This is a genomic window from Pantoea sp. UYEF8, from assembly GCF_040546285.1.
Lineage (GTDB): Bacteria > Pseudomonadota > Gammaproteobacteria > Enterobacterales > Enterobacteriaceae > Pantoea > Pantoea brenneri.
On record NZ_JBEPNM010000001.1, the window covers coordinates 630,277 to 685,262 of the forward strand.

General features: G+C 53.0%; 60 protein-coding genes and 1 pseudogene (2 of these 61 only partly in view). 11 read left to right on the forward strand and 50 right to left on the reverse strand.

Features of this window, described 5'->3' with window-relative positions; all coding sequences use genetic code 11:
• Together ABIB18_RS03135 and ABIB18_RS03140 are read left to right on the forward strand one after the other, a co-directional pair.
• A protein-coding gene (locus ABIB18_RS03135) for an amidohydrolase (protein WP_069727989.1) crosses the window boundary here: on the forward strand, window positions 1-968 show its 3' portion. 184 nt of this gene lie to the left of the window's left edge; only the last 968 of its 1,152 coding nucleotides appear in the window; the start codon falls outside the window, past its left edge; the stop codon is at window positions 966-968.
• A complete protein-coding gene (locus tag ABIB18_RS03140; protein ID WP_354473623.1) occupies window positions 968-2,287 on the forward strand; it encodes an MmgE/PrpD family protein in 1,320 nt (439 codons plus the stop codon). The genes ABIB18_RS03135 and ABIB18_RS03140 overlap by 1 nt, the downstream gene beginning before the upstream one ends.
• Before the next feature lie 4 nt (window positions 2,288-2,291).
• Here ABIB18_RS03140 and ABIB18_RS03145 read toward each other — a convergent pair whose 3' ends face one another.
• The 10 genes from ABIB18_RS03145 to ABIB18_RS03190 all read right to left on the reverse strand — a co-directional run bounded on the left by ABIB18_RS03145 (window position 2,292) and on the right by ABIB18_RS03190 (window position 14,199).
• Window positions 2,292-4,577, reverse strand: coding sequence for a molybdopterin-dependent oxidoreductase (locus ABIB18_RS03145; protein WP_354473624.1), 2,286 nt, complete (start codon window positions 4,575-4,577; stop codon window positions 2,292-2,294).
• Window positions 4,578-4,613: 36 nt separating this feature from the next.
• The gene (locus ABIB18_RS03150) at window positions 4,614-5,375 is read right to left on the reverse strand and encodes an amino acid ABC transporter ATP-binding protein (protein ID WP_031376963.1); all 762 of its coding nucleotides are present in this window, start codon (window positions 5,373-5,375) and stop codon (window positions 4,614-4,616) included.
• Window positions 5,368-6,291, reverse strand: a complete 924-nt coding sequence (locus ABIB18_RS03155) for an amino acid ABC transporter permease (RefSeq protein WP_354473625.1) — start codon at window positions 6,289-6,291, stop codon at window positions 5,368-5,370. Before ABIB18_RS03155 ends, ABIB18_RS03150 begins: the two co-directional genes overlap by 8 nt.
• On the reverse strand, window positions 6,288-7,190 hold the full coding sequence (locus ABIB18_RS03160) for an ABC transporter substrate-binding protein (RefSeq protein WP_374043807.1): 903 nt from the start codon (window positions 7,188-7,190) through the stop codon (window positions 6,288-6,290). Before ABIB18_RS03160 ends, ABIB18_RS03155 begins: the two co-directional genes overlap by 4 nt.
• A 452-nt stretch (window positions 7,191-7,642) precedes the next feature.
• Window positions 7,643-8,845, reverse strand: a complete 1,203-nt coding sequence (locus tag ABIB18_RS03165) for an amino acid permease (RefSeq protein ID WP_031376966.1) — start codon at window positions 8,843-8,845, stop codon at window positions 7,643-7,645.
• A 596-nt stretch (window positions 8,846-9,441) separates the two neighbouring features.
• Entirely contained in the window at window positions 9,442-10,824 is a 1,383-nt protein-coding gene (locus ABIB18_RS03170; RefSeq protein WP_031376967.1) for a heavy metal sensor histidine kinase, read from the reverse strand.
• Window positions 10,821-11,495, reverse strand: coding sequence for a heavy metal response regulator transcription factor (locus ABIB18_RS03175; protein ID WP_069727984.1), 675 nt, complete (start codon window positions 11,493-11,495; stop codon window positions 10,821-10,823). Before ABIB18_RS03175 ends, ABIB18_RS03170 begins: the two co-directional genes overlap by 4 nt.
• A 23-nt stretch (window positions 11,496-11,518) precedes the next feature.
• Window positions 11,519-12,280, reverse strand: coding sequence for an alpha/beta fold hydrolase (locus ABIB18_RS03180; RefSeq protein WP_179420047.1), 762 nt, complete (start codon window positions 12,278-12,280; stop codon window positions 11,519-11,521).
• 314 nt (window positions 12,281-12,594) lie between these two features.
• Complete coding sequence (locus ABIB18_RS03185; protein WP_354473626.1) at window positions 12,595-13,227, reverse strand: alanyl-tRNA editing protein; 633 nt, start codon at window positions 13,225-13,227, stop codon at window positions 12,595-12,597.
• Window positions 13,228-13,284: 57 nt separating this feature from the next.
• Entirely contained in the window at window positions 13,285-14,199 is a 915-nt protein-coding gene (locus ABIB18_RS03190; RefSeq protein ID WP_031376971.1) for a LysR family transcriptional regulator, read from the reverse strand.
• Between the two features lie 128 nt (window positions 14,200-14,327).
• Between ABIB18_RS03190 and ABIB18_RS03195 the strand changes: the two genes are divergently transcribed.
• Genes ABIB18_RS03195 through ABIB18_RS03205 form a run of 3 tightly spaced genes read left to right on the forward strand, consistent with a single transcriptional unit; the run spans window position 14,328 to window position 18,007 of the window.
• Window positions 14,328-15,638, forward strand: a complete 1,311-nt coding sequence (locus ABIB18_RS03195; RefSeq protein ID WP_354473627.1) for an MFS transporter — start codon at window positions 14,328-14,330, stop codon at window positions 15,636-15,638.
• Window positions 15,639-15,656: 18 nt separating this feature from the next.
• Window positions 15,657-16,745, forward strand: coding sequence for a tartrate dehydrogenase (locus tag ABIB18_RS03200; RefSeq protein ID WP_069727981.1), 1,089 nt, complete (start codon window positions 15,657-15,659; stop codon window positions 16,743-16,745).
• 2 nt (window positions 16,746-16,747) lie between these two features.
• On the forward strand, window positions 16,748-18,007 hold the full coding sequence (locus ABIB18_RS03205) for a glycerate kinase type-2 family protein (protein ID WP_089561171.1): 1,260 nt from the start codon (window positions 16,748-16,750) through the stop codon (window positions 18,005-18,007).
• A gap of 317 nt (window positions 18,008-18,324) precedes the next feature.
• Here ABIB18_RS03205 and ABIB18_RS03210 read toward each other — a convergent pair whose 3' ends face one another.
• Entirely contained in the window at window positions 18,325-18,546 is a 222-nt protein-coding gene (locus ABIB18_RS03210) for a hypothetical protein (protein ID WP_072050994.1), read from the reverse strand.
• 341 nt (window positions 18,547-18,887) lie between these two features.
• Complete coding sequence (locus ABIB18_RS03215) at window positions 18,888-19,151, reverse strand: DUF2798 domain-containing protein (RefSeq protein WP_354473628.1); 264 nt, start codon at window positions 19,149-19,151, stop codon at window positions 18,888-18,890.
• Between the two features lie 128 nt (window positions 19,152-19,279).
• Here ABIB18_RS03215 and ABIB18_RS03220 point away from each other — a divergent pair, with 128 nt between their 5' ends.
• Entirely contained in the window at window positions 19,280-20,182 is a 903-nt protein-coding gene (locus ABIB18_RS03220; RefSeq protein ID WP_256150961.1) for a LysR family transcriptional regulator, read from the forward strand.
• 548 nt (window positions 20,183-20,730) lie between these two features.
• Here the strand turns inward: ABIB18_RS03220 and ABIB18_RS03225 are convergent.
• From ABIB18_RS03225 to ABIB18_RS03255, 7 genes are all read right to left on the reverse strand, one after another.
• Window positions 20,731-21,798, reverse strand: a complete 1,068-nt coding sequence (locus ABIB18_RS03225) for an alcohol dehydrogenase catalytic domain-containing protein (protein ID WP_354473629.1) — start codon at window positions 21,796-21,798, stop codon at window positions 20,731-20,733.
• Between the two features lie 89 nt (window positions 21,799-21,887).
• Window positions 21,888-23,066 (reverse strand): MFS transporter, encoded by a 1,179-nt coding sequence (locus ABIB18_RS03230; protein WP_354473630.1) that lies wholly within the window; start codon window positions 23,064-23,066, stop codon window positions 21,888-21,890.
• Window positions 23,067-23,222: 156 nt separating this feature from the next.
• A complete protein-coding gene (locus ABIB18_RS03235; protein ID WP_354473631.1) occupies window positions 23,223-24,059 on the reverse strand; it encodes a sugar phosphate isomerase/epimerase family protein in 837 nt (278 codons plus the stop codon).
• Window positions 24,060-24,064: 5 nt separating this feature from the next.
• Entirely contained in the window at window positions 24,065-24,808 is a 744-nt protein-coding gene (locus tag ABIB18_RS03240; protein ID WP_354473632.1) for an SDR family NAD(P)-dependent oxidoreductase, read from the reverse strand.
• 20 nt (window positions 24,809-24,828) lie between these two features.
• On the reverse strand, window positions 24,829-25,950 hold the full coding sequence (locus ABIB18_RS03245; RefSeq protein ID WP_354473633.1) for an alcohol dehydrogenase catalytic domain-containing protein: 1,122 nt from the start codon (window positions 25,948-25,950) through the stop codon (window positions 24,829-24,831).
• On the reverse strand, window positions 25,950-26,969 hold the full coding sequence (locus ABIB18_RS03250; RefSeq protein WP_354473634.1) for an ROK family protein: 1,020 nt from the start codon (window positions 26,967-26,969) through the stop codon (window positions 25,950-25,952). Before ABIB18_RS03250 ends, ABIB18_RS03245 begins: the two co-directional genes overlap by 1 nt.
• Window positions 26,966-28,192 (reverse strand): sedoheptulose 7-phosphate cyclase, encoded by a 1,227-nt coding sequence (locus tag ABIB18_RS03255; RefSeq protein ID WP_354473635.1) that lies wholly within the window; start codon window positions 28,190-28,192, stop codon window positions 26,966-26,968. Before ABIB18_RS03255 ends, ABIB18_RS03250 begins: the two co-directional genes overlap by 4 nt.
• Window positions 28,193-28,429: 237 nt before the next feature.
• Here ABIB18_RS03255 and ABIB18_RS03260 point away from each other — a divergent pair, with 237 nt between their 5' ends.
• Complete coding sequence (locus tag ABIB18_RS03260) at window positions 28,430-29,308, forward strand: LysR family transcriptional regulator (RefSeq protein ID WP_354473636.1); 879 nt, start codon at window positions 28,430-28,432, stop codon at window positions 29,306-29,308.
• Window positions 29,309-29,799: 491 nt separating this feature from the next.
• Here ABIB18_RS03260 and ABIB18_RS03265 read toward each other — a convergent pair whose 3' ends face one another.
• Window positions 29,800-30,300, reverse strand: coding sequence for a hypothetical protein (locus tag ABIB18_RS03265; RefSeq protein ID WP_354473637.1), 501 nt, complete (start codon window positions 30,298-30,300; stop codon window positions 29,800-29,802).
• 610 nt (window positions 30,301-30,910) lie between these two features.
• On the opposite strand from ABIB18_RS03265, the pseudogene ABIB18_RS03270 reads away from it, so the two are divergent.
• A pseudogene (locus tag ABIB18_RS03270) lies at window positions 30,911-31,334 on the forward strand (hypothetical protein).
• 42 nt (window positions 31,335-31,376) lie between these two features.
• Window positions 31,377-32,000 (forward strand): hypothetical protein, encoded by a 624-nt coding sequence (locus tag ABIB18_RS03275; RefSeq protein WP_354473638.1) that lies wholly within the window; start codon window positions 31,377-31,379, stop codon window positions 31,998-32,000.
• Between the two features lie 491 nt (window positions 32,001-32,491).
• Here the strand turns inward: ABIB18_RS03275 and ABIB18_RS03280 are convergent, their stop codons facing one another.
• The 8 genes from ABIB18_RS03280 to ABIB18_RS03315 form a co-directional block, all read right to left on the reverse strand.
• Window positions 32,492-32,815, reverse strand: coding sequence for a LexA family protein (locus ABIB18_RS03280; protein ID WP_354473639.1), 324 nt, complete (start codon window positions 32,813-32,815; stop codon window positions 32,492-32,494).
• Between the two features lies 1 nt (window position 32,816).
• Window positions 32,817-33,056: a DNA polymerase V gene (locus ABIB18_RS03285; protein WP_354473640.1), complete on the reverse strand. Its 240-nt coding sequence runs from the start codon at window positions 33,054-33,056 to the stop codon at window positions 32,817-32,819.
• A 213-nt stretch (window positions 33,057-33,269) separates the two neighbouring features.
• Window positions 33,270-33,704, reverse strand: coding sequence for a tail fiber assembly protein (locus ABIB18_RS03290; RefSeq protein WP_354473641.1), 435 nt, complete (start codon window positions 33,702-33,704; stop codon window positions 33,270-33,272).
• A gap of 5 nt (window positions 33,705-33,709) precedes the next feature.
• Window positions 33,710-34,819, reverse strand: a complete 1,110-nt coding sequence (locus ABIB18_RS23755; protein WP_502922707.1) for a glycine-rich domain-containing protein — start codon at window positions 34,817-34,819, stop codon at window positions 33,710-33,712.
• Entirely contained in the window at window positions 34,773-35,495 is a 723-nt protein-coding gene (locus tag ABIB18_RS03300) for a baseplate wedge 1 family protein (RefSeq protein ID WP_354473643.1), read from the reverse strand. The genes ABIB18_RS23755 and ABIB18_RS03300 overlap by 47 nt, the downstream gene beginning before the upstream one ends.
• Complete coding sequence (locus ABIB18_RS03305; RefSeq protein ID WP_354473644.1) at window positions 35,495-36,673, reverse strand: baseplate J/gp47 family protein; 1,179 nt, start codon at window positions 36,671-36,673, stop codon at window positions 35,495-35,497. Before ABIB18_RS03305 ends, ABIB18_RS03300 begins: the two co-directional genes overlap by 1 nt.
• Window positions 36,657-37,037 (reverse strand): contractile injection system sheath initiator, encoded by a 381-nt coding sequence (locus ABIB18_RS03310; RefSeq protein ID WP_354473645.1) that lies wholly within the window; start codon window positions 37,035-37,037, stop codon window positions 36,657-36,659. Before ABIB18_RS03310 ends, ABIB18_RS03305 begins: the two co-directional genes overlap by 17 nt.
• Window positions 37,034-37,612, reverse strand: coding sequence for a Gp138 family membrane-puncturing spike protein (locus ABIB18_RS03315; RefSeq protein ID WP_354473646.1), 579 nt, complete (start codon window positions 37,610-37,612; stop codon window positions 37,034-37,036). The genes ABIB18_RS03310 and ABIB18_RS03315 overlap by 4 nt, the downstream gene beginning before the upstream one ends.
• 70 nt (window positions 37,613-37,682) lie before the next feature.
• Between ABIB18_RS03315 and ABIB18_RS23760 the strand changes: the two genes are divergently transcribed.
• Window positions 37,683-38,438, forward strand: coding sequence for a DUF4236 domain-containing protein (locus ABIB18_RS23760; protein ID WP_502922705.1), 756 nt, complete (start codon window positions 37,683-37,685; stop codon window positions 38,436-38,438).
• On the opposite strand, the gene ABIB18_RS03325 is transcribed toward ABIB18_RS23760, so the two are convergent.
• From ABIB18_RS03325 to ABIB18_RS03415, 19 genes are read right to left on the reverse strand one after another with little or no spacing between them, the layout of a single operon-like run.
• Window positions 38,431-39,384 (reverse strand): hypothetical protein, encoded by a 954-nt coding sequence (locus tag ABIB18_RS03325; RefSeq protein WP_354473647.1) that lies wholly within the window; start codon window positions 39,382-39,384, stop codon window positions 38,431-38,433. The two genes, ABIB18_RS23760 and ABIB18_RS03325, sit on opposite strands and share 8 nt — an antisense overlap.
• Window positions 39,381-39,716 (reverse strand): hypothetical protein, encoded by a 336-nt coding sequence (locus tag ABIB18_RS03330; RefSeq protein ID WP_354473648.1) that lies wholly within the window; start codon window positions 39,714-39,716, stop codon window positions 39,381-39,383. Before ABIB18_RS03330 ends, ABIB18_RS03325 begins: the two co-directional genes overlap by 4 nt.
• A gap of 9 nt (window positions 39,717-39,725) precedes the next feature.
• Window positions 39,726-40,532 carry a phage baseplate protein gene (locus ABIB18_RS03335; RefSeq protein ID WP_354473649.1) on the reverse strand — a complete coding sequence of 269 codons (807 nt, stop codon included), beginning with the start codon at window positions 40,530-40,532 and terminating at the stop codon, window positions 39,726-39,728.
• Complete coding sequence (locus ABIB18_RS03340; protein ID WP_354473650.1) at window positions 40,529-42,460, reverse strand: phage tail tape measure protein; 1,932 nt, start codon at window positions 42,458-42,460, stop codon at window positions 40,529-40,531. The genes ABIB18_RS03335 and ABIB18_RS03340 overlap by 4 nt, the downstream gene beginning before the upstream one ends.
• Entirely contained in the window at window positions 42,447-42,599 is a 153-nt protein-coding gene (locus tag ABIB18_RS03345; RefSeq protein ID WP_279809495.1) for a hypothetical protein, read from the reverse strand. Before ABIB18_RS03345 ends, ABIB18_RS03340 begins: the two co-directional genes overlap by 14 nt.
• A gap of 14 nt (window positions 42,600-42,613) precedes the next feature.
• A complete protein-coding gene (locus tag ABIB18_RS03350) occupies window positions 42,614-43,027 on the reverse strand; it encodes a hypothetical protein (RefSeq protein WP_354473651.1) in 414 nt (137 codons plus the stop codon).
• Window positions 43,028-43,030: 3 nt separating this feature from the next.
• Window positions 43,031-43,462 carry a hypothetical protein gene (locus tag ABIB18_RS03355; RefSeq protein ID WP_279809497.1) on the reverse strand — a complete coding sequence of 144 codons (432 nt, stop codon included), beginning with the start codon at window positions 43,460-43,462 and terminating at the stop codon, window positions 43,031-43,033.
• A 10-nt stretch (window positions 43,463-43,472) separates the two neighbouring features.
• Window positions 43,473-44,978, reverse strand: coding sequence for a DUF3383 family protein (locus tag ABIB18_RS03360; protein WP_354473652.1), 1,506 nt, complete (start codon window positions 44,976-44,978; stop codon window positions 43,473-43,475).
• 3 nt (window positions 44,979-44,981) lie between these two features.
• Window positions 44,982-45,467, reverse strand: a complete 486-nt coding sequence (locus ABIB18_RS03365) for a phage neck terminator protein (RefSeq protein WP_354473653.1) — start codon at window positions 45,465-45,467, stop codon at window positions 44,982-44,984.
• Entirely contained in the window at window positions 45,464-45,820 is a 357-nt protein-coding gene (locus tag ABIB18_RS03370) for a hypothetical protein (protein WP_354473654.1), read from the reverse strand. The genes ABIB18_RS03365 and ABIB18_RS03370 overlap by 4 nt, the downstream gene beginning before the upstream one ends.
• On the reverse strand, window positions 45,813-46,280 hold the full coding sequence (locus tag ABIB18_RS03375) for a phage virion morphogenesis protein (RefSeq protein ID WP_354473655.1): 468 nt from the start codon (window positions 46,278-46,280) through the stop codon (window positions 45,813-45,815). Before ABIB18_RS03375 ends, ABIB18_RS03370 begins: the two co-directional genes overlap by 8 nt.
• A 10-nt stretch (window positions 46,281-46,290) precedes the next feature.
• The gene (locus ABIB18_RS03380) at window positions 46,291-46,653 is read right to left on the reverse strand and encodes a DUF4054 domain-containing protein (protein ID WP_354473656.1); all 363 of its coding nucleotides are present in this window, start codon (window positions 46,651-46,653) and stop codon (window positions 46,291-46,293) included.
• 14 nt (window positions 46,654-46,667) lie between these two features.
• Window positions 46,668-47,633 carry a major capsid family protein gene (locus ABIB18_RS03385; RefSeq protein WP_354473657.1) on the reverse strand — a complete coding sequence of 322 codons (966 nt, stop codon included), beginning with the start codon at window positions 47,631-47,633 and terminating at the stop codon, window positions 46,668-46,670.
• Between the two features lie 3 nt (window positions 47,634-47,636).
• Window positions 47,637-48,128: a structural cement protein Gp24 gene (locus tag ABIB18_RS03390; RefSeq protein WP_354473658.1), complete on the reverse strand. Its 492-nt coding sequence runs from the start codon at window positions 48,126-48,128 to the stop codon at window positions 47,637-47,639.
• A gap of 2 nt (window positions 48,129-48,130) precedes the next feature.
• Window positions 48,131-49,276: a DUF2213 domain-containing protein gene (locus ABIB18_RS03395; RefSeq protein ID WP_354473659.1), complete on the reverse strand. Its 1,146-nt coding sequence runs from the start codon at window positions 49,274-49,276 to the stop codon at window positions 48,131-48,133.
• A gap of 3 nt (window positions 49,277-49,279) precedes the next feature.
• Complete coding sequence (locus ABIB18_RS03400; protein ID WP_354473660.1) at window positions 49,280-50,131, reverse strand: phage head morphogenesis protein; 852 nt, start codon at window positions 50,129-50,131, stop codon at window positions 49,280-49,282.
• On the reverse strand, window positions 50,073-51,431 hold the full coding sequence (locus tag ABIB18_RS03405; protein WP_354473661.1) for a phage portal protein: 1,359 nt from the start codon (window positions 51,429-51,431) through the stop codon (window positions 50,073-50,075). Before ABIB18_RS03405 ends, ABIB18_RS03400 begins: the two co-directional genes overlap by 59 nt.
• Window positions 51,431-52,660 carry a PBSX family phage terminase large subunit gene (locus tag ABIB18_RS03410; protein WP_354473662.1) on the reverse strand — a complete coding sequence of 410 codons (1,230 nt, stop codon included), beginning with the start codon at window positions 52,658-52,660 and terminating at the stop codon, window positions 51,431-51,433. The genes ABIB18_RS03405 and ABIB18_RS03410 overlap by 1 nt, the downstream gene beginning before the upstream one ends.
• Window positions 52,657-53,091 (reverse strand): terminase small subunit-like protein, encoded by a 435-nt coding sequence (locus ABIB18_RS03415; RefSeq protein WP_354473663.1) that lies wholly within the window; start codon window positions 53,089-53,091, stop codon window positions 52,657-52,659. Before ABIB18_RS03415 ends, ABIB18_RS03410 begins: the two co-directional genes overlap by 4 nt.
• Window positions 53,092-53,212: 121 nt before the next feature.
• Here ABIB18_RS03415 and ABIB18_RS03420 point away from each other — a divergent pair, with 121 nt between their 5' ends.
• Window positions 53,213-53,539 carry a hypothetical protein gene (locus ABIB18_RS03420; protein ID WP_354473664.1) on the forward strand — a complete coding sequence of 109 codons (327 nt, stop codon included), beginning with the start codon at window positions 53,213-53,215 and terminating at the stop codon, window positions 53,537-53,539.
• Between the two features lie 103 nt (window positions 53,540-53,642).
• On the opposite strand, the gene ABIB18_RS03425 is transcribed toward ABIB18_RS03420, so the two are convergent.
• The 3 genes from ABIB18_RS03425 to ABIB18_RS03435 form a co-directional block, all read right to left on the reverse strand.
• Entirely contained in the window at window positions 53,643-54,164 is a 522-nt protein-coding gene (locus ABIB18_RS03425) for a KilA-N domain-containing protein (RefSeq protein ID WP_233988621.1), read from the reverse strand.
• A gap of 390 nt (window positions 54,165-54,554) precedes the next feature.
• Window positions 54,555-54,824 carry a hypothetical protein gene (locus tag ABIB18_RS03430; RefSeq protein WP_354473665.1) on the reverse strand — a complete coding sequence of 90 codons (270 nt, stop codon included), beginning with the start codon at window positions 54,822-54,824 and terminating at the stop codon, window positions 54,555-54,557.
• Window positions 54,821-54,986, reverse strand: the 3' portion of a protein-coding gene (locus ABIB18_RS03435) for a DUF2644 domain-containing protein (RefSeq protein WP_191921319.1). It continues 89 nt past the right edge of the window; 166 of the gene's 255 nt are visible here — the last part of the coding sequence; its start codon lies off the right edge, out of view — the gene reads right to left on this strand; the stop codon is at window positions 54,821-54,823. The genes ABIB18_RS03430 and ABIB18_RS03435 overlap by 4 nt, the downstream gene beginning before the upstream one ends.

The window sequence follows — 54,986 nt, forward strand, 5'->3', positions numbered from 1 at the left end:
GATCGTCATCGGGACCGCTGGTGGTGCTGCGATCTGATATTGATGCGTTGCCGATTGAGGAACAGTCCGGCGTCAGCTTTCGATCGGAACGTGCTGGAGTCATGCACGCCTGCGGCCATGATTTCCACTGCACCGCGGCGCTCGGTGCGGCAATCCTGTTAAAGCAGCAGGAAGCCAGCCTGTCCGGCCGGGTGCGCATTTTGTTCCAGCCGGCGGAAGAGACGGGCCAGGGCGCGCCAGCGGTGATCGCTACCGGTGCCCTCGCCGATGCGCGGGTGATTTTTGGTCTCCATAACGATCCCTCGCTGCCGGCGGGAGTGATCGGCAGTAAAGCGGGTCCGCTTACCGCCGCAGTAGATCGCTTTGATATCAGCATTACCGGCATCGGCAGTCATGCGGCCAAACCCCATCAGGGTAACGATCCGATTGTTATTGCGGCGCAGATTGTCGCCGCTGCCCAGACGCTGATCAGCCGTAACGCCCCGTCCGCCGATAACGCGGTGGTCTCGATTACGCAGATTCACAGTGGCAGCACCTGGAACGTCATTCCGGAAGGTGCCTGGCTGGAGGGGACGGTGCGATCGTTTTCGCAGCCTACCCGCGAACGGCTTGAGCAGCGCTTCCGTACCCTGGTGGCGGGCATCGGCGCGGCGTTTGATGCGCAAATCAGCTTTAACTGGCAGGCCGGACCGCCGTCCGTGGTGAATGATGCCTACTGGACAGAGGTTGCACTGCAGCAGGCCAGCGCCAGCGGATTTGAAGCCCGGGTGGTGGAAGCCAGCCCGATTGGCGAAGACTTTGCCTTTTACCAGCAACAGCTGCCCGGCGCTTTTATGATGATCGGTACCGGAGAACCCTATGCGCTGCATCATCCGGCATTTCGTATTAATGATGCCGTGCTGCTGCCCACCGCACGCTACCTGGCCGATCTGGCGCGGACAGCACTCACACTGCCGGAGCCGTCCTGATGAGCGGGACCGCCGCGCTGGCTGAGCGCATCGTCCACAGTCAACCGGATGCGCGGACACGCGACCACGCGCGACAAGGGATAGCCGATTTTCTGGCGGTGAGCTGGCCGGTGTTACAGGGTCAGGTGCCCGATAGCGGCTTACCGGCCCTGCGTACCGTCTACGGTGATGGCGGCATCCGTTCGCAGGCATTGCTGCTCGGCTACGCCGGTCATGCGCTCGATTATGATGATTTCCATGCCGATTTCCGCGGTCACCCCAGCGTGGTGATCCTGCCGGCGCTGTTTGCCTGGCTGTCAGGCCAGCCCGCCGCCAGCGTGGAACAGTTCTGTGATGCCTATGTGGTGGGGGTGGAAACGGCCGGCCGGCTGGGACTGGCGGCCAGCCAGCAGCACTATGCGCTGGGCTATCACAACACCGCGACGCTGGGCACCCTTGCCGCCGCCGCGGCGCTGGCTCGTTTCCTCGGCCTGTCCGCTGCCGCCACCGCCAGCCTGCTGGGGATCGCGGCTACCCAGGCCAGCGGTTTACGCGCTCAGTTTGGCTCGGCGGTAAAACCGCTGCATGCCGGCCTGGCGGCGGAACGTGCGGTGACCTCGGCCCAGCTGACGCTGGCTGGCATGACGGGCCGACCAGAAAATGTGATTGAGTCCTTTCTGGCCGCCAGCAGTGATGGCCAGGCGCAGCCGGAAAAGTTGACGCAGAACTGGGGTCAGCCCTGGCGTATCAGCACCCCCGGGCTGGAGTTTAAGCCGTTCCCGACCTGCGCCGGTACCCACAGCGCGGCGGAAGCGGCGGGTCTGCTACGCCAGCAGTGGCTGTCCAGCGGCCAGCCGCTTGATGCACTGCTGCGCCAGATCGTGGCTATCACCGTCGCCTTTCCGCCCGGCGGTGACATTGCCGCCCCGGTCACGGTACCAGTCAACGGTATCGAAGCGCGCTTTAGCCTCGAATATGTGATTGCCGCGATGTTGATTTACGGCGATCTGCGGTTGTCAGATTTTGCCGAAGGCGATGTTAATCCGGAGATTATGCCGCTGGCCGCCCGCGTTCGCCGTATGCCGGATCCTTCTGCGCCGCCGGATGCCCTCAATCCGGCACAGCGCTTTCACCGCGTGACGCTGTCGCTGGCGGATGGCAGCACACGGCATCAGCAGCGCACGCGGCAGGAATCGCTGGCGGAGGGCGTTGATGTCGGGCGTAAACTGCGACTGGCACTGGGTGACAGCTCACCGGAACTGCTGGCGCACAGCGCGCTCCGCTCAACCGCCGATTTGCAGGCAGTGACAGACGCACTGCTGCAAAGTCTGCGGCCATAGCGGCTTAGTGTGGCGGAATAAAAGCCCGCACCGGCGGCCGTTCGCCCCTGAATTTCCGCACCTGCACCACCGTAATCTGTCCGCTGCAGCCCTGGGTCAGGGAGGAGGTGCCGATGTCCAGCGTCAACACGTTCGGATTACCGTGACGGCATAACGGGCGGGCGGCGGCAGGATCGACCGGATCGTACCAGGCACCGGTAGGCAACTGCAGCACGCCAGCCATGATGCTGTCGGTGACGCGGGCACTGGCAAGCACGTGGCCGCGATCGTTGTACAGCTCAATCAGATCGCCCTCGGCGATAGCCAGCCGGGCCGCATCCTGCGGATTGAGGCTGCACACTTCCCGTCCGTCGCGCTTACCGCTCAGGCTAAAATCGCCAAAATCGAGCTGGCTATGCAGGCGCGTCGCTGGCTGGTTGGCAATCAACCAGAAGGGATGATCAGCCGTCGGCTTTTGCTGCGGCTCACGCCACACCGGATGACCCGGACAGTTTTGATAGTTAAAGCTGGCGATGGTGGCGGAGAAGATCTCAATTTTTCCGCTTGGTGTCGGCAGCGGTGCGGCATCAGGATCGGCACGAAACGCGTTGATCATCCGGCCACCATCCTTTAACTGCGGCAACGTCAGCACGCCCTGCTGCCAGAACGTGTCGAAATCCGGAATCGATACCTGATGTGCCGCCAGTTTTTGCTGTAGCTGATGGTAATGATGTTGCAGCCAGCCACGCGCATCACGCCCTTCGGTAAACGCCTCTTGCCTGCCGAGCCGCCGCGCCAGTTCACTGAAAATCGTGTAGTCATCGCGCGCTTCAGCATAAGGCGCAGCCACCGGCTGCATCGCGATTAAATGCCGATCGGTTGGCGCACCGCCGATATCTTCCCGCTCCAGCGTCATGGTGGCGGGCAACACAATATCGGCGTGGCGAGCGGTGGCGGTCCAGGCGCTCTCATGCACGATAAAAGTATCGAGCTGACAAAAAGCCTGACGCAGGCGCGCCAGATCCTGATGATGATGAAAAGGATTGCCGCCCGCCCAGTAAGCCAGACGGATATGGGGATAGCGCAGCTGACGGCCGTTGTAATCAAATCGGGTGCCCGGATTCAGCAGCATATCGGCAATCCGCGCCACCGGAATAAAGCGGTCGATGCCATTTTTACCCTGCGGTAAGGCCGGAAAGCTGACCAGATTATGGTGTTTGCCATAATGGCCCAACGCGCCAAGCGCATAGGTGTAGCCGCCGCCGGGCAGGCCGGGTTGGCCGAGTGCCGCCGCCAGCACCAGGCCGAGCCACACCGGTTGTTCGCCATGCTCGGCGCGCTGTAACGCATGCGCCACCGTCACCAGCACCCGTTTGCCGTGCAGCTGACGGGCGAACTGTCTGATAACGTCGTGGCTGACGCCACAGATGCTGGCCGCCCAGTGCGCATCGCGCACTACGCCATCCTCTTCACCGCGCAGATAAGCCACCATCTCAGGCCAGCCGACGCAATAACGGGCCAGAAACGCCTCATCGGTTAACGCCTCTTCGATCAGCACTGCCAGCAGACCGAGCATAAACGCCGCATCGGTGCCGGGTCGCAGTGCCAGCCACTCGCCCCGCGCGTCGTCCGGCAGATCGCTTTTCAGCGGACTGACCGAGATAAAGCGGGTTCCGCGCCGCGCCGCCTGCTGCATAAAATCACGTTCGGTATGCTCACTCAAACCGCCACTGGCGACCTGAGAATTTTTCAGCGCCAGTCCGCCAAAGGCCAGCACGATATCGCTGTGGCTGGCGATCTCTTCCCAGCTCACGCCACGGCGGGCAATTTCGTTCATCTCACCGACGATGTGCGGCAGCAGCACCGAGGCCGCGCCGGAACTGTAACTGTTGACTGACCGGACATAACCGCCGAGCGTGGTGTTAAGAAAGCGGTGCACCTGACTTTGTGCATGATGGAAGCGACCGGCGCTGGACCAGCCATATGAGCCGCCAAAAATTCCCACCGGCCCCCAGGTCTGCCCGACCCGCGAGAGTTCCTGCGCCACCCGTTGCAGGGCGTCGTCCCAGTCGATGGCGATATAGTCATCGACCCCGCGACGCGAGTCGGGACCCGGCCCATTCTCCAGCCAGCCACGCCGCACCATCGGGCGGGCAACCCGCGCCGGATGATTGAGTGCCTGCTGGAAGTTTTGCAATAAAGGACTGGGATGGGGATCGCCCTCGAACGGATCGATAATCAGGCGATCGCCTTCGCGCCGGGCATGAAAAGCCCCCCAATGCGCGCTGTGCATTACCGGTTTCTGCGTCATCACGTTTCCTGGCTTACGGGCAACAAAAAACGCTGCTTACAGCACCGTTGCAATAAAGTTTCTGACCCGTCCGTTGGCCGGATCGTCGAGCACCTGTTGTGTCGGACCCGCGGCGATAATTTTGCCGCTTTCCATAAACACAATGTTGTCCGCCACTTCGCGAGCAAAGCCAATTTCGTGGGTCACCACCACCATGGTGATCCCGGAGTGCGCCAGCTGCTTTATCACCTGGAGCACTTCGCCGACCAGCTCAGGATCGAGCGCGGACGTCGGCTCATCAAACAGCAGCACGCCGGGGTCCATCGCCAGCGCACGGGCAATCGCCACACGCTGCTGCTGACCGCCGGAAAGATTTTGCGGCCACTCCTGCTCGCGTCCGTCCAGACCCACCTGTTTCAGCAACGCCAGCGCTTTGCTGGTCGCCTGCTGGCGATTCTGTTTTTTCACCCGCATCGGTGCATCAATGATGTTTTGCAAGACGGTGCGGTGCGGGAACAGATTGAACTGCTGGAACACCATGCCGATTTCAGCGCGCTGGCGGGCAATCGCCCGGCTGCTGAGTTCATGCAGCGCCTGGCCCTTTTGCTGATATCCCACCCTCTCTCCGCCAATGCGGATGGTGCCGCCATCGAGCTTTTCGAGGTGGTTGATACAGCGCAGCAGAGTCGATTTACCCGAACCGGACGGACCGAGGATAACGGTCACCGAGCCGGCGGGAATATCGAGGTTAACTTCATCGAGAATGGTCACGCCGGAGAAGCGCTTGGTGACCTTGCGCAGTGCGATCGCTTCAGCCATTGCTGCTGCTCCTTGCGGTTTTCAAGCCAGAAAAGCGCGCCAGTGACGGCCATAAACGGCGCGTTTCACGGCGGGTGACGCCGCGGCCAAAATAACGTTCGACGTAATATTGTCCCACCGACAACACCGAGGTCATCAGCAGATACCACAGCGTCGCGACCAGCAGCAGCGGGATCACTTCATAGGTGCGCTGATAAATAATCTGCGCCGAGAACAGCACGTCCTGCAGTGAGATCACCGATACCACCGCGGTGGTTTTTAACTGGCCGATAATTTCATTACCGGCGGGCGGCAGAATGGCACGCATTGCCTGCGGTAACACGGTATAGCGGAAAATCTGCGCCGGGCGATAACCGAGGGCGCGTGCGGCTTCAACCTGCCCATTACCCACGCTCTGGATGCCGGCACGCACAATCTCTGCGGCATAAGCAGACTGATGCATCACCAGCGCGATCACCGCGGCGCTGAACGGGCTGACCAGCGCATTGGACTGGGCGCTCCAGATCTCGCCATAGCCGGGGATCGACAGCGCGATTTTGGGATAAAGGGCCGCGATGTTGTACCAGAGAAACAGCTGCACCAGCATCGGCACGCCGCGGAAAAACCAGGTATAGGCCCAGCTTACCGCGACCAGCACCGGGTTGGCGGAGAGGCGCATCAGCGCCAGCACCGTGCCGAAAGCAAACCCCAGCACCACCGAGATCGCCGTCAGTTGCAGCGTCATTAACACACCCTGCAGAATGGAGGGCGCGGTAAAGTTCGCCGCAATCACGTCCCACTCAAAGCGCGGATTGTTAATCATCGAGTTCGCCATCGCCACCACGCACAACAGCACGACCAGCGCACTCAGCCAGCGTCCATAGTAGCGTTTACCGACAATTCTCAGATCCTCGGTGTGGTCATCAGGCGCACTCATTTGAAAATGTCCTGATTACGTCTGGCTTCGGTCACCGCACCAAAGCCAATTCCCCAGTTATCGAGGATTTTCTGGTAGCTGCCATCTTTGATCAGTGAATTTAGCGCCGCCTGAACTGCCGGTTCCAGCGCAGAGTCTTTCGGGAAAGCCACCGAGACCGGCGCATCATTAACGCTGATCTCACCGCTCATGGTCAGCGGTTTAATCACCTTCACCTGCCACAGCAGCCCTTCATACGGCCCGAGGAACATTGGCACCCGACCGCTGACCACCGCCTGCACGCCGGCCGGACGATCCGGGAAGACAGAAACCTTGATCGGCTGTTTGCCTGCCGCCTCACAGGCTTTGCTGGCCTCCTCCAGCCGGGTCACCTGAGTAGTGCCCGAACCGGCCCCCACCTCTTTGCCACACACGTCGCTGAGTGAGGTGAACGGGGCGATCGCCGCGTCTTTCTTTGAAATGATGCCGAGCCGGCTGGCATTGTAATAGCCGACAAAATCGATCTGTTTCAGGCGGGTTGGCGTGGCGTTGATATTTGACAGCGCCACGTCGTAACGGCCAGTTTTCAGGCCCGGAATGATATTGTCGAAGCCGCCGGTGTCGCGCCACTGTACTGCAATCCCCAGACGTTCACCGACGGCATTCATGATGTCGATTTCACGGCCAGCCAGCGTTTTATTATCGTCTTTATAGAAGGTGGTTGGCGGCGTGTTGGGATTGGTTCCGGCCACAATAAAGCCTCGCTGCGCAATATCGGCCGGTATCAGACTTTTCAACGCCGGATCGGCTTTCACATGCACTGAGCTGTCAGTCGGCACCGATTGTTCGGCAGCGACCGCGCTGTGCGCACTCAGCGCAAGGGCAATAAAGGTCATTCCGGTTATAAATTTCACTGGCATCTTTCTCCTGATATTTAAAAACTTTCCCGGAGGAAAAAAGTATTGAGGTGGCGATGTTTTGTTAACCTCAGAAAGCCAGATAAATCACGCGCTTTAAGGGTGTTATCATCCTCGTGATGGTGTGAACTCATTCTCAGTGAATATATGCAGCGATCACAAATGCTTAAAACAGGAATATTTTGCCGGAATATGGCAATAGTCATTTCGGTGGGCGTGAAGCTGCGAGGTCGTCAGGAAATATTGCGCTGGATGGTGATGGATTAAAAAGTCACGGTCTGGTGACGGAGAAACAGCTCGCCCGGCACGCCCGCAGTTTCATGCGTGCCAGTCATCGGGTCGGAACTGGCCGGGCAACAGCCAATCCGGCCAGGGTTAATCATCAGCCCGAACCGCCAGTGAGTGCGACATAATCACGGCGCGGGTCGCACCGGCGAAGGCTTATTTATTCGCGGTTAAATGGCTGAATAGAGCAGCGCGGAAACGGTCAGCAGCCCGCCCATAATGACGATGATAGCCTTCGCGCCACGCAACGGACGCAGTGCTTCACGGGTATAAATCAGATAAGCCGGTATCACGAACAGGAAAATAGCGATTAGCGGCCCGCATACGGTTTCAATCAGGCCAATAACGTTGGGATTAAGGTACACAATCGCATACGACAAGCCGAACAATAGCGCGAAAGCGATCCGTCTGGCCTTACGCTGACCGGCCGCGTCGGTCGCCCTGATTGCGTCGGCGGTCAGGGTGGTTAACGTCTCTGCCACCGGCAGCGAAATGCCGAGAAAAGATTTGGTCATGCCGATTAGCGCGATGAAGGGCGCAATCAACGCCAGCAAACTAAAGCCGCCTTTGCCCTGCATAATTGACATGATATTCAGATTATCCGCTTTGGCTCTGACAAAGGTTTCATGCGGATAGCTCAAAACGCAGCTGAGTACGAAAAAGACAATCGAAACAAAAATCAGGCCGTAGGCCGCCCGCACCACAAACACCGATTGCTTCTCACCACCGTTGCCCGCCTGGCGATACCACGACGCCAGCGGGCTAATCATCGGCGTAGAGCAGAAAGCGAAGGTAATCAGCGGCAGCGTTAACCACAGATTTTTGAGCGTCTCACCGGCAGGCGCATGGCGGGTGGCGCTCAGCTGCCGGAGAAAGTTGGATATGTCCCATGCCGGGATCTGGATAATGGCAATCAGCAGAATGGTTAAGGCGAACGGAATAGCTAACACACTCAGGGTATTTACCACCTTTTCACGCCCTTTGCTCAGCATCAGGAAAAGCAGGCCCAGAACCACAAACACCAGCGCGCCGCGATTCAGCGTGCCGAGATGCAGATGATTGCTGTAATAGTCGTTGATGGTGCTCACCAGCGAGATTCCGTATACCAGCGTAATCGGGAAGTGCGCGGTGCAGAAAAACATCTTGATGGCCTGTTTGCCTTTGGCACCAAAGTAAGCACCAAACAGCGGCAGGGACTTATCCGCCGTCTGGTTGTCCCGCATGAAAACCCGACAGATCAGCACATGAGGGATCACTGACAGCGGCAATCCCAGCAGTAACATCATGATGAAGACAATCGGGCCGAGCGTGCCGATTTCAACCGGTAAAAATAGCGTACCTGCTCCCACCGTAGCGCCATAAACGCCCATCATCCAGACGGTATCTTTAATCGTCCAGCGCGGACGCGAGGGGGTCAGGGTCTCTACGTTCTGCATGGTCATTACAATTCAATGCCTCCCGGCTAGTCGGTGATGTGTTGCTCTGCGATCCCGCATGCTGTGGCGCAGCTTCAGCGCGCTGGCTGGTTGCGCTTTACGCCGTTTTCCCGGTCTGGCTGTTGCTGACGCGGGCGCGCTGAGGGTAACCCTCTTCCCTGATCCATCCTGAGGCGATGGCATGACAGATTACGCAGTAACAACGGAGGGCTGTGGCAGTAATCAGCGTGATCGATCCATGACGTTAATGGCTCTCATTGCTGGTCCCACGTGTTGCATGAAGGCAGTTGCGCGGTAAACAGGCGGTTGTCATAAAGGCTTATCGCTGTCGCGACGTTCAGCACAGACTACGGTAGCCTGGCTGACGCATCTATGATCTTTGTCAGGGAATATGGGGCAGCAAACCGGTGAGCACAGCCGGTTAATGCGCGCACTTTGGGGGTTTAACCGGCGGGTTATGTCGCCTGACGGGCTGCATTGTGCTGATCCAGCATCGATACATTTTCCGGGCCAGCAGGGCCGCAATCTCCCGGTTAATCGCGTCGCGGAAAGCGTAGCGTAAACCGGGTGATGCCGTGCGCGCTGCTCACCTCACAGCTCCCGTGGTGTAAGCGCATAATGCTGCGCACAATAGACAACCCTAACCCGCTGCTGCCCTGATGCCGTGACGCCTCAGCACGCCAGAAACGATCAAAAACGCGCGCCTGCTGTTCGGCGCTCAGCGTCGGGCCGTGATTTTCCACCACCAGTTCGATAGCCGTCGGCTGGACCTTGCTGCAGACGCTCACCGGCGTGCCCGCATCGCCGTAGCGCAGCGCGTTGGCCATCAGGTTGGCCAGCGCGCGTTGCACTAACTGCGGATCGGCCCGCAGTTCGCCCTGCAGTTGCATCTCCAGCCGCATCGCCTTTTCCTCTGCCATATCGTCAAAATAGCTCTGCAGTTTGCCGCCAAGCTGCGCCAGATCGAGAGGTTGTTCATTTAATGCCTGACTGGCATCTTCGGCTTTGGCAAGAAACAGCATGTTGTCGATCATCTTTGCCAGCCGTTCCAGCTCTTCATAATTGGAGCCGAGCAACGCCTGATAATCGCTCTGACTGCGCGTCTGGCTCAGCGCGACTTCGGTCTGGCCTAACAGCGTGCCGATCGGCGTCCGCAGTTCATGTGCCATATCAGCAGAAACCTGGCTCAACTGTTGATAACCGACGTCGAGGCGGCTCAGCATCTGATTAAAGGCGGCCACCAGCGGCTGTAATTCAGCCTGCGACTGTTGCGGCATCCGGCGGGACAAGTGACGCACATCGATCGCTTCCGCTTCCGCCGTCAGGCTGCGCAGCGGTGACAAACCGCGCCGCACCAGCCAGACGCTGATCGCCGCCACCAGCAACGCCGCCAGCGCAGTCGCCAGCAGGATCTGGTGACGATAATGGCTCAGGGTTTGTGTCCGGTCACGCATCAGGCGGCCGGTGAGGATCTCAATCTGCCCGCTGCCATCCCGGGTCGGCGTCAGTGCCGCCGCCGAGATAAACGGCGTGCCGTTGGCGCTGACCAGATGATGCACCGACGACAGCGTCAGCGGCTGGTCAGCGGCAACCGGCGTAATTGCCGGCAGAGGACGCTGGCCGGGATTCACCACGATCAGCGGTGGCTGACCGGGAAAACGCAGCACCAGCAACGACTCGGTATTGCCAAGCATATTGGCGAACAGTCGCGGTTTCTGCTGAATCAGCGTAATCGCATCTTCATCGCGCAGCAGCGTACGGATTTGATCGATGCGCGTCAGCAGTGCGGCATCGTCCCGCACGCCAATCTGCTGGGCCAGTGAGTGATAAAGCGCAAATCCGCAGAGTGAAAAAATAGCGATCACCGTGACGCTGAGCATCAGCGACAGACGCAGCGCCAGGGAGCGTCGCTTCACGCTTCTGCTTCGCAGCGATAACCCACACCGTGTACCGTGTGGATCAGCGGATAGGCAAACGGGCCATCAATTTTCTGCCGCAGACGTTTAACCGCCACATCGACCACGTTGGTGTCGCTATCAAAATTCATGTCCCAGACGCGGGAAGCGATCACGGTGCGGGTCAGCACTTCGCCAGGATGCAGCAGGAACAGATGCAGCAGGTTGAACTCTTTGTTGGTGAGATCGATACGCTGCCCGCCACGCTCGACGCGCCGTTTAAAAACGTCGAGCTGTAAATCGGCCAGCGTGAGAATATCCGGCAGCTTCTGCTGGCTGCCGCGCCGCAGTTGAGTACGGACGCGCGCCAGCAGTTCGGCAAAGGAAAAAGGTTTGACCAGGTAATCATCCGCGCCCAGCTCCAGCCCTTTGATGCGATCTTCCAGCGTGCCTTTAGCCGTCAGGAAGATGACCGGCGTGTGGATCTGCTTATCCATCGCCGCCATCACCTGCCAGCCATCAAGGCCGGGCATCATCACGTCGAGTAAAATCAGATCGTAATGATGCTCGCGGGCATAGAACAGACCATCAACGCCATTTTCCGCCACGTCGACGATAAAACCGGCTTCGGTCAATCCCTTGCGCATGTAATCACGAGCTTTGGCCTCGTCTTCAATCACCAGAATTTTCATGCGCCTCTTCCTGCTGGTTATTTTCAGGGCTGCGCCTGTTGCGCGGCTTGCTCGATCAATTTTACGACATCATCAGGATGCGACTGATACACCGAATGGCTGGCACCGGCAATTTCTACCGTATGGCTGTGCGCGCGTCTGGCATACATGCGCTCCAGATCGGGACTGATAATTTTGTCAGCTTTCGCCACCATGTACCAGCTGGGGTGGGTTTTCCACGCCGGATCGGCAATGTTAGCGGTGAACACCGCAGCGTTGGTTGGCATCTGCGCATGCGCTTCAAAATCGGCCTGCACAGCAGGCAGGTCGGCAGCGAAATCGCTGTGATAATACTGTGGTGCAATGGTCAGATAGCCATCGGCCGAGCGGGCAAACGGATGTGCGCTGTTGGGATATTTTTTACCGTTGCTGGCCTCGGTTTCACCGTTATCCGGCGCATGGGCGGCAATGTAGACCAGACCCGCCACTTTGCTGTCGTTACCGGCTTCACTGATGATCGCCCCGCCGTAGCTGTGACCGACCAGAATCACCGGGCCATTCTGCTGATCGATAATCCGTCGCGTCGCCGTCACATCCTCTGCAAAGCTGGTCAGCGGCTGTTGCACCAGCGTCACGTGATATCCATCCTGGGTCAGCCGGTCATAGACCGGACGCCAGCCCGCGCCACCAACAAAAGCGCCGTGTACCAGCACAATATTTTTTACCGGCTGCGACTGTGCCTGCGCCTCAGCGCCAGCGATAGCCAGCAACATGCCCACGGCCAGAGTAATGCTGTTCAGTTTCATCTTCGTGCTCCTGTTTGGGAAGGTTCGCCTACAGGATATGAAACCCACTCTGACATCAGGGTGAGCGAGTTATGACAAAACCATGACAGCGGCTGCGGGATGAGGCCCGCTCAGTGATTGAGTTGTGGCAGGGTGCAGGCAACTCCCTTTTGGCAGGACCTGCCCGGAAGAGGCCAGGGAAAGGCTGTCCATCGCTCCGGCCAGATCGGTGACCCTCCCCACAATGTTCAGGATGCTCTGTGCGGTGCCGGGAGATGCTGCGGATAATCCCCTGATTAGCGGATGGCTAAGGATGTGTCAGCAGCAGGAGCAGATCAGTCATCGAGTTCGTACTGTACCGATAACTGACCTTTCTTCTCTTTAACCTTAACGATGCGAACCTTACCGATTTCGGTGGTTTTGTTCACGTGCGTGCCACCACAGGCGTAGGGCGTCAGATCGCCCCAGGTGACGCTACGGCGCCCCTCTTCGGCCGACAGTATCCGCTGAAGATCGCGCGCCACTATCTCTGCTACCTCCGCCGCCAGGTTTTCCGCCGTTACCGTAGTGGTCAGCCCAATCGCTTCAAATACAACCCGGCCCTCGCCCGGGCGGTGATTCCCTTTGATACCATGCCAGCCATACTTTTCGGCCGCCACGCCGATGATATGCCCGGCGGAATGATAGCGGGTGTGGATAGCGCGAAGCTCAGGCGCGACGGCGAGATGAACCGGCCCGGCGGCAACCGGCGCAACGGTAAGATGTATCACTTCATCACCTTCCTGCACGGCCTGAAGCACCGCCACACCGTTAAGGGTTCCCTGATCAGAAGGCTGTCCCCCGCCCTGCGGATGGAACAGGGTTGCCGCAAGAATGACGCGGAAACGGCCATCCGGCCCGGGCGTACAGCTGATGACCTGGGAATTCATCTCAAGTGAATCGCTGTGATAGTAGGTTTTCTCAGTCATAAATTATCCACTTTAGTGCCCGGCTCGCGTCGGCGAACTGCGGGCTGAAGCCTGGCGCTACAGGTCTTTTGTCAAAATCTCACGATTGTCCGCCAGGATAGTCAGCATGGCATTAACGTACCTATCCCTGTTTCCCTGGTGCCACATCACACACAGCGGCAGCCCTTCAATTTCCATATCATCGACCGGAGCCAGCGGCAGATACTTTACGCCATCCGCGTTCATGTTGCGGTAAGAGGAAGGAACCAGCGCCACGCCCAGTCCGGCGGCAACAAAGCTCAGGATAGTCTGTTTTTCCTCGGCATATTGCGCAATCACCGGGTACCTGCCGGCCGCTCTGAACAGGTTCATCGTCAGGTCATGGCTGTGAGGACGGGTGCGTCTTTCCGGCACGATGACGGGGTCATTGCAAAAATCCTCTATGCTCACCCGGTCGTAATCCACCAGCCGGTGATGTGCCGGCACCGCCAGCACACAGGTTTCATGGGCAATAAAGCGGGTGGTCAGGGTGACGTCGGTCTGTTCTGGCGGCCGGACAAAGACCAGATCCAGCCAGCCGGAGGTCAGTCGTGGGATCAGACTGTGCGATTTATCTTCGCTGATATGGATATCCGCATCAGGAAAAGCGCTAACGAACAGGTTGAGCAGTTTCGGCAGTAATCCCCTCGCCGCACTGTCAATGGCACCGATCCGCAACGTTTTTTTCTGCGATATCATATTTTTACGAAACTTAAGCCGTAACGCATCAAAATCTGCAACAACGGATTTAGCGTCAATCAGAAACTCCGCGCCTTCCCGGGTCAGGGAGACGTTTCGGGTCGAACGATTCAGCAGGCGAATACCCAGATCCTCTTCCAGTAACCGGATAAAACGGCTCAGTGACGCAGGCATCATTTCAAGCTTGCGGGCAGCCCTGCCAAAGTGAAGCTCATCACCTACCACCACGAAGCATCTCAGCTGATTTATATCCATTTATTGCCCGCATTCAGATTATGCAAATTATTTATATAAACCCTTGCCGATGATAACGCCAGTTAAAACAGCATACTGAGTTCACAACAAAACGATAACAACCCTACCTGACTGTGGAGCATCCTGTTATGCACAATGACCTCGAAAAAAAGGTGATGCGCAAAGTAACGCTGCGGATTATTCCTTTTATCATGCTGTTGTATTTCATCGCATTTCTCGACCGGGTTAACATTGGCTTTGCCGCCCTGACCATGAATCAGGACCTGGGTTTTTCGCCGATGGTCTTCGGGCTCGGTGCCGGGATTTTTTTTCTCGGCTACTTTCTGTTTGAAGTCCCGTCTAACCTGATTCTGCATAAAGTCGGTGCCCGTATCTGGATCGCCCGCGTCATGATCACCTGGGGACTGGTCTCGGGTTGTATGGCGTTTGTGCAGGGCACCACCAGCTTCTATATCCTGCGCTTTCTGCTCGGCGTGGCCGAGGCCGGTTTCTTTCCTGGCATCATTCTTTATCTCAGCTACTGGTTCCCGGCGGTAAAACGTGCGCAGGTCACCGCCATTTTCATGGCCGCAGCGCCGCTCTCCACCGCGCTTGGCTCTCCTATCTCCGCGGCGTTGCTGGAAATGCATGGGCTGATGGGCTTCGCCGGCTGGCAATGGATGTTCGTGCTGGAGGCAGTCCCGGCCTTACTGTTGGGCATCGTGGTGCTGTTCTGGCTCACTGACCGACCGGCCAAAGCCAAATGGCTGACCGAAGAAGAGCGGACCTGGCTGCAAAATACCATGCAGGCTGAAGAGCAGGCGCGGGCGGTGGGCCAGAGCCACAGCAGCGCATGGCGCGGTCTGGCGGATAAGCGGGTGCTGGCACTGGCGCTGGTCTATTTTGGCACCTCGGCCGGCCTTTATACCCTGGGTATCTGGGCACCGCAGATTATTCACAGCTTCGGTGCCTCATCGTTAGAGATCGGTTTTCTTAATGCCTTCCCGGCGGTGCTTGGCGTTCTCGGCATGATCCTCTGGGCCCGCCACTCCGACCGGACCCATGAGCGCAGCTGGCACGTTATCGCTGCCTGTCTGCTGGCGGCAGCCGGACTGATTTACGCCGGCAGCGTCACTACCCTTTTCTCAGTAATTATCGCCCTGACGCTGGTTACGGTCGGGATCAGCGCATCCAAGCCGCCGCTCTGGAGCATGCCTACCCTGTTTCTGAGCGGACCGGCGGCGGCGGCGGGCATCGCTGCCATCAACTCGATTGGCAACCTCGGCGGATTTGTCGGCCCGATGATGATTGGCATCATCCGCCAGCAAACCGGCTGCTATACCTGGGGCCTCTATTTCGTGGCCGGACTGCTGATGGTTTCAGCCCTGACGGTACTGATTCTGGCCGGAAAAGCGAAAAAGCCACAGACCACAGAACTTCATCAACCTCACACTCATTAATCGACACGGAGAAACACCATGCGTAACTATTCTATTGCCGCTATTCCTGCTGACGGTATCGGTCCTGAGGTCATCTCAGCCGGCATTGACGTCCTCAGGGCGCTGTCACAGCGCGATCCGCAGCTGAAATTTGATATTCAGACTTTCGACTGGGGTTCTGACTACTACAAACGCTACGGTGTGATGATGCCGGAAGATGGCTTGCAGACGCTGAAAAAATTCGATGCGATCTATTTCGGCGCGGTGGGCGCACCGGATGTGCCTGATCACATCACCCTCTGGGGACTGCGCCTGCCGATTTGCCAGGGATTCGATCAGTACGCCAATGTGCGGCCGACCAAAATTCTGCCCGGCGTCACGTCGCCGCTGCGCAACCGCGGGCCGGGCGATCTCGACTGGGTGATCGTGCGCGAAAACTCCGAAGGCGAATATTCGGGCAACGGTGGCCGCACCCATAAAGGTCTGCCGGAAGAAGTCGGCACCGAAGTGGCAATTTTCACCCGCGTCGGTGTCACGCGCATCATGCGTTATGCCTTTAAACTGGCGCAATCCCGACCGCGTAAGCTGCTGACGGTAGTAACGAAATCCAATGCGCAGCGTCATGGCATGGTGATGTGGGATGAAATTGCCGCTGAGGTGGCGCAGGAGTTTCCGGATGTGCAGTGGGACAAAATGCTGGTTGATGCCATGACACACCGCATGACGCTGCATCCACAGAGTCTGGATACCATCGTCGCCACCAACCTGCACGCCGATATTTTATCTGACCTGGCGGGCGCGCTGGCGGGCAGCCTGGGGGTAGCGCCTACCGCAAATATCGATCCTGAGCGGCGCTTTCCTTCCATGTTCGAGCCGATTCACGGCTCGGCCTTTGATATCACCGGTAAAGGCATCGCTAACCCGATCGCTACCTTCTGGACGGCGGTGCAGATGCTGGAGCATCTGGGCGAGCATCAGGCCGCCGCGCTGATCATGGAAGGCATCGAACACGTCTGCACCCACGGCATCCTGACGCCCGATGTGGGCGGCACGGCAACAACGGCCGATGTCACGCGTGCCGTGGTGCAGTTCATCGAATCCCATTCAACCGTTGCCGAGAGTGCCTGACAATGAGAAACGATCGGGCCGCAGCGATCCTGGAGAAAATCTTTAAGCAGGCGGTTGACAGTGCCCGTCCCGGGCCTGTCGTACCGGCTGCGCTGCCGCAGAAGCCCGCCGGCCGCTGCGTAGTGGTCGGGGCGGGCAAGGCGTCGGCCGCGATGGCAGCGGCGGTGGATGCCGCCTGGCCAGACGTGGATGTCAGTGGCGTGGTGGTAACGCGCTACGGTCACGCCGTGCCTGCCGGGCGTATCCGCATTCTGGAGGCTTCACATCCGGTTTCAGATGCGATGAGTGAAACGGCGGCGATGCTGATTCTGGAAACGCTGCGCGGCCTGACTTCCGACGATCTGGTGCTGGCGCTGATATCCGGCGGTGGCTCTGCCGTGATGGCCTTACCCGCGCCGGGTATCACGCTGGCCGATAAACAGACGGTTACCCGAGCACTGCTGCACAGCGGTGCCAGCATCAGAGAGATGAATCTGGTCAGGCGTCATCTGTCGGCAGTAAAAGGTGGCAGGCTGGCGGCACTGGCGCAGCCTGCTCAGGTGGTTTCGCTGATTATCAGCGATGTTCCGGGTGATAATCCGGCGGATGTGGCATCCGGTCCGACGGTGGCTGACAGCAGCACACCAGAAGATGCGCTGAAGGTGCTCGAACGCTACGCTATTCCGGTCTCCGCCGCAGTTCGCCATCTGCTGAGCCAGCCGTCGGCGTTGTCAGGCATGCTGCCGGTCGGTGAGGTCAGGATGATTGCCACACCCGCGATGGCTTTACAGGCCGCGGCCAGTGCGGCACGTCATCACGGTATTACGCCACTGATACTCGGCGACGCCATCGAAGGTGAGAGCCGGGAGGTCGCCACCGTCATGGCGGGCATCGCAAAATCAGTGAAGCAGCACGGCTACCCGCTGAAGGGGCCAGCAGTGTTGCTGTCAGGGGGTGAAACAACGGTGACGGTAAGCGAGGGAAAGGCAGGTAAAGGCGGGCGTAATACCGAATTTTTACTTGGGCTGGCCTGCGCCTTGCGGGGAGAAAGCGGAATCTGGGCCATCGCGGGAGACAGTGACGGTATTGATGGCACCGAGGATGCGGCGGGTGCGATGATTTTTCCTGATACGCTGTTGCGCGGCAAAACCTGTGGGCTTGATGCGCTTAGCTATCTGAACGCGCATGACAGCTACAGCTATTTTCATGCGATTAACGATCTGCTGATAACCGGACCGACATTAACCAACGTTAATGACATCAGAGCGATATTGATAGGCTAACCTGTGGCTCTCTTTTAAACGAAGAGAGCCACAGTTCATTTCTCTTATTACGCGAACCAGCATGTCGCTGGACTGGCATTTTTTCTCTAAACCGGTCTGCGCAGGGAAGAATGGGCAAGCTGTCACTTCCCCTTGCTCAGCTCTCCTCACTTTATCCGTCACTTTTGCGGCAACGGATAACGGTTATCTTTTCATCATTGATTGACACCAACCGGTGGTTTTCAACCCTGGCCAGCCAGCGACTGAAAATGGGCTGAAATCAGTCGTGACTGAAACAGGTTTAATTCAAACAGCCCGGTGATAGCGGTTGAAGGAGGTTATTTCTGACTTTGTTGCTGATTATCTGCTTCTTTTTGTTTTTTCTTAGCCATGTGATGGCCTACAGCGCAGCCGGCAGCGGCACCTGCAACGCCGTGATTCGCAACATGGCCAGCGACACCTCCAACAGCAGCGCCTTTAAGGCATCCCTTCGCCTCAGCCTGCATGCTCATGCTGAAAAGCAGGCCAGCGGCCATGATGCCAAACGTTAACTTCTTCATATTTTTTTCTCCATGTAATGACTGGCGTGTTCCAGTTACTTACCAGCATAGCCAGTTAAAACCAGACGCCTTGCCAGAATGGATAAAACTAAAACCTGGTTACCCTTCGTTACGTTTAACACTGACCCAGCGGGATAATCAGGCGCTTTACGGGTGATCATATCGGGCAGTTTCCCTGCCCCATAAACACCTCGCGTGGCTGAAAGCCGTCCAGCCCTGCCCTGCCGGCTTTGCTGAGGATCTCATCTCGGATGATTCAGGATTGCCCTCTTAACGCGGCTGACAGAAGCCAGCAATGTTGTTTTTAAATGCACGAAAAACGCATGGCCGTTCTTCAGGTCTCAGTGACCGTGAACGGTCAATCCAACAAGACGGATAACGACAGGACGGACAACCAGTATGCAAAAGAAAGCCGCTGGCATGGCGACCTGGTAAGCATTCATCACATTTGTCAGGTAATGGGGTCCCATTCCGAATTCGGCTACCGTGATGACCAGACTCATCAGGAATGCCATGATGGTCGCCATATAAAAAGCAAATATGTACGGTGCAGCGCGCTTTGGCAGGCGATTTCGTCGGGTATTTTTAGCGATAGCATCAGTCATCGGGATATCCTGTTTAATAAAGATGAACGGAACTGCTGCTAACCTAACAAGCTTATCAGGACGGTTGTAGCGTGGTTATGCTTTAATCATTATTAAACAAAAGTGACGAATGAAGCATTGAGGATAAGATGGACGTTTTAGGGCTGATCAGCACGTTTATCCGCGTGGTGGAGAACGGCAGTATTGCAGCGGCGGCACGCGCTAAAGGTATGAGCCCGGCAGCAGTTAGCCAGAGTCTTTCTCGTCTTGAGGCGCATTTGGGCGTGCGACTGCTATCGCGCACCACCCGTAGCATGACCTTAACTGAAAACGGTAAGCGTTATTTCGAGAAAGTACGCCACATTCCACATGATATAGAGCTCGCCTCGCAGGCTGCGGCCAATGAAACCAAACCGCAGGGACCACTTTGTATCGCTACTACAGCCGCGTTTGGTCGGTACGTTCTGGCGCCACTTATGCCCGCTTTCAAAGCGTCCTTCCCCGACATAGATATCGAACTGATCGCTACCGATCGCAACGTCGACCATCGGCTGGAAGGCGTCGACGTCAGTATCCGCATTGAGGCGCAGCTGAATGATCAACTGATCGCCAGGAAAATCGCGTCATTGCCGTTTATATTCTGCGCAGCTCCCGCTTACCTTGACCGTGCTGGCACGCCTCAGACACTCGCAGAACTTAGCCAGCACGCCTGCCTGGTTTTCCGCTATCCAACCGACAGACGGTTTCTGCCATGGACGTTTATGGTCAACAGACAACCTGTCAATGCAAAACCTGACCCCAGCTTCATCAGTGATGATATTGATATTATTGCAAAAATAGCAGTCAACGGGGGCGGCATTGCTCGTCTGGCGAGCTTCGTTGCTCAGCCGTTGATAGACAGTGGTCAGTTAAGACCGTTGTACTGGTCAGGGCACAATGGCGAGAGCAGCGTTGAGTCCCTGCCAATGAATATCTATGCCTGCGTCACCGAACGTTCGGCACTTAATGCGAAAGTTCGGGCATTTATTGAGTTTTTAGAAGCTGCGATTTGAGACAAGGCCGCTTTTAACGGGCAAAACTTACCGCAGAAAAATTGCCTGGTGATGGCTTTTCTACAGGCCACACCCTACGCATTGCGGCTCTTACCTACCGCCAGATTGCCAGAGGCTTATCACTCAGGTCTGATACGGCAATTATGTCCGGATCACATTCATCAGCCGCACGACCAGCGAACGGATCTCTTCCCCTTTTCATCGGTGAACCGCTTTACCGGCTGCAGGTCGTGCGCACGGCACTTTGACTCCCCGCTATCATTCATCCGGGTACCGGTGAAAAGGCGATTTGATCGCCCTCATGCTTCATCTTAAATTCTACGCCCAGCGCTGCCCGGAATTAGCGTGAACATTAATCTCCTTAAGCCTCGTATTTTCCTGAATGGTGAGCCACCAGCTGCCTGCACAGCTGGTGATTTTTGCTTGCTACTGCTTCCCCTGTTCGCTATGAGCGAAATAGGAATTTTGGAAAGCATACTTATATTGAGGTGTATTAATTTATGGGGAGCAGTTCTGCATAATAAATTTCTCCCTGCCAATGAATAACGTCATTCAAGGTTTATTCTTACCACGACTTTACCCGGATAATCATGCTCGCCAGCCGCTACTCTCATCACAAAATCAGCGAAATCATCAAACTCAATAACAGTGGAAACCAGACTCTCTAATGGAAATTGCTGTGGATAGGTGGCATGAAGGCGAAAACTTTCTTCATAATCTTCCTTGTAACAACCATATGCGCCGCAAATCCGTAAAGCTTGCCCCTGATACTCGGTTTCCCGAATGAGCTCTTTTCTGCGGATAACATCTATATCAACCCCGGTGGTCAGGAATTTATCACCTTCACGCGTTCCTCCGTAGATCAGCACAGTACCACTACTGGCAGTAAGATCAGCGGCCATTGCCAGTATATCTTGTGTGACAATAGTCGATACAACCATGACAATATCAAATTCGCCTGCATGATCCTTTGCGTTATCTAGTGCAAAAACTTCATCTTCACGCAGCAGTTGTTTTTCATGCGCGAAATCACGTCTCATTTTACCCCGGTTAAAAACGGCAACTGACGCACCTAAATATTTCGCATACATTGCAAACATGGTCCCGGAACAACCGGCCCCTATTATACCGACCTTTTTCCCCTGCAGATCTGTTGCTTCAGTGAGCGCTAACAATTTCTGAGTAGCATGGACAATGCATGCCATGGGCTCTGGCATCCAGATGTGATGGATAATATCTTGCTGAGGAACCCTGATAATGGCCTGATCCAGTTGTTCTGGGGAGCCATTAACAAACACGTACTCCGCAAAACCAGTGGTCCGGTCTGGCGTAATATTGGGATTGAAAGTCACCAACTCACCTTCCTGAAATCCGCTATTCGTCCCGCCAAATACCACTGTTCCTACCAACTCATGACCAAAAAGAGGCCCCCTGTCTGATGGAACGTCCCGTGAACCTATAATTTCTTTGACGTCTGCACGGCAAATACCGATATAGTCCGGCCGTATAACGACACTATTTTCACCGAGGGTATGTCGTGGAAAATTTTTAGTGACGTTTCTGACAATGCCATTCGCGAGTTCAGCTGTTTTATACGTCGTCGGTAAATAAGACATGTTCATTCCTGAAAGCTAAATTCAATAAGTCTGTTGCCTCTCTAACGTTAACAACGGGTAGAAAGGCAAACATTATTTTTATTTACCGGTTACGATTCAAGCACCGGCGTAAGGGATTGACGGCTGAGACGCCATGCAAACAAAGTGATAACCAGACTAATTGCCGCAAGCAGGGCTGCGGCCAGAGGGACTGCGCGAATACCGAAACCAAAATCAAGTACAGTGCCCCCCATCCAGGCACCTAAGCCGTTACCAAGATTAAAGGCTGAGACATTTACTGACAGCGCGAGCGTCGGAGCTGCAACTGCCAGTGACTGAATGCGCGCCTGCAGGGAAGGAATAATTGAAAATCCAATTGCGCCGAACAGGAAAAGAGTGATCGCTGAAAGCACCGGCACCACGCTGGTCATCCAGAAAATAACCAGCACAATGACCAGGCTGCTCAGTACTATTGTCACACCGCGCATCACGTGTTTATCCGCCAGTCTGCCGCCCGCGAAGTTGCCCATGATCGCACCGATACCGAAGACGACTAAAAGCGCGGAAACGGCAGAAGGTGAGAAATGGCTGATGTCCATTAACAGTGGCACAACGTAGGTCGAAGCTGTAAATACGGCCCCTTGTGCCAGCACCGTTGTAATCACCGCAAAGATAAACGTCGGATTGCCCAGCGAGCTCAATTCACGACGCATTGCCCCAGGTTTAGACTGTTCAGCCTGCGGTAATTTTGCTGGCATAAATACTGCAATCAATGCCATTGAAATCATGGCAACAATTACGATAGCAACAAAAGTCGCACGCCAGCCAAGGTTTTGGCCAATGAACGTGCCCAAAGGCCCGCCTAACGCGTTTGCAAGATTAAAGCCAAGCGCAATTTTTGCCATGGCTGAGCCCTGTTTACCGGGGGGAGATAACGTAGCGGCGAGGCTGAAGGCAACAGCCACAAATGTCCCGTGGCTTACTGACGTGAGAATGCGCGCTGCCATCAGCATTTCATAATCAGATGCCAGTACCGCCCATACGTTGCCAATGATAAATGGTACCATTAAGCCCACAACCAGTGTCTTACGAGGAACACGGGAAGTGAGGAGTGTAACAAACGGGCCAATTATCGTTACGCCTAATGCGTATCCCGTTACCAGCAGTCCGGCATCTGGAAGAGTAACCGCCAGATCTGATGACACCACAGGTAACAGCCCTGAAATAATAATTTCCGCTGTTCCCAGACAAAAGACTCCTAACATCAGCGCAAATAGCGTGATAGGCATAAAAAACTCCTCGAAAATTTTTATGTCGAAACCCAATTATTCAACCTGACAGTAACGACATTATTAAAATGCAGGAAAAAACATCATTTAATATCTGATCAGCTAAACAAAATTAAAAATGAAGGAAGTTCGCTGACGTTCAATATCTTAACGGAATCACCCATCATACTTCTGCATCAACTCAGAACTCCCGCACCTGTTTTTGGTAACCGATGGTCTTATCGCGTGTTTTTTCAACCAACAGATATCACTTTTAAGACGTGAAATAACGCCATCTCGATAGTCATTTTCCAGGACTAACGTACTGACGAAAACTTCTTTGTTATTGAGCGCATTAATAACGTCAAGAATAATCTGGTCGCTGCACGTTAGTGGCGCATTTTCATCCATAACCTTAATGTGTATTTGTGGAGCAATTAAATTTGCAGCCACTTTTACTACACCCAGAGGAGATTGCCCTACCTTTAAAGGATTACCTGTATCAAGAACCACGCGAAAGCTGGCTGAGTTAACCATTCGGATAAGTTTCAGCAAATTGTCAGGGTTAAGCACATTTTCTGTTGCCAGTAAAAGGCCTCGTTGCTGTGCCTGGCTACACGCCCAGTGTAATACCTTTGCCGTTCTGACTAATTCAGTCTGATTAGTGATCTCACTGCGGCGAAAGCTGGGAAGAAACACCAGCCCTGCTCCCAACGTATCAGCGGTATCAATAGCTCTGGAGATAATACTTTTTACCTCCCGCGACGCAGAACTGGCTGGCTCAGCACACAAACCAATATCATTAAGTACATTTGCCGACACAGCCAGTAAATGAACATGGGTTTCAGTAAGCGCTTCACTTATGGCTTTCAATGTTTGCGAATTGTCCAGCCATGGCGACCTGCCCGGTCCGCCCAGGTCCAGCTGAATCCCCTCTACGCCAACCTCAGCGGCGAGGTGAATAGCGTCCCGGCCACTCACAGGCAGTCGCCAGTCTGCTAAACCAATGTTCATCGGCGTCACAGCCTGCTCCGATCGCTCTGTGATGCTGGTTTCGCTTCCTGGACAGGCTGCCAGTGGCCATTGGCCTGAACCATTAAGCTTGCACCATTGATGAACTGATTCTGATTTGTGATCAGCTCCACCGCGACTCGGTCAAAACTCTCCGGTCTCATATAACCTGAGTAATCGAAATCAGATGGACGGCGACGGCGAATGCCCGCAGAATCAACCATTCCTGCTGGAAGCACAGAAATAAAGCGGACCTTTGCAGGATCTTCTTCCTGGCTCAGCGAGTCAATCAGTGAAGCGCAAGCCGCTTTCGTTGCGGCGTAACCTGAACGCCCGGGCCCACCGTTATAAACCACCTCAGAAGAGACATTCAGAAACAGACCCGGCAACGATTGACGTAGCGAAGGTAACGTTGCCTGCAGCGTCAACCATAGCCCGTTTAAATTGACCTCAAGTTGCTGGCGCCATTCGGTTAATGCGGTCTCTGAAAATAAAGAGCGACGATCACCATAGTACACAGCCGCATAACACACGGCCTGCAAAGGACCGGTGGCGGCCTCGGCCAGCGCTGCTTGTACAGCTTGATGGTCCGTAAGATCTACTGACATCCAGCGAATTTTTCCCTGGTTTGATGGCGGATTCCGACTGAGAACTGTGACTTCCAGACCGGCCTGGGACCAGGCTTCTGCTATCGCTCTGCCAATCCCGGTTGAACCTCCAACCACTAGCGCCTGACGACCCGTTATAGACATCTTTTAATTGCTCCTTATTATCAAGTTTCCGTGCTGAATTGCACCGCAAGTTTTATTAACCTGCGACCATCGAATTGTCGCTCCGCTGATGATGCAAGATGCGTCATCACATCAGCGGCCTTTTCCAGAGAAAGAGTATGCGTAATGAGAGAACTGTAGCGCTCAGGCTGTTTCATTAGTTCGTCTGCAGCGCTTCTCAAATGACGGTTAGCTACGCCACGCTGGCCAACTAGCTGGACGGTTTTGGCATGACTGGTTTGATGTGTCTGAACCACACCGGGCATGGGCTTACCGGCACAATTCACTGCTCTGATTTGGCTTAAGAGGACACCAGGTAACAAAGGCGTAGCAGCATCTGCTGGTAACCCCCCCAGTAAATTTATCCTGACTTCTCCGCGAATGTAGCGGAGTGCAGTTTCGAGACACGCCAGAGTCGCATTACGTGGCGTAGCGATCAGCACCGCAACACGTGCACCTTCCGAAAGTGAAGAGAGTAATGCCATACCTGCTGCATTATTCAGAACGCATTGTGCAGCACCCGCTTCATAACGCCTGCTCCATGCCATTCCTTGTTCAGTATGGTGCAAATGCTGGATGCGTATTCCAGCCACCAGTTTGTCAGCTGCAGCCCGAACTGCCAGATGGCCTATTACACCATCACCAAATACCACCAGCGTGTCTGGGTTGTGGTCTGACAATAACTCAAAGGCATAATGTACCGCCGCAAGTGGCTCCAGCAGGGTCGCTGTCGCGGAATGGTGATCGGTGCTCAGCGGTATAACCAGGCCATCGCGTACTGCGATTGCAGGAATCAGTACATTTTCCTGGAGCAGACCTTCGACATTGTGGCCCAACAGAAATGCAGGATCGCTGCGATGCGTTGGATTGATGCAAACCAGCGTTCCAGGTGCCAGATTGGCCGGGACATCTTTGCCTACCTCACTCACACGTGCGATACCTTCATGCCCGAGGATCTGGCTAGGATCATCACGAAGTCCGCGTAACATCTGGATATCTGTTCCGCATAAACCTGCGTATATAGGTTTGACTGTAAGTTCATAACCCTCTGGCTTGCGGGTTGGCCTGTCCATCACCACGACTTTACCGTCATGGCGAACTAACGCTCTGTGCCACTGATTCATTACCAGGCTCCAAAGGTAGCGGCAACCCCCGCGCCAGCAAGACAGTCTGCTTGAGCTACCACAATACGTGTTGCTATCCAGTCAAAATCCAGATGGCTGGTCAGGTACAAACCCGCAGTGCGCAAATGTTCGAGAATCGCAGATCTGTAGTGTTCACCCAGCGAAACTGCAACGCCTCCGGTGATGACAATTTTATCTAAATCCGGGTCAAGACAGAGTGCAGTGCGAAGAACATCAGCAACAGGTAACGTCACAGCGCTGAGTAGCGCTTTCGCTACCGGGTCATTTGTATGCAGTGCCTTGCTGAAGGCCTGTTCAAAATTGCTACCTTCTTCAATTGTTCTCCCAAGCATCGAATCCGCCCACTGCTGCGGTTCCCGAACTTTAAAGAGGTCCGCCATTCTTGCTATACCGCGCCCCGACGAAAACGAAGAGAGGTGATTTAATTCACCGCAGTCGCACAGCAGATGCACCATCTCGCGACCCAGGTTCGTGGTTGCGGGAAGATGACCGATTTCTCCTTGCAGGCCACAGGAGTCAAAAGGAATATGCCTTGTCGCTCTGTCTATAGTACGCGCAGCAATCCCGGTGCTAATTGTCACCAACATGACTTTGCGGTCCTGGGCACACAGTGGCGTGGTAATAACGTGCAGCAAGGCGGCTGTGACATCATTAACGACATGCCATTTGACATCAGGCCGCAGGCGAATCAACTCGCTCTGAAGATCAAAGGGAACGTTGTGCGCTCCCCAAAGCGGCGCTGAAGCATAAACCGTTGCATTGCGATGATTCATCGCCGCCCCAAAAGAAATGCCCACTGTTTTATCCTGATCGCAGACAGGAATTTCAGTTATTGTTTTCACCAGCCGCTGTTGCAATTGTTGAACAGACATATCAGGGTGCTGATGAAAGCTCGGTGTGGTTATGGATTTGCGAGTACCCACACCTTTATCCGCTGACCACTTAGCCCATCGCATGTGAGTCCCGCCAATATCGATCACAGTGGCTGTTTGGGTCATGCTGCTACTTCCCCGCTTAATAACTTTTCGCGACTTTCGAGGAACGCCAACGCAACAGCAAGTTCATCGCGTGTAATGTCATTGACAAAAGCCACGTTGCCGATACCGTCAGAAAGCGGAATACGCTGTAATCCATCACGATGTTTGATCGTGTCAACGAGGGCTTCTTCCAACAGGGCGAGATTAAAAATAGGATTTGAAATTGGCAGCCCGCTTTTTTGTATCAGCGATATGGCACGTTCTGTCTCTTCTGCCGTCAGCAGTCCGCGCCCATGAGCAAGCGCAACGCACAGCGCCATATCAACGGCAACCGCTTCGCCGTGCAGCAGCACCGGATTAGCGAGAAGTTCCAGCGAAGGGCTGAAGGTATGCCCGAAATCTACGCAACGGGCTAATTCTGCTTCCCAGAGATTTGGCTCAAGTTCTGCCAACATGCCAGCAATAGAGCGCGTGATAATTTCCTTCATTGCGCAATCTTCTGAGGAAAAAGCTTCCGGAGTCAGATGCAGTGACATCATTTCAAGCAATTCAAACAGAGGCTTATCTTTAATAAGCGCCATTTTAATAATTTCCGCAACACCATTAGAAATATGACGTTGGTTGAGACTTTTAAGAAACGACGGATCGATTAAAGCTGACGTCGGCGCAAAATAGGTTCCCAGACGATTTTTATGATCTCCGTGATTGATACCAGTTTTAATGCCTATACCTGCATCAATCTGACCCATTAAGGTGGTTGGAATACGAAGGTAGGGTATACCGCGACGATAAAGACTAGAGGCAAATCCCACTACATCAAGTAAGACACCCCCACCGATACCGATGACGACCTCGCCACGACGCAATAAACCGGCGTCTGCCATCGCCTCAGCTACCAGAATGGTTGATTCGACATTTTTGTTAATCTCATCTCCTGAGATAACTTTCCAACGGATGTCAAAATTCCAATGTGAGAAGTAAGCTTTGAATCTTTCACCGTAGATTTCATCAACTTTTTTATCTATAACAACCAGTCGTTTGATACTTGCCTTTAAGTTTTTGTCGACATGCTTTGCACAGGCCCGCGCTAAAGATGGATTTTTAAGATTTAATATATCTCTGACGATTGAAACCTGATACTCCACTTCCTGTATCGCATGCATATGCCATGTTAAATCAGTACTTTTGGCTAGCGGTGCGCGCCGAAAACTTAAAGTATTAGATAGCTGTTGATTTTCGTTCATATTATTCCTTTTGATTTTAGCCAACCATTATTTGCACAACGAGCGATAACATCACTTCGCATTATTAGATTGCTGTCCTACACTTTTAGCTTCCGTGTATAGGCTATGTTTTAACTCGGGGTGTGATATCAATTAACACCACAATGACTTTACATTAACTTACGTTCTGGAATAACCTACCTGCAGTTCCGGACTATGCTGCCAGATTTGGCCGCAATCCAACTTGAGGTACAAAAAATGATCGATTCACTTTCCGCTATTTCGGTGTTCGTGAAGGTGGCGCAAGTGGGGAGCTTTGTATCAGCGGGCCGTGCGCTGGGATTGAGCGCTTCAGCTGTGGGCAAACGGGTGACCAGCCTGGAGAACAGCGTGGGAGCACAGCTTCTTCAACGCAATACCCGTAGAATTTCATTGACCTATGAAGGTGAGTGTTTTTTAAACCATGCATTGCGCATTCTTGAGGAAGTCGATCAGATACAAAATGCCATGCTGGTTTCAACTGAGAGCGCCGTCGGAAGATTAAAAATCAGCGTAGCCCCCATCCCGAATCTGTTTAGTGAAAGATTTAATACTTTTCTGGAAGAACACAGAGAGATAGAAGTCGAATTCGATTTTTCCGACAGGTTTGTCGATCTGGTTGGTGAAAATTTCGACGCAGCCTTACGTGTCGGAAATGATCCTGATGGAAATTTATGCTCTTACTACATTGGTGATATTCAAAGCGTACTTGTTGCCTCTCCGGATTATCTTTCCCAGCATGGTCAACCAGAAAGTGCAGAAGAACTCACCACTCATACTTTAATTCACTATCGGTCAAGAAATACTGGCATGATTCAAACATGGCCATTACCGGGAATAAAATCTTTACATCTTCCTCAATCGATTATTTGTAACGATATTGAGACTCGCATTAAGCTGGCGCTTAATGGTAATGGCATAGCATATCTACCTAACGTTTCAATAAAAGAACATCTGGAGTCAGGCTCCCTTTGTACGCTGCTGGAGGATAAGATTAGTGATACCAGCACACCGATTTATGTTGTCTGGCCATATGCCCACAGGTATTCGTTACGGCAAAGGTTATTAATTGACTATCTTAAACGATTCAAAATTTGAGCAGGATAAATCCCCAGGGGTTTAACAGATATCTTATTATGGCAGATTAACATCGCAATGCATATCTGGCACCCTTTTGACTAATTAATACACCATTACCATAATACATAGTAATATATTTTTATTTCCTGTTTCGTGCTGGTACTTTTCTTTATTTTTCTTGTTATAGAAAACCTCTATAAATCTGTTCACGTATTTGATGTATTTACTTTGTATGACGTAAACCAATTTAGCTCTCCATGCAAACGTTCTGAATGATACCAGATGACCTGCCCCTCATTGATTAATACAGTCTGATGTTACAAAGGTCCGCTATTGGTACAGAGTGGACTGACCCGGGCGCAAAGTCCACTACGAGCAAAAAATGGGCCTGGAGGCGCATTAGTACACAAAAGACGGTTACAGCGAAGCTGAGGTTATTTGTTTTTTACGAACAGAAAATTTTAGTCAGGGATCGAAACGAGACTGTCGTGAAAACTTTATCCCCCTTCTTATCCTGCATCTTCTTCAACATTGTATTTTCGTTGCTCAATATCCCACGGAAGCGCAGGTTGTTTGCGAACAAGTTTTGTTTTTCTTTTTGAGAAGAAATAAGTTCTGAGTTCTAAAAAATGACGGCTTTTTTTCGGTTGAGGCTCATAAGTGATAAGAAAAAAAATTAAAGGCCTACTAGCTTCACTCCATATTCTGGTTGCTTTTTCAATAACAATATTGATATTTTCATGCTGACAATACGAGATGAACGTGGAGAAATAACACTTATCGTTTTTTTCAAGCAGTTTGTCTAATTCGTTAACGCTGTCTCTGTCTGCCTGATTATACTCCCACTCAACATAGGTTAAAATTTGATTATCTGGGTATCGTAAGACTGCATCGGTACGCCCGCACTGTTCAAAAAACGTTCTCGCGCCCATCAACTTTGCACACTCTCGCATGACCAGGCCAACATGAATGGTCCAGTTGGATCGGTTGATATATTCACCTTTGAACACAGGAAAATCTTGATACCACACACAATTAAACAGACAGATGAAATCGCGCTCTACTCGCTTCAACGCAAGCCTCTTTTTCAATAAATGATTTGTAAACTGATAAGTAATATCTGATATCGGCTATTCATGACTACACTTTAGGATTTTAATGTCTGGGTCCCGATTTAAGTGCTCTTTGGTTGTCAAATCGGATTTATTTCACTCTTATTACTTATGCAGAGCTGATAAACCTACCACGAAGTGAATCAAGTCCGTTTCTGGCACAGAGCGGATGTCCGGCATGAGCTTTCCAGACTAGCAGATAACATCAGCCTAAGAATCAAGCACAATACTGGCAGTATCCTGTCTTGGTTGCCCTTACTTTTCGGCAACTGATCATTGTTATGTCTTAATTGTTGTTTGATGCCAATCGGTGGCTTACAAGCCTGACCAGTCAGTGACAACAGTTTTTGCTGACAGCTATGCTGTATGGCCTTCATATCACCCTATAGCAATGTTTCGTTAAGCGTTTTGTTTTAAGGGATTTAGTGGACTTCAGAAGAGGATAACAGGAGAGAAAATTGGCCCCTACAGGATTGAATAGTAAATCATATGTGCATGTTATTTAGTTATTTTTCCTTGTTATGTAATTACACATACCCCCAAATGTTTTTGTGACCTCAAAGTCATTAGCTCTTCTAGTGGCGATAAAACCGCATGGCTTGTCGATGCCATCCGACAGAAACTGAACCGTCCAGAGAATAACCCTAATGCTCGCTTAATGTCATTGGTGGAGCGGATGGAAGTAGCTGCCGCTGCTCTTATCGTCGGTAAGCAGGGTGTACCGGGTTCGCCATATGACGAACAGGAGGTGATCCGCATCATTGCTGAGACTATCAATCAGGGCTTTGACAATGCTCGCATCATCGCAGAGCGGCTTAACGATGCAGGCTATCAGACGAAAGCTGGTAAGGCGTGGACTAAAGATATATAGCGCATGGAAACGTCAGGCAGACCATAAAGCTAAAGTCGATGCGGCCATGCCCAGAAATTAGTAACCTGAACGGGTAGGCTTGTTGATGTTGCATGGATGAAAAATGAAAAGACGCTTTTGGCTAGTTCCAGGTATTGTGTTTGTTACTGTGTTTTTTGGAATGAAAGCTTTATTGGGAGGTGGGTGTTCAGATGGCTGGCAGTCACCTTCAATTGGTATACAGGGAGCTTGCTCACACCATGGCGGCGTAGGAAGCGGAGGGGGAATATCGCTTATTTGTGCCTTAGCCTTGGCTGGCTATAGCTTTTACAGATTAGACAAAGAGGAAGCCGAGAAAAACCGCAGGAACTATCAATTATCAAAGCAGAATGAATGGCTTAGGCTTGATCTAACCTCAGCACCATTCAATCCACAGGAACACTATTCAATTACGGGAAATGCCCTTTCATATACCTACATAAGGCGCATTGGTTCTGAGCCTGAATCTTTAACGGTTACCATTAGCGATGCGGATTCAAGCAAAATAGAGAAGTTAGCCCTCACTTTAGCTTCACAGAGCCATGCCACGTCTATGCTGGTTCTCGATGGTCTTGATGTTTCCCTAACCATGAATATCGGTAAGTTAACAACCTTCCAGGTACACCAGATTTCAGATATTGGTTCCCTGGGGAACACAGCTGTCCTTCTAATTAAGACGCTCAATAATCATTTGCACCCCGACGCTTAATATTTCTTCTTTCAGCTGGCTTTTGCCATCTGAACTCTGACGCTGCCATCCTTTGACGGTGGCGCTCTTTCGCCTGTAGGGCCTGTGCTACTCCGTTTCGGATTGTGTAAAGCGTGTGCCTGTCCAACTGACCTGCCCCCAAATGTACCCCCACATGATTATTGATTTCAATAGATGTTAGTAGACGTTGAGATAACGAGATTCGCGGTAAGGAGCTTACTGAATAGGGTTTTGTGTACTTGATTAGACTTGAGGAGAAGTAAAAATGGTACGCCCTACAGGATTCGAACCTGTGACCTACGGCTTAGAAGATAGTAGATCATCATTTAACACACTGATTTAAGGCCAGAAATCCATGCTCGCGCAAAGTGATGTGTCGTACTGTGTCGTTAAGTGCAGTTATCAGAAATTCATCTGCGTTATGTGGCGACACAATTACGACACACCATTTCATTCGTTCGAGTCACACAATAGGATTCGAACCTGAGCTATCAGATGGTCGGCCGGTATGGCTCATACACAGCCAGTATCTCGGCCGTCACCTTTCCGAGCACCACTACTCCATCAAGTCCCTTCCCGTCGATCGTCTCGCCGTCCTGAGTGATGATGCCCGAGGGGAACAGTTTCCCAATCTGCGGGTAATCCTCAAACTGGAATGCAACCTTGTCGCCGGGCTTAGGCGGGATGGAGCGGTCAACCAGCACAAATCCTTCCGGCGTTTCAACGCGCATCATATTGGCCGGGTTCGGCATCAGAATGTCATTCAGGCTCAGGCGGTGCTCAACATGGTCCTGCGCAGGAGATGGAAATCCCATGTCAGAGTCCCCCGTTCGGGTTGAACATCTGGAAGGTGCGGGCCTCGCCCTCTTCTGTGGAAATATCACGAAAGTTATGAGTGTAATTCTCAATCCACTGATTAGCTTCACGCAGTGACATGTGCCAGTTGTAACGCTCAAGCGCGGCCACGAAGTCACGCGTAGTTATGGTTCGCCGGCCGCTCTCCTCCATCTTAATGGACTGAGTGAATGCAAAAAGAATGTCGTCGGTACGCGCCATGATGAGAATCCTCCATTGATAAATGCTGTATAGATAAACAGTAATATCGATCGATGGTTTTGATCAAGGCGGAGCGGCTCACAAATTTGTAAAGGTGCGGTTGTGAAAGGGTTTTATGTTGGGCAGCAGCAGCGGAGAGTGACTAATCTCAAATCACACCCCGCAGCCTGCTGAGATGGGCGCGGTCCGTTCTGCCCCGTCGCCGGGGCTTTTTTATGATGGCTTAGCCGGCCATTTAACATCTTTATCTGTATTTGCATCAACACGAGTTAGCAACACTCTGTACTTCTTCCAGGCAGTCAAAGCCGCGGCTTCTTCTTCTGTGGCCATTTCCAGATCAACCGCATCCTGTAGAACGCTGATGCTCAACGTGGCCGCATCAAACAACATTTGTTTGGTTGCCGCATTGGTAGCAATAAGCTGCTCTTCGTTCTGCTGCTGTTCTTCTTCGGTAGGCGGTGGCGCAACAAACTCACCGTTGCTGTGGGTGAATCCTGTGCTGATGAATGCACCTTCAGGAACTTCAACAGCAGTTAATCCATTGCCAAAATCAACTTTGGCTTCACCATCCCAAACCACCAGGTTTTCAACAATGTTTGTTTTGTTGTTAACCAGCGCCCAATTTCGCACCTTCGCTTTATTAGCCATTTCAATCACCATTCAATAGTTACAATTCCGCCTGAACCATTACCGCCATTACCGCCGTTGCCTCCGGTTGTACTTCCGGTGTAAGTGTACAGACCTCCGCCGCCGCCGCCGCCAGCACCAAATCCGTTAGCGCCTCTGCCGTCTGCTGCTGTTGAGCCTGCAACGCCGGACCTCGCTGCACCACCGCCCCCGCCGAATGGCCCTGAAGCGCCAGCCCCACCGGATCCACCCGGACTACCAGCCAGAACATCTTGTCCGGATGTCCCTCCCGGATAGCCAGCGCCAGAGCTGCCGCCTCCCGCAGCTGTTCCCGCTCCGGCGGGAATGTTAGCGCCTCCGCTGCCGCCTGTGCCGCCGGTAAGGGTCACGAGGCTACCGATTATTGTATTGCCACCATTACCACCGGCACCGCCATTGCCGCCTGTGCTACTCCGCGCACCTGCTGTTCCTGCTGAACCAACAGTAATAGGAATAACCTGACCTGGTGTTACGGTGTAAGGAGATCTGATAATGGCTTGACCAGCACCGCCGCCCCCGCCGCCAGCGCCAACCCCACTTGATGAGCCACCGCCAGCGGCCCCGCCGCCGCCGCCGCCAGCACAGGCGGAAATCCATAGAGTGGTAATTCCAGCTGGTACAGTAAATGAAGCGCTGGATGTGGCTGTCATTGAGCGCGGACTAAGACTTGATACACCATTTTTAACGGTTATAAGCTTTGTCCATTTCGCGGATGGCGGGGCGCTTCCGATATTGCTATTTACCAGGGAGGAATAGGTTTCCCCGGAATATACACAAAGCGAACCAATATAGTATTCCTGAGCCGCATCCCACTCAGGAACTCCCATTTGGTGCTGATATGCAATGAACTGACTCATTGCATACATCGCTGCATTGAAGTCTTCCAGCGAAGGATGCTCTGACGGTCCAACCACGCCCCATCCACGCAGGAAAGCTGGCGTCACCTGTGAGGTTAAATCATCAGCCTGCTTTGTTTCACCAAACAAGGTGCGCTCAAGACCCTGAGCATCTGACCCGAACGCTTTCAGGTTTCCTGCATATCGTGTAATTTTAGACATGAATTTTCCTCGAAAAAAAACCGCCCTGATAGGCGGCATTGAATTTGCTTCCAAACCCCCTTGCTGCGGGGTTTTTGGAGAACCCGAACGTCATTCCGGGAGTTACTTGATAGAAATAGTCGTAGCGAACACCCGCCGGCTTGGGGAGCAAACCAAGCCTCACAATCAGACGTAACTGTTCCTGAGAAATCTGAGGTGAAATGTTAAGCGCCAGAGTCATGTCTTTTCTGTCTGTTACATATGCCTCACCATTAAATGCCTCCTGAATAACCTCCTGCAGGCTAACGCGGTCATCAGAAGAAATAGTGGAGGATGATGCATTTTTAGCTATTTTAACTTTCAGGAACCGCCTGTACTCATTATCTCCCAGTTGGTAATCGCCATACGCCGGAGCAAATTTACTGAAAAACGGAGCGCCGATATATGATGTGTCGCTCTTACTGCTGAATCCTGCCGAATCTGAGTGACCATCAAATCCGAAAAACACCTTAGCCACCACCTCCGGCACGCTGCGTGACAGACCAACAATACGGCCAATCACATCGAGTCGATAACCTTCAGCCTGGTCAATATCGAAATTGGCAGGATCGCGGATGAAATCGGCGATTATTTGCCACTGAATGAGCATCGCCTCTATTTCAGCTTTGGCTTTTGGCTTTTCCCAGTATTGCTTTATCAGCATCAGAGTGTAGCGGTTGATAATGTCGGAATTCATCAGGCCACCTCATTAACTTCTATGTTAGCCACATCTAATGTGAATTTACCCTGGAATCCCGGAGACAATTCCCCGTCAGTAAAGTTTATGCCATCGTCACTGATTTTTAATTCTGTTAGAACGAAGTTCAGCCTGCTGACACTATACCCATTTGCATAGAACTCATTGGCGTCAACATCTTCTCCAATGTGCATAACGCGACCAGCAAGAGCCTCTTTTAGCGAATCAATATCAATAGGATCAGAAGAAACTTTTCGCTTCGCTTTTAGCTGAATACGCAGCGGCTTATAAACAGGCCTGTCGAAGTTCATATCGTGTGCAATATTAAGTGTCGTGCCGTCCGGCCTCACAAGCGTTTCAACATAGCGCCCGGTGACCGCCCCTTTGGTGCCAGTGCCTCCACCTTTTTGCTTTACCAGAACCTCGGTAATTTCGGACGCCGCGCCTCCCTCAACTACCAGCCAGACAGAATTAGCCGGGATTCCTGTCAGCGGGTCATTAAGCCTGGTGTCGTTCTCGTCAATATTTAAATCTGTTACCCCGGCAAGTTGGGCTACTTTGGCGAATATGGCGCCCGTGCTTCCGGTCGCAGGGTTTTCCAGAGAGCGATTGCGACGCTGCCTGAACTCCTCTGGTGACTCCTCATCCCTGCCAACCACCACAGCCACATCGGAGATGATATTTACCACGCCAAGTTCTGGCGTCAGTTGCGTAAATGTGTCGCTTAACAGCCCAGTGACTTTACCGAACTTCTCTGCAAAGAATGTGACTGTAGTTGTGCCTGCAGGAACAGTTACATCCTGACGCACAAACCAGATCTGATTAGCCTGGTCACGGATTTTGTATCCATCGTATAGCAGCACCGGTCGGTCAGTTGTCACCTTCAGGTCGCGCTGAGAACGTGAGCCGGGGCGCAGGTACAGCCCGTGCAATTTAGCAATGACCTGCTGCATGTCACCGGTATTAAAGTCAGGGTCCATCTGTGAGTACAGCCACTGTAGCGCCGACTCAATATCGGCTCTTGCCTGAGCCTCTATCGCTACTCGCTGGCCGTCCGGCGACTCCTGGTCGAGGTCGATATCCTGACCATAGATGCTTTTATACCCATCGCTAAGCGTCTGGAATATTTGCGGGAAATCGTCAATCTGCAGGCCGTTATTATCAAACTGTAGTGCCATCGCTCCGCGCTCCGCTAACAGGGAAGTTGATTATCTGTTCATCAAATACTGTCTGGATGCGCAACTCTACAACCTGATATCTGGTTCGTTTATTGACAGTCAGCTCCAGATTGTTAATCCGCATTACGCCATCTGTTGCCAGTGTGACTCGCTCTATTTCGCGCAGTATTTGCTGTTCGGTGTTTTTCTCAGATAGCAGATAAAACCAGTCGATGTTATCTGCCATATTGAGGGGGTTATCATTTTTGAATGACCGGATGCGGCACTTAACTTTCTGGGCAATGGCAGAGCCACCTGTTATGTAATTCGCCCGCCCGCGGCCAAACCCCCAGTCGTCATCTTTATCGAGTGCAGACACAATCATTGAGGGCCTCCTGTATTGCCGCCGCTATCACCGCGATGGGTATGTGTGCCAAAATCAATACCCCCAATTGTCGCCGCACCAGCTGTCAGGCGGCCTGTGCAGGTGATATCTCCTTTTACGGTCAGATTTCCTGTGATAACCATATCCCCCGAATGGTCGGTATTGCCCATCATGAGGCGGTTCTTTTTTGGAATTGATATTGCAGAAGCGAGTGGGTTCACGCCACATAGCGCGAAGCCGTCAGAGTAATCGTGTATACGCATTTCAAGGGGAGGAACGAAATCACTACCGGCGTACCATGAGTCATAGCATCGCTCGGATATCAGAACGAGGCAGTAATCACCGGGCTTCACAGGCTCAGCAATGTAGCTCCCTCCGCCCTGCATAATGACCGGCGGAACCTCAATAAACTCAGGCAACCTGACGCTCGCACCATCCAAGACACGATTTATAACTGGTACGCAATTGATGGTTTTTTCGTTTACAGCAGTGATTTTTGCTATGACAATGGTGTGGACGTTAGCCAGGGCAAAATCGACACCCTGACCAATAGTGTCGTGGAGTTCTTCAACCATATGATTTACTCATAATTAAACCGGCATAGATCGGGCCTGCATACTTGTTTAACACACAGCAGAGGCACCTATGGGATTTAGATTTAGAAGGCGTATTAAGATTGCCCCGGGCGTTTATATCAATGTTGGGAAATCGGGAATAACCAGCGCAACCATTGGCAAGGCTGGCGCATCGTTAAACGTTGGTAAGAAAGGGACAAGAACTACTGTTGGCTTGCCTGGCACCGGCATGTCTTATACAAGTGACAATCTTAGCGGCGGTAGCAAATCCACATCTAAATCAAGAGCAGATAAAAATATTAGTCAGCCGGATGCTCGACTTGGTTTTTTCGACGATTCAGATACGAGTGAACAGGAACCCATTCAGGATAAACAAATAATGAGCAGAACTTTAACAAACAAAGAATATCGAAAACTTTCAAGAAGCGAACAAAAAGCATTTAAGAACGCCGGAGGAAAAGTAAAATTCTCTTCTGGAGAGAAGGTATTCATAGCATTTGTTGTCATGGCTGGGATTGGCTGGCTCCTGGATCGCCATTCCCCAATAAAAACACCAGAAGAAATCGCCGCTGAAGCAACCAAGGCCAAAGTGGACCGGGCTATGTTTGATTCAGGCAATAACTGTGTAAAAGCGGCAAAAAATCGAGTTAAAATACCTGAGTCATTTGATTATAAACAACCCGCTGTTATCGCCCTTCCAAATGGGAACGGTTATCAGGTTATGCTGCCATTTGAATCGAAAAATGCTTTTGGTGTGTCAATTCCGGCTATGGCAGCATGTGTAACTGATACGAGCGGAAAGCTCAATTCCATAAAAATTAATTGATAGCTAAGTAATTACCGGCTGGCTGGCATACAACCTTCTGTGTCCATGCCTGCCCGGTGTACTGCCCATTGGTTTCAATCTGGTAGATTTTATAAACCCCGTTCAGCTCGGGGTTTGTCACGCTCTCCAGAGAGCAAAGCCCGCCAATCCGGAGTAATGGATTGAGCTTTGTTTCGAAGACGATCTGCCCTTTCACCTGAGAAACTAATGTGCTGGAGTCAACGTCTTCTTTGCTGTTTCCGCCTGGGTCAGTTACAGGATTGTTAGTTGGAGTTGGCTTCTTCTGGTTCCCACTCGCCTGTGCGCTTGCCTTAGTCGATTGAGGGGTATTGAGCAGCCCACTCCTGGCATTCACTACCGGTATGTTGCCTGATACCACCTCATTCGATTTCAGAATATTGAGGCGCTCATCTTTGATAAATAGCGCCTCATCAGGAGACAGCATGTCAGTTAATATTTTGCTCGAACTGCCAACAAGCACTTTCGGCCTGATTAACTGCTGCATGCCAGTTACAGAACCTTTCTTCGTGTTTGGCATATCCTGCAATACGGCATCAACCACCTGGTCTTTACCGCGTACGGTGCGCGATGTGAATGCATTGATATAGTCGTGACCGCCATCCTCACATTCAAGCGTTACGATATGGATCGGGCCTTCTCGTTTCAATGCACCACTTTTCACTGACCCCTGAAACACCTGCCGCAACTTTTCGTTATATCCAACCTCCAGTCTCACAGGGATATATTTTTTATCATCCTCAGCCTTAACCAGCTGTAGTCGGGTAGATGGTTTTAAGCCGTTTATCGATACCGTCAACTTGCCAAGTGCTTTTCTATCCACAGACTCAAGCGCTTTGAATGAAACCGACATTGGCGGCTCTATAATTACAGCCTGATTGCCAATGCCAACCGTCAGGCGGTAGTCACGATAAAATGTCTCCATCATGGGACATCACCTCCGCGCACCTCGGTCATCTCTTCTGGTGTCACCAGGTACATCTCACAGCGACCTGTAGAGAAATCATCAATCCTGTATGGGTCAATTCCAGAGTTGTCTGTTGCGAGAATGACTATATCAAACGGCCAGTTTTTATGACGAAAGTGCAGCGTTCCCAGCGATAGCTTTACGCCATCAATAAAGTCACCGTTGTACTCCATGCGCATCTTCCACATCTCTACAGGGGGAAGATGCCGGATCGTCATTACCGCCTCGCCGCGATCGAACAGCAGGACGTGGCGCTGGGCAGGCTCATCAGTGATGTTAGATATAAGGTCCATGCATAGTCCTCAAAAGAAACTCTTCACCGCACCCACGAGTGCTGTTGCCAGTGATTTTGGTGCCTCTGCCTCATTGGCCTTGGAGTTATCAGCTGGCGTCTGAGCACCTTTATTCGACACTCCCGTCGTCTTGCCTTTGGCTGCTGCAGATGGTGATTTGAAGTAACGACTGATTGGCGTTGTGGTCAATTGTGTGAAGCTAATTTTCGTGAATGTTGCCTCAAATCTGGTTTCCATCGTCTGATTATCAGTGCTCAGAGTAAGTCCGCTAAGGGCCATGTTCTCGTGCGTCCTGTAATCAACATCAACAGATATCAGCTGTTTGCCATAATAAATCGCCTCAATGAAATCAAGGAACTGCTCACGCAGTCCTTTAGCGCCCCCGGTGGTGGGGTTGCCAACCAGTCCGAACAGGTCAGCGCCTTTATCGAACAAGCGTTTTGCCTTCAATACCCTCTGCTCCACCCGGTCGGCAATCTCATTTATTTTCTGGAGTTGCTGCTGTGTTTTCGCCGGGATGTATTCAATGACCTCCCCAACCCGGGAATAGTCGGGGATGATGCCGAATGACTCTCCCGGTTTAGCATCAGCATACACATCGGAAACCACGCCGCTGATTGTGATCACAAGAGGGCCATTAATGATGTCGTCAGATGCGTTACTGCCATCTTCCAGCACATCGACGGGAACCTGTGACGGGTATTGTGTTGAGTCGCTGACACGGGCAAACATCGCAAATCCACCGATGCCAACGTTCTTTACTGTGGACTTACCTGATTCCTGGGCTTTGGTGAAACCGTCGAGAATATTAATCATTTTCCACCCCGCCCAAAGAATCGCTGCGCCTCTTTCTGCTGCTGCTGGCTGCTATCCACCACGGCATTACCTGCAGCCACTGCATCAGGAGCTGTGACGTACACATTCTGCCCGAAACTAAATGAATTGCTTGAAGACCCGCCACCTGTAGAATATGCCAAATTACCGTTTAATCCCGGGTTGCCGTACGGGATGCCATTATTCCCGCCGTAACCACCTGCACCCCCAGCACCTTGCTTTTCGTCATCACCAAACCCGAAAAAAGACTTAGTGGCAGTCCAGGCATTTGACGCTGCGTTGCTGATGGTGTTGGCGATGTAATCACCAAGCCCAGCAAATAAAGCTTTCACCCAATCAATGAAAGTGGTGAATGGCTTCTTCCATAACTCGACGGTGTTGGTGAATATTTTTGAGACATTAGCCCACGCACCTGCGAAGTCTTCGGTGACCAGCTTCCAGAGGCCAGAAAACAATAGCTTCACCCACTCAACAAATGCTGTGAATGGTTTTTTCCACAAATCAATGGTGTTGGTGAATACCCCAGAGGCATCCTCCCACGCGCCTGTAAAGTCCCCAGTCACCAGTTTCCATAGCGAGGAAAACATCCGTTTTACGTTTTCTACAGCAGTGGTAAAAATGCTTACGATAAATTCCCCAGCGTCGCCGAACACGTATTTAATCGCGTCACCAGTGACGCCGAACGCGCCCTTTATGAACGACATCAGCGAATCAATGATGTTCTGAGCGTCATTAATCGCATCCTGAAAATCACCAGTAAACGCACCAGTAACCAGGTGCCAAGCTAATTTAAACGTGGAGATGATCGCATCAGCCAGGGGTTTAAAGCTATCTTTGGCATAATTGATGAAGTCAGCCACGGCGGCCTTTGCGGCCTTTAATGCCGGGACAATATCGATACCCCAGTTATCTCTGAAGAAGTCTGCAATGACGCTCTGTCCGCCCTGCATTGCTGTGATCAGGTCATCAACAGCAATAACAACACCTGCAATCGCTAAAGTAATGAGCAATACTGGAGATAAAAGCACACCCATCACTGCCGCCAGTCCACCGGTAACTAACCACCATGCGGCAAATGCTACGGTGATGGCTTTTACTATTGGCAGTAATCGATGAATCATTCCAACTACAGAGAAGATTATGTCGCCCAATCTTGAAAGTCCGTTCTGAATTAAATCCTTGTTGGCTACCAGCGCGCTTACAAAGTTATCAGCAAGGTCTTTCAGCACCGGCACAAATCCGATCGCAACCTGGAACCTGATACTGTCAAACCCTCTCCCGAGTGTGGTCAGCGAGTCGTTGTAGGCAGCGAACTGATCCGCCTGGTCTTGCGTCACAATACCCAGTGCCGCAGCCTTTTCCTGCAACCCCTCAATTTCATCGCCGGTCAGTGATAGCAGCTGTACCATGGAGCGATCGATGCCCATCTTATCGAGCACTGAGAATTTCTCAGCCTGACTCATCCCATGAAGCTTGTCTGCCAGTTCGCGGAATATCACGTCAGAACTCTTAACCTGTCCGTTCAGGTCTTTGAACTGAAGACCGAGCCTGGCCGCTACATCCTTCGCCTCCCCCTGCCCGGTAGCAATGAATTCACCTACGCGCTTGGTCATCTCACCGAGAGAGGCCTGCAGAGCATCAACGCTGGAGCCATTCACGGAAGCGGCATAGCCGAGGCTTTGAATGGTTTCAACGGCAATGCCAGTTTCACGCCCAAACTGCACAATTGGGTCTATCGAGTCGCTGATGTTGGTAACCCATGCAGCAATCCCGCCCGCTGATGCTGCGATAGCGGCCCCCATTCCAGCCAGAAGTCCAATGGATGTTTTCAGGTTGGCATTGAAGTTTTCCTGCGGTGCAAGGTTGCCGATGAACCCGAATTTAGTGATGAGCTCATTAACGATCGCCATTGCGGGATTTCTCCATTTCATAATGCTGAATATCAGCACTGATGTTCTCGAACTCCAGCATGTCCAGCAGTTCGGGTGTATCCAGTTTGATGAGCTCTGAGTACGAGCCGTACCCGGCCTTTGAGAGCGCCAGGTACATACTCATGTCATCGCTTACGTTCGAGGATTTAACGTAAATTTCTGAACATCTGGAGCTTCTGAACGTGAGTTCATATTGCTCCCGCCCATAAAAGGCAGGCTGATAACCTGCAGTGCCGTTGTGATCAGGATGATGTAGTCTGCGGGGTGCGATTCGAAATGGTCAGGCTGCTTGGAGAGCTGGACGCCATCAAACAGCACGTAATCAAACATCACCCGCTCAATCTCTTCGAAGCGTTCAGTATCGAGGAACTCCAGAGACTGCCGGCCAAGCTCACTGGCAATGCCGGTAAAGAAGGCGAATACTTTGCGGCGCTTCTTGTGTGTCATCGCTGAGAACTCGTACCGGTTGCCGTTAATCTCTGCATAGCCGTCATCGTAAACGGCCCGGATCATGTCCAGCGCTTCTTTCTGCTTATCTTTTGACATGGCTTATACCTTGCGCACAGCGTTACGGAACTCGATGGTGTATTCCATGAGTGCGTTAGTGTCCTGGTTGTTTTTGGTCTGCGTTGGCTGGGTCGTGATAGAGCCGACCTGCAGGTCGTAGGTCTCTTTCAGCGCTGCGCCATCACGCACAAATGATTCCTTAACCGAACCATTGAAGATGACAGGGATGGCCGCGTTACGCTGCTGATTAAGCCAGATGTCGTCGTTTGAAAACTTCTGCACACGCATCACCATGACATGCACTCCGGCATCCAGCCGACGAGCGACGGTAACGCCGTTCTGTGCGCTGTTTGCCCGACTGGTCAGGGCGTTGGATGGCGTCAGCGTGATGTAATCACCCGCTGCGATATCTGTGATGATCCGCCCGTTCAGTACGATAGTGGCGGTATCTGCGCTAATAACAATCTGTGACATTTACCGGCCCCTATTTATTGAAGTTGATGATGATGTCGGCGCTGTGGATAGCTCCGGCATTCTTCACGGCCACCTGAATAACAGGCGATTTGCGCTCCTGTCGGTCAGCGGTTGACTGATCAGCCAGATCGCCAGCCAGCACATAGAAGCCCTCCTGCTCGATGTTGCGCAGGAACATTTCACGGTCACCGAAGAAATCAGGCAGCGTCCAGGTGCCGGGGCTGAATACTCCAGCACGCACAAACCCTCGGGTGGTTTTTTCCACACAGTCTTCCAACTGGTCTACGCCGTAATAGGTCTGCGGCACTTTGGTTGGCGTGGTTTTAAGGAGGTTGAAGGAGTCTGTCTGTACCGCGTCAACGTAGGCCATCAGGTTGTAGACGTTGTCCACAAAGTCATTTGAGCCACTGGACAGGACGCACGGCACGTCTTTAATCGTGGTGTAGATGTCCAGGCCGATGCGCTTGGCCTTGTCGATTTCGGTCTGCGAGTATTCCTCAGCAGGAACGCTCAGCGTTTTCAGGTGCATGGTAATGGCTGTCCGTTCACCGTTAAAATTGACGGTGTGGGTGCGGGCCATATAGCTTACCCCCATCTTGCGGTTATTTGACTTGCTGAACAGCATGCGGAAATTGGTCTGGCTGGCGAGCGTTACAGCCCACGCAGGGTTAGCCGGGTTAACTTCCAGTGCGTCACTGCCAGTAAATGTCTCATACACAATGACGGCGTTGGCTTTCGCCCAGCCCGCAATGAGTGGCACCTGTGCATCAAGGATCTTATCGATGAAGCTGACGCCCTTGATATTAACAACCGCTTTTAGAGCGCTCAGTGCCTCCAGTTGTGTTTCAGGATCAGCCTGAACCTCAGCCTTACCCTTAACTTCCACGGCACCTGAGCCAGATGCAATGCCAATAAGCCCGGTGATATACGTGCCGCCAGCTGCTGATCGTGTGGGCTCACCTACAGTTGACGTGTCACCTGTGGTTTTGCTGGTGATGACAATTCGGTAGCCATCAAACTCGACTGACGCAACCTGCGGGGTAATTTTGGCCTGAATCTGCTGAACCACATCTTCCATGGTTGCTGCGGTTGTTCCATCAATGCCGGTGATTTCATGGTTTACGCCGTCTACCTTGATAGCGAACGACCAGTCGGCATGCTGTCGCAGGGCCGGCAGTACTGAGGCTTGTGAAATCTCAGAGCCACGCAAATAACCTGCTGTAGCCGGGAGGGTGTCGCCAGCTGCATTCCAGTATCCGATAATCAGCGTGCCGCCAGCAGCAACCGGGTTAGGGCTCGTGCTGAAAAATTCGTTAGCAAAAGCGGCCGTATCAGATGACGCGCCCCAGTCCTGCTCAACGGCAGACGGTGACTTGTATGAACGCCAGCGCTCTGCTGTGCTCAGTACGCCGGACTGGCTGGTCATGATTGCGCACACGTTGATGTTATCCCGCGCAGCTGCCCGCCCTTCTTCCAGAAGCGTCACATTGATGACATTGTTAATTGATGCCGACATTTATTAGTCCTCTAAAAATTGAAATTGCGGCGTGTCGATACGCAGCGTCTGCACGTCATGCGCCGGAGCGTACTGAACGTTGAAACTGAGGTGAACGCGGTTGCCGTGTGTCTGGCCAAGTAACTGCCCCACATCGGTGATATTCGATACGGCCATGATGGTCAGTGCGTTTTTGCGCCTGAGCTCATTGGCTCTCTGGCTCTCGCTGAGCATCATGAATGCCTCGGCGTTGGTGTAGGCACTGGCGCCGTAGAATTCCAGCACCACAGCGTGACTGACGGATGCCGTGTAGGTAGTCACCTCGGTTATGCCATTGAAGCGATGCCCGCGGGCCAGCACCGTCTGCGGGAGTGAGCCATTGACGACGATGTAGCTCGTCTCGAAATCGCTGGCTATGACGTTTTGGCGATCGAACTTGATTAACTGCTCGTCATAGGCCAGCAGGTCGCGCACAAAGCGCGCCACGGCTATCAGGTGGGGTTGTCTCATGGCGTTGGCACCAGTAACGGGAGTTTGGTTTCCTCCGCGATGACTGCGCAGAAGGCGTAATCCATATAGTCGGCCGGTGACACGACTTTGTAGTCACGCCCTCCCTTCTCAATGAACTGGCCCACTTCGATTTTTAGCCGCGCATGCACGAGGAGATACTCTTTCGACCAGTCCAGGCTATCGAGCGTCAGGTTCTCTTTGTTGGCGCTCTGAACCACCGCAAGAATGTCAGCACTGGTCACTGTCACGACTGGCACGAAATCGACTGTCACCTCTGAGCGGGTTTTTAGTTTGACGGGAATTTCCCAGCCAATCAGCGCATCGGTCATGTCAAGGTCAGATAAATCACTCACTTCGAACCTCCCATGTGATAGCGCCGCGTAACTCGCCGGTGTCAATCAGTATCCCCGATGAACCTTTAGCCTCTTTTGTCTCTTCCTTGATGTCAGGCCATGTGCCATAACCGCCAGTTTCGAAGGCCTTAACGCTGATATTTCTTGCGACTATACCGATCAGATTCAATGCGGTATCAGCATCCTTCTCCCCAGCCCCAACAGCTGCAACTTGCGCCTGGATGGCCCGGTTTATTTCGGACTTTTTAAGCGTGAATGGAGCCCGCAAGAAAGAACGCTCGTCGAGGTTATCCGTGCCAAACTCATGAGCTGCACCCACTTCAATGACAGAAACTCCGCCAGCATATTTTTTGTCTGCCACTTTCGATGCGGGGAGACCAACGGCGACATGCTTCTTTTTCATCGCCTGAAGGTTTCTCAGATATTCGGTAGCGGCTTTCAGGGCTTCTTCAGGTGTCATGTGGTAAACCTCACCGAATTGCCAGCACGTGGACGCCAACCAGCTTGCGTAGGCGGATGTATTCCTGACCGTAGCCGCTAGATGCGTAGCCATCGTGATTTGCACCAAAACCGGCATCAGGTGACGAGTAGCTGACAGAAACGCCCGCCACGGACCTGCTGGCGATCGTCTTCATCGGGTTACCGTTGGAATTGCCGGAGACTGTCAGCGCGCCAGATACAAAGAGCAGATGAGCCGCTAATGCAGCCTGACCCTGTTCATACAGGCGGCCCCACACTTTGCGGCTCATCTGGTTTGCTGCATCTTCAAGAGCGCCGCTGATGCGGGCTGGTGCGGTGCTGGAGAATTCGGGGTAACGGTCAGTGAATTCCATGCTACCCCCTTCTGTTACTGCGGTGAGGACTTGTAATCCACGTACACAGCTGACTGCGGCTGCTTCCACATGGCGCCGCCGAACGCTGAGCGATAACCGCACTCATACGTCAGCAGGTCACGGGCGCGAACCGGCAGCAGTTCCGGCATGTGGACTTCCATCTCAAGGTAATCCGCCTCATAGGTGTAAATCACCATGCGCGTCTTGCCTGTTTTGATGCCCACTGCATAGTTACTTGGCACCTTCACGAACGTGATGCTGAATGCCTCGTTACCTGACGCTTTACGCAGCGCCGCCATGATGCGATCCATAGCCGCAACCGGCAGCAGGTCGGTGCCAACAATCGCCGAGTTAGGATCGAACTTCTGCATTGCCAGCATGAAATCACTGGCGTCCATCGCGATGTGCGTTGGCTGGATGCGGTAGCCCGATTTCTTCCATGCAACGTTGTAGGCGTTAAGCACCAGCGCAACGAACTCAGCAGAGGTCATATCCGCAATGGTTTTGTTGCCCGCGTCAGTGATTAGCTGCACGGCGGTGCTGGTTAGCAGGCCTTCCTGACCTTTCACACCCTGATGGCCGACGTAACCGGCATACTGAATAGTTGCCAGCGCGTTAGCGTACAGGTCATCCTGCTTTTTGGTCTGCAGGCTGATGTTCAGGCGGGCGATCTTCTCCAGCTCCTGCTGCGTCCAGGTGGCTGCTTTAGCCCACTGGCCCACAGGGGCCTTCATCCACTCGATATCGCTATCGATGGTTTTCAGGCTGTTGGTTTTATTGCCAATGATGCCGTCTTTTACTGAGCCGACAACCTTAGAGACGCCGAAATCAACGTATTCGAGGGCAAAATCCAGACCCTCTTTGATCGGCAGCGCTTCACCGATGTTAATTTCAGGCAGCTCGCGCTCCTGCAGAGTGGTATCGCGCTCGGTCAGCGCTTCCTGCAGTACGTTTTCAAAATCTGCGGTTTCCATTGCCATTTCTTATTCTCCCGCCGCTGCCGGCGCTGGCTGCTGTACATAACCCAGGGTGATCGCCACGCAGTTGTTGCCTGCGCTCACATCTTCAACCCAGTAACCCAAATCGATGTTGCCGGTTGCCTCGCTGGTAACCTTGCCAGCGTCCGCACCGGTCGCAACGATGTACGCCGTATCGCCGCGCACGAAGTCCACGCCGTCAACCGTCAGCGCGCCAACGCAGTCACCGTGTGAGAAGTGGCCGATGTTGGCGGTCTTGTTCGCAGGGGCTGCGTCGCCGTAAATATCGCGGACCACGATGCCGTGAATGCGCGTATCAGCTGCCAGAGGCATGACGCCGCCTGCCGGGTTAACCGCAACAAACGTGCCGTATGCCAGCGGCGTATCAGTCAGGTTCTCTTCGCCCCACACCTTGTCGTTAGAGCTGGACGCGCGCTTGATGGAGCCTGGTTGGATGGTGCCGTCTGCACCGTCCCAGTCCGTGTATCCGAATGCCATGATTATTTACCTCCGAGGCGCTGGGTGGCCGTTTTAGTTGGAGCGGGCTTATTGTCGTTAAACAGGTGAGATCCGATGTTGCTGCGTGATTTGGCCGTAGCCTGAATCGCTGCATACGCCGCCCGGACTTCGCTGTCGGTCATTGCTTTAACCTGCGCATCGTTGAATGCACGGGTGCTGACCAGCACGGCAGAGCGAACGGCGCGGGCTGATTTGGCGTCGTTGAAATTAACTTTCGGGAACCGGGCTTTGGCGTCGGTCAGGGTTGCCTCGGTTTCACTGTCTGCCTGCAGGGCTGCCAGCTTATCTTCCAGCTCCTTCACCTTGTCTTTCAGGTCAGCATTCTCGGTTTCGAGCGCGCTGATTTTCGCGTCTTTGTCATCGCTGCCGGCGGTGTCCGGATCTGCATCAACAGGAGACGTAACGGTCATGCCTTCGAGTTGTGCCTTCAGTTCGGCCAGTTGTGACAGAACCTGCTGAGCCTGAGCATTTGCCTCATCGGTTCCCTGAGCGTTTAAATCTTCGAGGGCTTTTTCCAGCGCGGAAATCATCCCCACAATCTCATCGGGCGTCAGGCTGGCGCCGTCTGCGTCTTTGAGCTTTTTACCCTTCAGGAAACTGAGGGCGTCGGTTAGTGTTTTGAACATCGGCTTACCTTTTTTGTCGTTTAACTTACACTGAGGCCCGTAACGCCCCTCTGACACGCCCGCGACGTGATTGCCGCGAATGTTGATGTGGTAAAGCTGCCCGCCCCGGTCAATCAGCTCTGCGGGCTCATAGCCAACCGAAACTTCCCGGATGCCTGTCTTCTCCAGTGCCTCAATCGCCGCTGAGTCAGTCAGGAAAACGTCGCACTCCACCTCATCACCATTGATGCGGGTGTTAGCGATGTGTCCTGAAGCTTTCTCTTTGTGGTCGTTCGCGTTCACTGCGCCATCGTCTGGGTGCGTCAGCGTGAACGGTAGGCCGTTGAATGAGGCGAGGGTTTCTGGTTTGGAGAGCTCATCGAGCGTGCGGGTTACTGTGATCTTCTTGTTGGCATCGCTGCCGGTTAACCCCAGCTCATGCCCGTAATATTCAATCGGACCGGCGCGGGTTATCGTCGCAGTGGTAATTACGTACCCCTGCGGTGTTCGTTTCCATGTCATGGCTTATTCCCACGCTACGTAAGGGAGAGAAAGGCACCGGCACTGGTAATCCTCGCCGGGGTTGCCCTCATACGCACCGATGCTGCTGCGCTTCTTCCATGTCTTGCCGCCGTCATCGGAATAGACGGTCGGATCGGAGTATTTGCAGAGTTTGCCGTTCAGGGCGAAGTGACTGTCACGCTCGCGTTCATCTCCTGTGCCGCTCCACTCGTACACGTCCAGCCCCAGCGCCTGACTGCGCGCTTCTGTCAGCTGTGAGTTGAGCTTTGCAGCCTGGTCGCGGGCAATGAAGCGGGCGCGGCTCAGAGAGACGTTTCCGCGCTCCTGAATGATGCCTATCAGGTTCTCGCTCCGGCCACCTTCGAGCAGGTTGCCAAACACCTTCTCCCCGATGTCGTTGATGAAGTCCGTCTGGATCGACGTAATCAGCTCAACGTTTTCTCGGACTGCATCCTCCATTCTCTCCCTGACAGCGCCGTCACCCAGCATGCCGGTGAGGTCGATACCAAATGCTTCTTTGTAGGTGCGCTGCGTCTGCTCTTTGTTCTGAAGGTTGGCCCTCCGAACAAGCCCTGAGGCTATGCGGCTGGCTATCTCGCCGATTGAAATGCTGGCGAGCCGCTGCATGATACGGGCGAGTCTGGCGGTGATTGAAAGCGGGTTTTCGTCTGGTGCGTCAGTAAGCGTTGGCCTTTCCAGTTCCTCCGTGACGATCTGAGTCATGCTGCTGATGAACTCTGATAGCCGGTCCCGATACCACACCTCAGCGCGCTTGCTGGGTGTGGGTGGCCGCATCTTACGCCGCCGCGGCTTCCGGCGGCCCTGCTTGCGCTCCAGGAGTTGTTGTAATTCCATAGTTACCCCATGAGCCGGAATCTGCACCACCGCTGACGATGCCCTGAATTTCTTCCTCGGTTACCGTCTTCAGGACGCCACGGGCAATCATCTCCCGAAGAGCAATCTCCTCGGTCAGAATCTCGCCGGTAACAAGCGTGTTGAAGCCAGTCGCATACTGGCTGAAGCGCGTTGCCTCTTCCGTTTCGTTGATGCTGTCGATTGACGGATATTCGTAGGTTATGAGTTCAGTAACAGCCAGCCGATCGAGGAGGAACCTGTCAGCGAAATCCTGCATCGGCCGCAGGCGTGTTTCCTGCATGCCGTTGATGGTTTCGTAATAGGCTTTGTTATCCTCTTCCCCGCTGCTGAACCCGCTGGCAGACTGCCCGAACAGCACCGTGATAGGCCTGTCGAGCGCGCCAGCCAGTACGGTTGCCATCTTGGTGATGACGTCAGACAGCCCGGCAAACTGAGCGTTCTTCTGCTCATAGCGCCCCTGCGCCTCTGGTGTGCCTGCGTCAATCAGCAGGAGGCCGGTAGATGATTTCGTTTCCTTCATCACCCGCGCATAGTCCCGCACCTGCTGCTCCTGACCGGCGGCGATCTGGTTGTTCATGCCAGGCACAAACAGCACGTCAACATTAGCTTCCTGAATGGTGTCACCCGTGCTCAGGATGGCTGTGTCGAATGTCTTGATGTGCTCATAGGGCGCCTGCAGGTCAGATGTGCCGAATTTTGCGCGGTCTTTGATGCTGTGCCGGCCAAGCTTTGTCCGGTGGCACCGGGTATGGTGAAAGCGCAGCTGTTTGTTGCCGATGTCTATCTGGTAGGTCAGCGGCTCACCAAAGTAAGGTGAGCTGACATCAGTGATGACGTTGCTGTCCGGCGTGTACTCCCCTTTGCGGAACACCAGAAACTTGATGATGTCCTCTGATTGCAGATTGACCTCACTGGCGATCAGCTCGTCAGAGCAATCGGTGACAGCCACAATGAGCGAGTCGCCCATCAGAGACGCCCAGCTCAGCGCATCGTTGAACACCTGATCCAGCTGAAGCTCTGCCTCAATATCTTCGATGCGTTGCACAAGAGTGCTATCCACGTCGCCTGAAAAGGTGCGCGGCAGCTTCAGCATGTCGGCGGCCGTCTTATCGATGTACTTCTTCACTACCCACGACTTTTTGTACATCGCGAGCAGCTCTTTATCCGGCACATCGGGCTTAGTGCTGCTGTAGCGCACGGCGCCGATTTTCTCCCCGAGGGATGTCATTAAGCTGACCAGGCCATCACTAAGACGACCAACAATTTTTTTCTTCGTCATTACATGATGTCCCATACCGTAGAACGGCCTTTGATGTGCCCGTCGAGGCTATAGCGGATCGCATCCCAGCAGTGCTCATATCCGTCGGCCAGTTTCGGCAGCACCTCGCCGGTGATTCGGTCGGTTTTGTATGACCACATGCGGGCTTCCCGCGCTACGTTCTTACAGCGAGGGTGAATGATGATTTCATCGAAGCCACGCAGGTGAGCTATGCCATCTTCAACGCTTCCCTGCCATTTCTTTGCGGCTGAGATATCGAATCCTTTACGCCGCAGGTAGCTTATTGTCTCAGGGCGCGCAGAGTCAGCCTTGATGGGCCAGTCACGCGAACCGGGGACGGAGTCATACAGCGCTGGCATGTGATCGAGTTCCGTCTGAAGTCCGTACGCTTCATATTCGATGTACAGCCGGTTATGGAGAATGAAGGAGCGGATCAGCGTGTTGGGGTCTTTCGCAAAGCCAAAGTCGCCACCAAAGAAAAGCCGCTCTGCTTCTTTCCACAACGTATCCGAGAACTCAGCAATGCGGTATTTACCGGCCAGCACCTGCTTATCAGAGTTTTCGAGATAGGCGCCATCCCACACCCAGGCATACGTGGCAGGGTCGAGACGGCGCTGATCGTTAAGACGCTCACCTTCCAGCACATCGGGGAACCACGGGTTGTCGGTGTAATTCATCTCGACAGTGATGCAGTCGTCGCCAGCCTCTTTCCTGAATCGCTTATCTGTGGCGCTGCCGTCACGCTCCGGGTTCCATGTCACCCAAATTTCCGAGCCTTCTTCACGAACAGTTGGACTGAGCTTCTGCCAGGCGATTTCACTCACCGATTCAGCTTCGTCTACCCAGCAGAGCAGGATTCGGGCTTTTGATTTTATGCTATCCAGGTTATGGCGCAGGCCTGCAAATACGTAGCTCACGCTCTTATCAATCGTGCGAATGTACTTCTCGCCAATATCGAAGTGAGCCGCAAGCCACGGAACGCCGAGTATTGCCTGCTTCACTTCCTGCATGCTCGACTCTTCCAGCGAGTTCATGAACTCGCGAGCGCAAAGGATTACGCCGCTCTCCCTGTTCATCATTGCCTGATATGCCTTAATGGCTGTCATCATTGCGAACGTGCGCGTCTTGGCACTACCACGCCCACCGTGTGAGCAGCGATAGCGCTTACCGACCGCAGTGAACAGGGGTGCTAGCTTTGCGGGGATCGGGAGCTGAACGGCGTCACTCATGATTTCGGCTCAACAGGCAGCAGCTGGATAGTTGTAGGCTTGGTCGCCATGGTGCCATCAGATGATCTGTGGTCGATTTCCTGGCTGACTTTATCGCCGTACTTCTTCGGGTTCATCCGGGCTAGCGCCCACTTGCGAGTATCAATACGAAGCCGTGCTTTGCCAACCGCAGCGGCTTCCTCGGCAACGCTGTCCGCTATATCGAACATCTCTTCGAAAATGGCGTCGGCGCGGGTTTCTGTGGCTTTCGCGTATTGGTCGCGAAACTCATCATGTTGCGCAAGCCAGCGGAATACAGTCGCCTTGTTAGGCATTCCCTGTCGTTCACAAACTTTGCGCAGGCTTTCCCCATCGGCAAGCAGTGAACAGATGTCAGCAGCCACCTCTGGTAGATAGTCAGAAGGGCGGCCAGTTTTAGATTTGGTCGCCATATGCATAAATTCCTCTAAATATTTAACGAGACTTGCCGATTTTTGGATAGTGTTGGTAACGCGCGCTCCCATTACTTAGGGTGCGTTATTTTGTGTTTTTAATTTTCCATAGAGGTAGAAAATGCAGAAGGACTTCTTATTAACCTACTCGGTAGGCAATAAATACCCACTAGACGAAGACCGCGAAAAGGCAGATAAGGTCAGGAGGGATATCGCTCAGTTAACTTGCTGGAAAAAGCTCGATAAAGTTGAAACGACTTTTTCCGGAAGCATGGATATTACTGGCGCAACTGATTCTGATAAAAAATCCAGCGCCAAAAGAAATGTCCGCGATCAATTCATCCCGATATTATCCAAGCATGGCGCGAAGAGTTTAGACGTGACCATTTACTGCGCAATAATGATTGCCAGCGTGGATGGAGTTTATGAGTTTGAAGTCGAGAATTAACTTTACTCATTGAGCGTTAACGTTAAGGCGCACTCGCAAATGCGCCTTGTGATGAAAGCCGTTGTGAAAGAGGCTCTCGGTCGACGCAAATTTGCGTTGGCTGTCAAACTGCGATATCCAGCGTGAGTTGTAATTGTTCGCGCCAGTATTCGACATTCGCCTCAATAGCGGGCTTATCCCACCTCCATCGTGCCATTTCACTTGCGCCAGCACTCACCTTCGCCTTTCTCGCATCACGGATTCGGCAGGCTTGCTCAAACTTCTGCTGCTCAGTCAGCTCACCGCGAAGCAGGCTATCAATATGCAGGTCACACCACACAGCAAAGCGGGCGTCACACCAACGGGCGAATGCAACTGAAAGCTTGGGATGCAGCCAGGTACCACCGCCCCTATCCTTTCGGGCTCGGCTGGTTTTTACATACCTCGATTGTGAGGGATGTAAAATCTGCGACTCTTCGCCGCTTAGCGCCTCATCTAAAGCTCGGATGTATTCAAGAGTTTCCGCCAGGCGCATCCAGTTATCGATGCGCTTGCCAAATCTCTCTGCTACGCCAGTAACGTTGATCCATCCTTCAGTATTGAAGCGGACGGCTTCACCTTTGTAATTCAGTGGGACAATGTTCATGCGGTAGTCCTATAGAAAGTGAGCCTGTCGCACAGAGAAACTCGCCCCAGAGAGGTCCGCACCTATACGGGTTTCTCTCAGGCTCGCTTTCTGTAGGCTCTGGGTTGTTGTTTGCGCGTGCGAGGCGCATAAAAAAGCCCCGCACAATGGCGAGGCTGATGTTGCCTTGTTAGCTGGAGTGAATCTTCTTGGGGTTTGTCACTTTCTGAGGCTGCTCTTCACTTCGGCGGTTTAGGTTGAGTAGCCCTTCATTGGGTCACCGTTCCGCAGTTAGCTTTCCACGTCTTGTTGTGCGCGAGGATGGCGCGCTTGGTACGATCATCCATCGTCATGATGTCGGCTTCGGTCACCAGAATTGGCTTAACCCAGGCGCAGGCGGTATCAACTACCTCAACCCTTGTTGATCCATTCTCTGCGCAGCTCGTCATCAACATCAACATCAGACATGCGGGTAACAGTGTTTTGAACATCGGATGCCTCTTTGGCGGTTTCGGTCTGGCGGGTAGCAACTGCCTGCTGGGACTCAATAGCGGCTTTGGTTTCTCGCTCAGTAGCAGAGGCTTCTGCTTTAGCCTTGCCTTTGGAGTGACCAATACCGAAGGCCGTCATAATGGCAGCTGCAATGACACCGATAATGCCGAGGATGTATTCAATGCTCATGGCTTAGCTCCCGGGTCAATTCCTGCATCCAGCTTTTGCTCGCTCAGGTCTTTGTCAGATGCGATTTTCTTCGCACCGATGTATCCGGCTGTTGAGAAGCCGAAATAAGCGATAAAGATTGCTTCGCTTAACTCGCCTTTGTAAGCCTGCCAGATGAGGATG

Bases quoted from the DNA above. Each gene is read 5' to 3' on its own strand.
- ABIB18_RS03140 (WP_354473623.1), top strand. From the start codon at position 968: ATGAGCGGGACCGCCGCGCTGGCTGAGCGCATCGTCCACAGTCAACCG.
- ABIB18_RS03145 (WP_354473624.1), bottom strand. From the start codon at position 4,577: ATGACGCAGAAACCGGTAATGCACAGCGCGCATTGGGGGGCTTTTCAT.
- ABIB18_RS03150 (WP_031376963.1), bottom strand. From the start codon at position 5,375: ATGGCTGAAGCGATCGCACTGCGCAAGGTCACCAAGCGCTTCTCCGGC.
- ABIB18_RS03155 (WP_354473625.1), bottom strand. From the start codon at position 6,291: ATGAGTGCGCCTGATGACCACACCGAGGATCTGAGAATTGTCGGTAAA.
- ABIB18_RS03160 (WP_374043807.1), bottom strand. From the start codon at position 7,190: ATGCCAGTGAAATTTATAACCGGAATGACCTTTATTGCCCTTGCGCTG.
- ABIB18_RS03165 (WP_031376966.1), bottom strand. From the start codon at position 8,845: ATGATGGGCGTTTATGGCGCTACGGTGGGAGCAGGTACGCTATTTTTA.
- ABIB18_RS03175 (WP_069727984.1), bottom strand. From the start codon at position 11,495: ATGAAAATTCTGGTGATTGAAGACGAGGCCAAAGCTCGTGATTACATG.
- ABIB18_RS03180 (WP_179420047.1), bottom strand. From the start codon at position 12,280: ATGAAACTGAACAGCATTACTCTGGCCGTGGGCATGTTGCTGGCTATC.
- ABIB18_RS03185 (WP_354473626.1), bottom strand. From the start codon at position 13,227: ATGACTGAGAAAACCTACTATCACAGCGATTCACTTGAGATGAATTCC.
- ABIB18_RS03190 (WP_031376971.1), bottom strand. From the start codon at position 14,199: ATGGATATAAATCAGCTGAGATGCTTCGTGGTGGTAGGTGATGAGCTT.
- ABIB18_RS03195 (WP_354473627.1), top strand. From the start codon at position 14,328: ATGCACAATGACCTCGAAAAAAAGGTGATGCGCAAAGTAACGCTGCGG.
- ABIB18_RS03200 (WP_069727981.1), top strand. From the start codon at position 15,657: ATGCGTAACTATTCTATTGCCGCTATTCCTGCTGACGGTATCGGTCCT.
- ABIB18_RS03205 (WP_089561171.1), top strand. From the start codon at position 16,748: ATGAGAAACGATCGGGCCGCAGCGATCCTGGAGAAAATCTTTAAGCAG.
- ABIB18_RS03210 (WP_072050994.1), bottom strand. From the start codon at position 18,546: ATGAAGAAGTTAACGTTTGGCATCATGGCCGCTGGCCTGCTTTTCAGC.
- ABIB18_RS03215 (WP_354473628.1), bottom strand. From the start codon at position 19,151: ATGACTGATGCTATCGCTAAAAATACCCGACGAAATCGCCTGCCAAAG.
- ABIB18_RS03220 (WP_256150961.1), top strand. From the start codon at position 19,280: ATGGACGTTTTAGGGCTGATCAGCACGTTTATCCGCGTGGTGGAGAAC.
- ABIB18_RS03225 (WP_354473629.1), bottom strand. From the start codon at position 21,798: ATGTCTTATTTACCGACGACGTATAAAACAGCTGAACTCGCGAATGGC.
- ABIB18_RS03230 (WP_354473630.1), bottom strand. From the start codon at position 23,066: ATGCCTATCACGCTATTTGCGCTGATGTTAGGAGTCTTTTGTCTGGGA.
- ABIB18_RS03235 (WP_354473631.1), bottom strand. From the start codon at position 24,059: ATGAACATTGGTTTAGCAGACTGGCGACTGCCTGTGAGTGGCCGGGAC.
- ABIB18_RS03240 (WP_354473632.1), bottom strand. From the start codon at position 24,808: ATGTCTATAACGGGTCGTCAGGCGCTAGTGGTTGGAGGTTCAACCGGG.
- ABIB18_RS03245 (WP_354473633.1), bottom strand. From the start codon at position 25,950: ATGAATCAGTGGCACAGAGCGTTAGTTCGCCATGACGGTAAAGTCGTG.
- ABIB18_RS03250 (WP_354473634.1), bottom strand. From the start codon at position 26,969: ATGACCCAAACAGCCACTGTGATCGATATTGGCGGGACTCACATGCGA.
- ABIB18_RS03255 (WP_354473635.1), bottom strand. From the start codon at position 28,192: ATGAACGAAAATCAACAGCTATCTAATACTTTAAGTTTTCGGCGCGCA.
- ABIB18_RS03260 (WP_354473636.1), top strand. From the start codon at position 28,430: ATGATCGATTCACTTTCCGCTATTTCGGTGTTCGTGAAGGTGGCGCAA.
- ABIB18_RS03275 (WP_354473638.1), top strand. From the start codon at position 31,377: ATGAAAAGACGCTTTTGGCTAGTTCCAGGTATTGTGTTTGTTACTGTG.
- ABIB18_RS03280 (WP_354473639.1), bottom strand. From the start codon at position 32,815: ATGGGATTTCCATCTCCTGCGCAGGACCATGTTGAGCACCGCCTGAGC.
- ABIB18_RS03285 (WP_354473640.1), bottom strand. From the start codon at position 33,056: ATGGCGCGTACCGACGACATTCTTTTTGCATTCACTCAGTCCATTAAG.
- ABIB18_RS03290 (WP_354473641.1), bottom strand. From the start codon at position 33,704: ATGGCTAATAAAGCGAAGGTGCGAAATTGGGCGCTGGTTAACAACAAA.
- ABIB18_RS23755 (WP_502922707.1), bottom strand. From the start codon at position 34,819: ATGCCGCCTATCAGGGCGGTTTTTTTTCGAGGAAAATTCATGTCTAAA.
- ABIB18_RS03300 (WP_354473643.1), bottom strand. From the start codon at position 35,495: ATGAATTCCGACATTATCAACCGCTACACTCTGATGCTGATAAAGCAA.
- ABIB18_RS03305 (WP_354473644.1), bottom strand. From the start codon at position 36,673: ATGGCACTACAGTTTGATAATAACGGCCTGCAGATTGACGATTTCCCG.
- ABIB18_RS03310 (WP_354473645.1), bottom strand. From the start codon at position 37,037: ATGATTGTGTCTGCACTCGATAAAGATGACGACTGGGGGTTTGGCCGC.
- ABIB18_RS03315 (WP_354473646.1), bottom strand. From the start codon at position 37,612: ATGGTTGAAGAACTCCACGACACTATTGGTCAGGGTGTCGATTTTGCC.
- ABIB18_RS23760 (WP_502922705.1), top strand. From the start codon at position 37,683: ATGGGATTTAGATTTAGAAGGCGTATTAAGATTGCCCCGGGCGTTTAT.
- ABIB18_RS03325 (WP_354473647.1), bottom strand. From the start codon at position 39,384: ATGATGGAGACATTTTATCGTGACTACCGCCTGACGGTTGGCATTGGC.
- ABIB18_RS03330 (WP_354473648.1), bottom strand. From the start codon at position 39,716: ATGGACCTTATATCTAACATCACTGATGAGCCTGCCCAGCGCCACGTC.
- ABIB18_RS03335 (WP_354473649.1), bottom strand. From the start codon at position 40,532: ATGATTAATATTCTCGACGGTTTCACCAAAGCCCAGGAATCAGGTAAG.
- ABIB18_RS03340 (WP_354473650.1), bottom strand. From the start codon at position 42,460: ATGGCGATCGTTAATGAGCTCATCACTAAATTCGGGTTCATCGGCAAC.
- ABIB18_RS03345 (WP_279809495.1), bottom strand. From the start codon at position 42,599: ATGTACCTGGCGCTCTCAAAGGCCGGGTACGGCTCGTACTCAGAGCTC.
- ABIB18_RS03350 (WP_354473651.1), bottom strand. From the start codon at position 43,027: ATGTCAAAAGATAAGCAGAAAGAAGCGCTGGACATGATCCGGGCCGTT.
- ABIB18_RS03355 (WP_279809497.1), bottom strand. From the start codon at position 43,462: ATGTCACAGATTGTTATTAGCGCAGATACCGCCACTATCGTACTGAAC.
- ABIB18_RS03360 (WP_354473652.1), bottom strand. From the start codon at position 44,978: ATGTCGGCATCAATTAACAATGTCATCAATGTGACGCTTCTGGAAGAA.
- ABIB18_RS03365 (WP_354473653.1), bottom strand. From the start codon at position 45,467: ATGAGACAACCCCACCTGATAGCCGTGGCGCGCTTTGTGCGCGACCTG.
- ABIB18_RS03375 (WP_354473655.1), bottom strand. From the start codon at position 46,280: ATGACACCTGAAGAAGCCCTGAAAGCCGCTACCGAATATCTGAGAAAC.
- ABIB18_RS03380 (WP_354473656.1), bottom strand. From the start codon at position 46,653: ATGGAATTCACTGACCGTTACCCCGAATTCTCCAGCACCGCACCAGCC.
- ABIB18_RS03385 (WP_354473657.1), bottom strand. From the start codon at position 47,633: ATGGCAATGGAAACCGCAGATTTTGAAAACGTACTGCAGGAAGCGCTG.
- ABIB18_RS03390 (WP_354473658.1), bottom strand. From the start codon at position 48,128: ATGGCATTCGGATACACGGACTGGGACGGTGCAGACGGCACCATCCAA.
- ABIB18_RS03395 (WP_354473659.1), bottom strand. From the start codon at position 49,276: ATGACATGGAAACGAACACCGCAGGGGTACGTAATTACCACTGCGACG.
- ABIB18_RS03400 (WP_354473660.1), bottom strand. From the start codon at position 50,131: ATGGAATTACAACAACTCCTGGAGCGCAAGCAGGGCCGCCGGAAGCCG.
- ABIB18_RS03405 (WP_354473661.1), bottom strand. From the start codon at position 51,431: ATGACGAAGAAAAAAATTGTTGGTCGTCTTAGTGATGGCCTGGTCAGC.
- ABIB18_RS03410 (WP_354473662.1), bottom strand. From the start codon at position 52,660: ATGAGTGACGCCGTTCAGCTCCCGATCCCCGCAAAGCTAGCACCCCTG.
- ABIB18_RS03415 (WP_354473663.1), bottom strand. From the start codon at position 53,091: ATGGCGACCAAATCTAAAACTGGCCGCCCTTCTGACTATCTACCAGAG.
- ABIB18_RS03420 (WP_354473664.1), top strand. From the start codon at position 53,213: ATGCAGAAGGACTTCTTATTAACCTACTCGGTAGGCAATAAATACCCA.
- ABIB18_RS03425 (WP_233988621.1), bottom strand. From the start codon at position 54,164: ATGAACATTGTCCCACTGAATTACAAAGGTGAAGCCGTCCGCTTCAAT.
- ABIB18_RS03430 (WP_354473665.1), bottom strand. From the start codon at position 54,824: ATGAGCATTGAATACATCCTCGGCATTATCGGTGTCATTGCAGCTGCC.